Source organism: Kitasatospora sp. NPDC015120 (assembly GCF_043080305.1).
In the GTDB taxonomy this organism is placed as follows: Bacteria; Actinomycetota; Actinomycetes; order Streptomycetales; family Streptomycetaceae; genus Kitasatospora.
Genome location: NZ_JBIBVJ010000005.1, coordinates 445548 through 501618, shown reverse-complemented (window position 1 = coordinate 501618; position 56071 = coordinate 445548). Strand labels below are relative to the sequence as shown.

Sequence of the window (56071 nt, the reverse complement as noted above, 5' to 3'; positions counted from 1 at the left end):
GTTCGCCGTCCAGTGGCCGCGGGTGCGGGTGCGCAGCCGCTCGTCCAGCTCCAGCGCCCGGGCCTCCTCGAACGGGTCGATGACGGCGTGACTGTCGCTGCCGAGGGTGACCGGGCAGCCGCCGGAGGCCAGTTGCCGGGCCGGGCCGATGCCGTCGGCGAGGTCCCGCTCGGTGGTGGGGCACATGCAGACGGCGGTGGAGGAGTCGGTGAGCAGCTTGACGTCCTCCTCGGTGAGGTGGGTGGCGTGCACGGCCGAGGTGCGCGGGCCGAGCACGCCCCGGTCGGCGAGCAGCCGGGTCGGGGTGACGCCGTGCGCGGCGAGGCAGGCGTCGTTCTCGGCGGTCTGCTCGGACAGGTGGACGTGCAGCGGCGCCCGGCGCATCGCCGCCCAGTGGGCGACGGTGCCCAGGTGCTCGGCGGGCACGGCGCGCACCGAGTGGACGGCCGCACCGATCCGGGCGTGTTCGCGCTCGCGCAGCGCCCCGGCCCGCTCGGCCCAGGCGTCGGCGTCGCCGTCGCTGAAGCGGAGCTGCGGCCTGGCCGGCTCGGCACCGAAGCCGGAGGACAGGTAGCAGGTGTCGAGCAGGGTGATCCGGATGCCGGCCCGGGCGGCGGCCTCGATCAGCGCCTCGCCCATCGCGTTGGGGTCGTCGTAGCGGACGCCGCCGGGCGCGTGGTGCAGGTAGTGGAACTCGCCGACGGCGGTGATCCCGGCGAGCGCCATCTCCGCGTAGACGGCGGTGGCGAGCGCCAGGTAGCGGTCCGGGTCGAGCGCGCCGGCGAACCGGTACATGGTGTCGCGCCAGGTCCAGAAGGTGCCGGAGCCGACCTGGACGTGGCCGCGCAGCGCCCGGTGGAAGGCGTGCGAGTGCGCGTTGGCCTGGCCCGGCAGCAGCAGGCCCTCCAGCCGGACGGCGCCGGGCGGGCAGGGCCCGCTGTCCGGCTGCACCCTGGCGATCTTGCCGCCGGGGCCGGTGCTGATCAGGACGTCCGGCTCGACCACCGGCCCGTTGACGTGCGGCAGCCAGGCGTACTGCGCCCAGAAGGTCGTCATCTGCGCGCCTCCGGCACGACCTGTCGTGTGCCCACCTGCGGCACGGCCTACTGACACGCCAGGTCCTCCAGAACGTCGGCGAGGGCGGTGACGCCGGCCAGGCAGTCGGCCGTCTCGGCGTGTTCCGCCGGGGAGTGCGAGACACCGCTCGGGTTCCTCACGAACAGCATGGCGGTCGGGACGGCCGATGCCAGGATCCCGGCGTCGTGTCCCGCGCCGGTGGGCAGCACGGGGGCGCCGCCGAGCACGGCGGCCAGCCGGTCGCGCAGCGGGCCGTCGAAGTCCACCACCGGGGTGTAGGACTCGCGGGTCAGCGCGACCCGCACGCCGTCGCGCTCGCCGCGCTCGGCCGCGGCCCGTTCGATCTCCCCGACCAGCGCGGTGAGGGTGGCCTCGTCGGCCGCCCGGGAGTCCAGCCAGCCGCGGACCAGGGAGGCGATCGCGTTGGTGCCGTTGGGCTCGACCGCGACCTTGCCGAAGGTGGCCAGCGCGCCCGCGAGCCGCGCCTTCTTGCGGGCGGCGAGCACGGTCGTGGCGTAGGTCAGCATCGGGTCGCGGCGGTCCTCGATGCGGGTGGTGCCGGCGTGGTTGGCCTCGCCGTGGAAGTCGAACCGCCAGCGGCCGTGCGGCCAGATCGCCGAGGCGACGCCGACCGGCTGGTGCTCGGCGAGGTGGCGGCCCTGCTCGACGTGGAGTTCGACGAAGGCGCCGATCCGGGCCAGCCGTTCGCCGTCGGCGCCGATCGCCGTCGGGTCCTGGCCGGCCCGCTCCATCGCGTCGGGCAGCCGCACGCCGTCGGCGTCGCGCAGTTCGTGGGCGGCCTCCCGGCTCAGCACCCCGGTGGTGAGCCGGGAGCCGATGCAGGCCACGCCGAACCGGGCGCCCTCCTCGTCGCCGAAGTTGACGACCGCCAGCGGCCGGGTGAACCGCGCCCCGCGGGCGCGCAGTTCGTCGAGCGCCGCGAAGGAGGACACCACTCCGAGCGGGCCGTCGAAGGCGCCGCCGTCGGGGACGGAGTCCAGGTGCGAGCCGGTGACGACGGCGTCGCCGGCGGCCGGATCGCCCAGCCACGCCCACTGGTTGCCGTTGCGGTCCAGCTCGTAGCCGAGGCCGCGGTCGCGGGCCTGCTGCTCGAACCAGGCGCGGCACTCGGCGTCGGCGGTGTTCCAGGCGAACCGGCGGTAGCCGCCGGACGCGGCGGAGCGGCCCACGGGGAGCAGCTCCGCCCACATCTCCTCGAAGGACGACGTCACAGCTCACCCGTCGGGCTCTGCTCGGCCATCGGGACGCGGACGCCGCGCTCGCCGGCCACCTCGGCGGCGCGGTCGTAGCCGGCGTCGACGTGCCGGATGACGCCCATGCCGGGGTCGTTGGTGAGCACCCGGCGGATCTTCTCGCCGGCCAGCGCGGTGCCGTCGGCGACGGTGACCTGCCCGGCGTGGATCGAGCGGCCGATGCCGACGCCGCCGCCGTGGTGGATGGAGACCCAGGAGGCGCCGGAGGCGACGTTGACCATGGCGTTCAGCAGCGGCCAGTCGGCGATCGCGTCGGAGCCGTCCAGCATCGCCTCGGTCTCCCGGTAGGGGGAGGCCACCGAGCCGCAGTCCAGGTGGTCGCGGCCGATGACGATCGGCGCGGACAGCTCGCCGCTCGCCACCATGTCGTTGAACCGCTCGCCGGCCTTGTCGCGCTCGCCGTAGCCGAGCCAGCAGATGCGCGCGGGCAGGCCCTGGAAGTGCACCTTCTCCTGGGCCATGGTGATCCAGCGATGCAGCGACTCGTTCTCCGGGAAGAGGTCGAGCACGGCCTTGTCGGTCCGGTGGATGTCCTTCGGGTCACCGGACAGGGCGGCCCAGCGGAACGGGCCCTTGCCCTCGCAGAACAGCGGGCGGATGTAGGCCGGGACGAAGCCGGGGAAGGCGAAGGCGCGGTCGTAGCCGGCCAGCCGGGCCTCGCCGCGGATCGAGTTGCCGTAGTCGAACACCTCGGCGCCGCGGTCCTGGAAGCCGACCATCGCCTCGACGTGCCGGGCCATCGACTCGCGCGAGCGCTGGGTGAACTCGGCCGGCTTCTCGGCGGCGTAGGCGGCCATGTCGTCGAAGCCGACGCCGGTCGGCAGGTAGCTCAGCGGGTCGTGGGCGCTGGTCTGGTCGGTCACGATGTCGATCGGCGCGTCCATCGCCAGCAGCTGCGGGAACACCTCGGCGGCGTTGCCCAGCAGGCCGATGGAGAGCGGCTGCTGCTTGTCGCGGGCGGCGGCGGCGAGCTCCAGCGCGTGGGAGAGGTCCTTGGCCTCGACGTCCAGGTAGCGGTGCTCGATCCGGCGGGCGATGCGCGACGGGTCGCAGTCGACGCAGATCGCCACGCCGCCGTTCATGGTGACGGCCAGCGGCTGGGCGCCGCCCATGCCGCCGAGGCCGGCGGTGAGGGTGACGGTGCCCGCCAGGCTGCCGCCGAAGCGCTTTTCGGCGACGGCGGCGAAGGTCTCGTAGGTGCCCTGGAGGATGCCCTGGGTGCCGATGTAGATCCAGGAGCCGGCGGTCATCTGCCCGTACATGGTGAGCCCGAGGTGCTCCAGCCGGCGGAACTCCTCCCAGTTGGCCCAGTCGCCGACCAGGTTGGAGTTGGCGAGCAGCACCCGCGGCGCCCACTCGTGGGTCTGCATGACGCCGACCGGGCGGCCGGACTGCACCAGCATGGTCTCGTCCTGCTTCAGCCCCTGCAGCGTGCGCACCATGGCGTCGAAGGAGCGCCAGTCGCGCGCCGCCTTGCCGGTGCCGCCGTAGACGACCAGCTTCGAGGGGTGCTCGGCCACCTCGGGGTCGAGGTTGTTCATCAGCATCCGCAGGGCCGCCTCCTGCTGCCACCCCTGCGCCGTCAGTCCCGTCCCCCGCGCCGCCCGCACCTCACGCGGCCCGCTCGCCTGCTGCACCATGTCCCGGTCTCCTTGCGGATGAAGTCATTCAGGATCGACTCGGCTGAATATATCCAAACATCCAGCCCCCGGCCAGGGGTCGCGCGGCATCGGCCGGAAAGTGGTTGACGGTCTTGCGACGCACCGTCATGCTGCATACGAACCAACGGGGCCTTCCCGTACGGACGATCCTTGGGGGGAACGTCATGACCTCGATTCCGCCGCGCCCGAGCGGGGCGCCGCGAAGCCCGCGGATCCGCCGGACGGCTGCCCGCGGCAGCGTCCTCGCCCTGGCCGCCGGCCTGCTCGCCGGGGCACCGCTCGCCCGGGCCGCCGAACCCGCCCCGGTGGAGACGCCCACCGGCACCCGCGTCAGCCCGGTCTCGCCGGGAACCGTGCATCCCGACGTCCGCAGCGAGGGCTGCGGCACCGACGACGTCCGGCTCTGGGGCTGGCTGCCCGGCACCGCCACCGGCCTCACCGCCACGCTGAACGGCTCCTCCGCCGCGCTCGGCGCCGAGTTCCACGTCCGCGACACCGCGGCGCCGTACACCGAGGTGCTCACCGGCCGGGTGGACGGGCTCGCCCCCGGCGCGCAGGCCGAGTTCGCCCTGGACCGCAGCAAGCTGGAGGAGGGCCACAGCTACGCCTGGAACGTGGTCGGCACGGACTCCCTGGGCAACCGCTCCGCCGCCACCGCCGACTGCCACTTCCGCGTGGACCGCGCCGCCCCGCGGATCGCCGGCCCGACGCTGGACGTCGTGCCGCACGCCTTCGGCACGAACCAGTTCAGCTACCAGGTCGTCGACAACAACCCCAGGGACCGCTTCCCGGTCTCCGGCTTCGCCTGCCTCGACTACCGCACCGCCGAGACGGACCCGTGGACCAGGACCGGCTGCGGCGGCCTCGGCCTGCGCGAGAACCTCTCCACCCCCAGGCCCGGCCCGGCCACCCTGCGGCTGCGCGCCGTCGACCAGGCGGGCAACTACTCGGCCGAGACGGCCATCCCGACCTTCGTCTACCCCGGCCCGGGGGTCGTCGGCGACCTCGCGCTGCCGGAGCACCAGTGGCAGCTCGGCCGGGACGACCTCGGCCCCGACACCGCCGGCACCGCCCCGCTGACGGCCGGCCCCGGCGTCGGCTGGGCGGAGAGCCACACCACGCTGCCCGCCCCGTGGGGACAGACCGTCACCGGCCCCGCGACGGTCGCCACGCTGGACGGCACCGGATCGCTCTCCTCGGACCGGCCGCTGGTCGACACCCGCGAGAGCTTCACCGTCACCGCCTGGGCCAGGCCCACCGCCGAGGGCGGCGTCGTGGTCAGCCAGGAGGGCGCCCGGTCGAGCGCCTTCATGCTCTGGGCCGACCCGGGCGACGGGCGCTGGCACGCCGCGCTCGGCCGGCAGGACGACGAGACCTGGTCCTACGACGAGGCCTCCGTCTACCAGCCCGGCCGCGGCGCCTACACCCCGGGCACCTGGAGCCAGCTGGCGGTCGCCTACGACGCCCGCACCGGGCTGCTCTCGCTGCAGGTCGACAACCAGGTGATCGCCACCGGCCACCACCTCCCCGGCGACTCCTTCCGGGCCACCGGCGCCTTCCGGCTCGGGCAGTACCGCTACCAGGGCGAGCCGAGGAGCCGCTTCAAGGGCGAGCTCAGTGACGTCGCCCTGCTGCGGCGGGCCGCCGCGATCCCCGAGGGGGCGAGCTCCGTGTACACGCTCGGGCTCGACCGGTACAAGTGCCTGACCGCCGCGGGCGGCAGCCGCCAGGACGGCACCCCGGCCCAGGTCGAGACCTGCTGGCAGTCCGCCGGCCAGGGGCTCAGCAGCCACCGCGCCGACGGGACCGTCCGGTGGGGCAACCTCTGCCTCGACGCCTACGGGAACGGCACCGCCAACGGCACCGCGACCACGTTCTGGAGCTGCAACGGCGGCGGCAACCAGGTCTGGCTGCCGCGGGCCGACGGCTCGCTGTTCAACCCGCAGTCCGGCCGCTGCCTGGACCTGCCCTGGGGCGACACCGCCAACGGCAACCGGTTCGTCCTCTGGGACTGCAACGGCGGCGCCAACCAGCGCTTCGCCATCCCGTCCGGCGACGGCGCCCTCGTCTGATCCCCCGTCCGGGCCGCACACCGGCAGGGCCCCGCCGCAACCCGCGGCGGGGCCCTGCCGCGTGCGCCACCTCACGCGGCGGCGTCGTCGTCCCAGTCGATGCCGATCTCGGCGAGCCAGCGGCGGTCGGCGGCGTCGGGGACGGCGCCGGCCGGGGCGCCGGAGGTGCGGGGCGGTCGGGACGCCCGGGGGATCTCCTGGACGGGGCCGAGGCCGTACTGGTCGGCGGCCGCGGCGGCGCGGGCGTCGGGTTCGATCACGCCGACGTGGACGACGGTCTCGTCGCCCGGGTCGAGGACGGTGAGTTCGGGGTCGGGCAGACGGCGCAGGGTGACGCGGCGTCCGCAGGTCGGGCAGGACCATTCGTCGGCTCCGGAGGCGAGCCGGCCGACGAACTTCATCTCGTGGATCACGCGCATGGCGGCACCCCCTGACTGGAGTGATGCCCGCCCCGGGCGGATCGCCAACCTGCGGATACGGTCGCCGGGCGGCGTCCGGGGCCACCGTCCGGGCGGAGGGACGGCCCGGCCCTGTCCGGGGACGTCCTAGGTCCTCTCTTTCGGATCACGTCGGACGAGCGGGCGTCGTTGATGGGCCCCTCCTGCCCGTGGGCGGGCAAGGAGGGAGCGTGCATCGGCGGTGCGGAGGAGGGAGTCCATGCGGTGGGGGCACCTCCCGGCCGGAGGCTGGGGGCCATCGGCGACCGACGACAAGCCGGCGTGGGGGTACCTCCCGGCCGAAGGCTGGGGGAGTGCGTGCTCCGGCGGCGACCGCCTGGCGTGATCCGAAAGAGAGGGCCTAGTCCAGGAACAGCCCGCGGGACGCCGCCGACTGCTCGATGGCCTCCAACCGCGCCTCGGCACCGGGGAGTTCGTCGCACATGGTCTGCAGCAGCACCCGGCCGAGCATCATCGGCGCACAGGCCGTGTCGAAGACCAGTCCGGTGCCGACGGCGGCCGGCAGCATCAGGTCGGAGAGCTTGGCGACCGGCGCGAAGACGCTGTCGGCCACCGTGATGACGGTCAGTCCGCACTCGCGGGCCACCGCCAGGGCGTCCATCAGCTCGCGCGGGTAGCGCGGCAGCGCGAAGCAGAGCAGCACGCTCGCGCCCGCCGCGGCGGCCTGTTCGAGGCGGTCGGCGAGCATGCTGCCGCCCTCGTCGAGCAGCCGGATGTCCGGATGCACCTTGGCGGCGAAGTACGCGAAGCCGCGCGCCTGCGCGGAGGCGGCCCGCAGACCGAGGACGGGCAGCGGGCGGGACGCGGCGAGCAGCCGGGCGGCGCGGGTGATGGGCTCGGGGTCGGCGAGCAGTTCGGCGAGGTGGCGCAGGTGCTCGATCTCGGCGAGCACGGCCTGCTGGTGCTCGTTGCGGACGGCGTCGGCCGGCGTCTCCGGGGCGGCGGCCTCGCCGGCGCCGAGTTCGCGCAGCTGCTTGCGCAGCGCCGGATAGCCGTCGTAGCCGAGGGCCACCGCGAACCGGGTCACCGAGGGCTGGCTGACACCGGCGAGTTCGGCGACCTCGACGCTGGAGAGGAACGGCGCCTCGGTGGCGTGCCGCACCAGCGAGTGGGCGATCCGCCGCTGGGTGGGGGTGAGCCGGTGGCCCTCGAAGAGCTGGAGCAGCCGGGCGGAGGGACCGACCGGGCCGGCTTCGTCGGTGGCGGTCATGGCGGTACCTCCGGATGCGAGCTGTTCGGATGACTGTGCAGCAGCGGGCGGCCGCTGGCAAAGACGTCTCGCACGACGGAACGTCGGGCGAGACGCCCGGAATGCGGACCCGCGCGGGCCCCGGCCGGTCTCGGGGTGACCCTGAAATCCCCCTGAGTCCGCCCTGAATCCCGGCGAACGGGTGGACCGGCCCGGCCCGGCGGGCGCAGTCTGGTGTCCATGGACACTCGCCAGGACGACCTGCGGCGCGATCTGGACGCCACGCTGCAGGCCCGCAAGGAGCTCGGCAAGGAGTACGAGTCGGAGCTCGTCGACTCCTTCCTCTCCCGGCTCGACGCCAGGCTCGACGCCCGGGTGGAGCGCCGGGTCGCCGAGCGGCTCGGTCCGGCCGACGGGTACGGCCACCCGGCCGGGGCCGGCCGGCCCTACGGCCCGCCCGGGTACGGGCGCGGGCCGCACCGTTCCGGCCGTTCGGCCATCCGGCTGCCGATCGTCTCCCTGGTGCTGGGCATCCCGCTGTCCGGCATCGCCGGTGGTTCCGGCGGGTTCTGGGGCCTGCTGGTCTGCTGGGGCGGCATCGTCGGCGTCAACGTCTCCGCCGCACTGGCCGAGCGCGTCGAGCAGCGGCGCCACGCGGACGCGCCGAAGAGCGAGTGGGACTAGGTTCTTCCGGCGCCGGTCCGCCGTCACCCGTCCCACCCGCTCCGTGCGGTCCGTCCGGTCCGTCAGGCCGTCAGGCCAGCGGCCCGGTGACCTGCTCGACCGCCCGCACCAGCTCGCCGGAGGCGACCAGCGCGGCGGCGGCCTCCAGGTCCGGCGACAGGAAGCGGTCGCGCCCGGCGCCGCCCACCCCGGCGGCGCGGGCGGCGGCCAGCGCGGCGGCGGTGGCCGGGGCGGGTTCGCCGCTGGCGCCGCCCTGTCGGCGGATCTCCAGGGCCCGGGCGGCGGCGGTGAGTTCGACGGCGAGGATGCGGCCGAGGTTGTCCACCGCCTGGCGCAGCTTGCGGGCCGCGGACCAGCCCATCGAGACGTGGTCCTCCTGCATGGCCGAGGAGGGGATGGAGTCGACCGAGGCCGGCACGGCGAGCCGCTTGTTCTCGCTGACCAGTGCCGCCTGGGTGTACTGGGCGATCATCAGACCGGAGTCCACGCCCGGGTCGTCGGCCAGGAAGGCCGGCAGGCCGTGCGAGCGGGCCTTGTCGAGCAGCCGGTCGGTGCGGCGCTCGGAGATCGAACCGAGGTCGGCGGCGGCGATGGCGAGGAAGTCCAGCACGTAGGCGACCGGGGCGCCGTGGAAGTTGCCGTTGGACTCGACCCGGCCGTCCGGCAGCACCACGGGGTTGTCGACCGAGGCGGCCAGCTCGCGGGAGGCGACCAGCTCGGCGTGCGCGAGGGTGTCGCGGCCCGCGCCGGCCACCTGCGGGGCGCAGCGCACCGAGTAGGCGTCCTGGACGCGCGGGGCGTCGTCCTGGTGGTGGCCGGTGAGGCCGGAGCCCCGGAGCACGGCCAGCATGTTGGCGGCGGACAGCGCCTGCCCGGGGTGCGGGCGGATCGGGGCATGCAGGTCGGGCGCGAGCACCTTGTCGGTGCCGAGCAGGGCCTCCAGGGTCATCGCGGCGGTGATGTCGGCGGTGGTGAACAGGCGCCGCAGGTCGGCGATGGCCATGACGAGCATGCCGAGCATGCCGTCGGTGCCGTTGATGAGGGCGAGGCCCTCCTTCTCCAGCAGTTCGACGGGCGCGATGCCGGCGGCGGCGAGCAGGTCGCCGGCGGGCTTCTCGACGCCGTCGGGGCCGGTCGCCACGCCCTCGCCCATGAGGACGAGCGCGCAGTGCGAGAGCGGCGCGAGGTCGCCGGAGCAGCCGAGCGAGCCGAACTCGCGGACCACCGGGGTGATGCCGGCGTTGAGGATCGCGGCCATCGTCTCGGCGACCAGCGGGCGCACGCCGGTGCGGCCGCTGGCGAGGGTCTTCATCCGCAGGAACATCAGCGCGCGGACGACCTCGCGTTCGACCGCCGGGCCCATCCCGGCGGCGTGCGAGCGCACCAGCGAGCGCTGCAGCTGGGCGCGCAGCTCCGGGCTGATGTGCCGTACGGCGAGGGCGCCGAAGCCGGTGGAGACGCCGTAGACGGGGCGCGGTTCGGCGGCCAGGGCGTCGATCCGGGCACGCGAGGCCGCCATCTCGGCGAGCGCGTCGGGTCCGATCTCGACCCGGGCGTTCCCCCGGGCGACGGCCAGCACGTCCTCGGCGCTGACGTCGGCCTTGCCGACCTGGACGAGCGGCGCGTGGGGGGCCGCAGCACGGTGCATATCCATATGCATCATCTCAGCAGGTGAATGAAGATATGACAACCATCTTGGCGTGGTTGACCGTCGACCACCGCACCGGCCGGTCAGCAGGATTTTCGAATATCCCGCCCGGTGACGCACGCTGTGGGGGGAGTGCGGACGGCGCGGGGCCGGGCGCGGCGGGCGGAGAGGCGGACCGGGCGATGACGCGGGCAACGGCACGGCGGCGGGTGCTCCGGCTGCGCGGGGACGGGCGCACCACCCGGCCGGACGCGCTGGCCGCCGAGGAACCGCTGGAGATCCGGCTGGGCGGCGAACCGCTCACCGTCACCATGCGCACCCCCGGCCAGGACTTCGACCTGGTGGCCGGGTTCCTGGTCGGCGAGGGGATCGTCCGCACCGGCGAGGACCTCGCGGCGCTGCGCTACTGCGCCGGCACCGACGAGAACGGCGCCAACACCTACAACGTGGTCGACGCGACGCCGCGCGGCGCCCGGCCCCTGCCGCTCTCCGCGCACCGCACCCTGCTCACCACCAGCGCCTGCGGCCTGTGCGGGCGCGACACCGTGGACGCGGTGCGCACCCAGGTGCACCACCCGGTCGGCGACGACCCGCTGACCGTCCCGCCCGCGCTGTTGTACGCGCTGCCGGACCGGCTGCGCGCCGCCCAGCGGACCTTCGACTCCACCGGCGGCCTGCACGCCGCCGGCCTGTTCGACGGCCGCAGCGGCGAGCTGCTCTGCGCCCGCGAGGACGTCGGGCGGCACAACGCGGTGGACAAGGTGGTCGGCTGGGCGCTGCGCGAGGGCCGGCTGCCGCTGACCGGGCACGTGCTGCTGGTCAGCGGCCGGGCCTCGTTCGAGCTGACCCAGAAGGCGGCACTGGCCGGCGTCCCGCTGCTGGCCGCGGTCTCGGCGCCGTCCTCGCTCGCCGTGGACCTCGCCGAGGAACTGGGCCTGACCCTGGTCGGCTTCCTGCGCGGCGAGGGCGCCAACGTCTACACCCGCCCCGACCGGATCGCCTGAGCGGCCGCCCGGGCCGGGCTCACCGCAGCTCCGCCTCGACGAGGTCCGCCGCGCGCCCCGTGCCGCCCTCGGCCCGGGCCTCGGCGCGCAGCTCGGCGAGGCGGGCGGCCACCGCCGGGTCGCCGGTCAGCTCCAGCAGCGCGGCGCGCAGCGCGGCGGCCGTCGCGTCGTCGGTGTCCAGCCGGCGGGCGACGCCGAGCGCCACCAGCGAGTCCGCGTTGGCGAACTGGTCGACGGCCTGCGGCACCGCGATCATCGGCACGCCGTGGTACAGGCCCTCGCTCGCGCCGCCGGTGCCGGCGTGGGTGACGAAGGCGTCGGCCTGCGCCAGCACGTCGAACTGCGGCACCCAGCGGTGCACCTCGACGTTGGCCGGTACCTCGCCCAGCGCGGCGAGGTCGGTGTGCCGGCCGACCTGCAGCACGACGTGCCAGCCGGGCAGGCCGCCGAAGGCCGCCAGGCACTCCCGGTAGAAGGCCGGCCGGTCGGTGAAGGCCGAGCCGAGCGAGACCAGCAGCACCTTCCCGGCGCCGTCGGGCCGCTGCCAGTGGCCCTGGTGCGCGCGGTCGCCGAAGCACTGGCCGACGAAGGTGATCCGGGCGGGGTCGACCCGGTCCGCGTGGGGCTGCAGCGCCCGCGGGATCAGCGCGAGCGCCCGCTCGGGGCGGTTCTTGAACCGCTCGACGTCCCGGACGGCGGCGCCGGTCGCGGCCAGCCAGTCGCCGAACCGCCGGTAGTGCTCGGGGCCGCCGGGGCCGCTGCGGAGCGCCTCGAACATCCCGGCGAGATCCTGCTCGATGCCCTCCCAGCCGACCATGGTCGGCGAGAGCTGGACCACCGGCACGCCGTGGCCCTCGGCCACCGCCCGGGCGGCGAAGGCGCCGATGTCGTGGAGCACGAGGTCGGGACGGTCCTCGGCGAAGAGCTCCTGGAGCACCGGTGTCATGGCCAGGGCGTCGTCGAGGAAGACGTCCTGGACGGCGACCGGGTCCTCCGGCCACCCCGCGGGGTCGTCGCCGAGCGGCAGCGCCGTCGGGTAGGGGACGAGGGTGGCGCCCGTGGTGGCGACGGTCGCGGCGAAGGACGGGTCGTTGACGTAGCTGACCCGGTGGCCCCGGGCGACGAGTTCGGTGATCAGGGCGAGGCTCGGGTTGACGTGGCCGTGGGCCGGGATGGAGGCCATGACGATGTGGGCGGAGCGACGGGTCATCGCGTGATTCCTCTCGACAGTGCGAGACGAGACGGTTCGTCTCGCTGAAGTGCCCTCAGCATGCCCCGCCCAGGAGCGCCTGTCAAGACGATACGGATCGTCTCGTCACCTTTGTAGGATGGACGCCATGGCCAGACAGCAGAACGCCCCCGACCCCAGCCGCCGCAGTGAGCAGAGCCGCACCGCGATCCTCACCGCCGCCGCCGGACTCGTCGCCGAGATCGGCTTCGGCAAGCTCACCATCGAGAAGATCGCCGCCCGCGCCGGCGTCGGCAAGCAGACCATCTACCGCTGGTGGCCGTCGAAGGGCGCCGTCGTCTTCGACGCCTTCCTCGCCGCCAACGAGAACGCCGCCGGCAGCTTCGCCCTCCCCGACACCGGCGACCTCGGCGAGGACCTCCGGACCGTCCTGCGGCTCACCGCCCTCGAACTCGCCGACCCCGCCTTCAACCACACCGGCCGCGCCCTGACCGCCGAGGTCCTCACCGACCCCGATCTGCTGCGCGAGTACCGCGAGCGGCTCCTCGACCCGCTGCTGGAGGTCACCCGCGACCGCCTGCGGGCCGCCCGGGAGGCCGGGCAGCTGCGGGCGGACGCGGACCTCGACCTCGCCGTCGAACTCCTCTACGGCCCGCTGTACTACCGCTGGCTGCACGGCCTCGGACCGCTGGACGCCGGCTACGCGGACGGGGTGGTGGCGGCCCTGCTCGGCGCGCTCGGCACCACCGGCGGCTGAGCCCGCGCCCGGCTCAGGACCGGGTGCGGCGCCGCAGCACCAGCACCACGGCGATGATCACGGCGATCACCACCAGCACCACGACGACGCCGATGATCAGGCCGATGAACGTGCCGATGCCCTTCTTCTTTTTCTTCTTGGACTTGTCCTTGGCCAGCCGGGTGGTGTCGTGCCGGTCCGCCGCCGCCCCGGGCCGGCCGGCCTGCGCCGCGTGGACCGCGCCGCCCGCCGCCGCACCCGCGGCCTGCGTGCCCGCCGCGCCCGCCGTGCTCACCGCCGCCGTCCGCGGCGCGGCCCCGGCCGCCGAGGCCGCCGGAGCCGCGGCCAGCGCGGTGCCCCCGAACGCGAGCACCCCCGAGAGAACCAGACCCGTCCATCGAGTACGCACAGGAATCAACCCCCGACATCCCATCCGGCGGCGCCCCGACGGCCCGCCGACCGCCGACACCCTCCCACCGCACACCCCGCCGCGCCCACCCCCACGACCGGACCGCGACCGGCTCGGAACACACCGGTCACCGAAGCGCCACACTCCCGGCGCCGGCGGCCCGCCCGCTCAGCCCTCCGGCGGCGAGGCCGGGCCCGCCAGGGCCACCGCGACCAGGGCGCGCAGCGCGGCCGCCACCTGCCCGAGCGGCAGGGTGGCATCGTCGGCGAACAGCTCCAGGAGCCAGCCGCCCGCCGGGTTCCGGCCGCCGGCCGCGACCATCCCCCGGTAGCCGGAGACCACCAGCATCGCCTCCTCCGCCGGATCGTTGCCCGCCGCGCCCGCGCGCAGCGCGAAGGCACCGCCGCGCACCGCCCGCCGCGTCATCGGGTAGTGGCGCAGGTCGAACACCGCGTCCGGGGCCTCGATCTGGGCCCGCTGGGTCTCCGCCCGGCTGCTGCTCGGCCCGCTGGTCATCCGGTAGACGGCGTGCCGGGCGGTGCGCATCAGCTGCGAGCCGGGCGGCACGTAGGAGATCCACCAGCCGACCGCGTCCAGCAGCCGGGCCGAGGTCTCGGCGACGATCGTGAGCTTGCCGATGGTGTCGGCCGGGTGGACGGCCCGCACCGCGCCCTGCCGGTCGAGCGCGGCGAGCACCGCGGTGAGCAGCTGCCCCGGGTCGGCGCTGTGCGCGGCGCCGCGGAACCGCCGCCGGTCCCCGGCCCCGGCCCGGCCGCCGGGGCGGAACCGGCCGTCGCCGCGGTGCTGCGGGTCGGCGGCGTCGGCGAGCAGGACCGTCGGATCGGGGGCGAACCCGGGACCATGGCTGCGCCCGGCCACCACCGGGTGCGCGGCCCGGGCGGCCTTGGCCCGGTACTGGGCGGCGTCGGCGAGCCGGAACAGCCGGTCGGCGGTGGTGACGGGGCCGATCGAGTCACCGGTGGAGGCGACGCCGCAGGCCACGCCCTCGCCCTCGGACAGGGCCAGCGCCCGCGCGCACAGCTCCTCGGCGACGGCCACCACCTCGTCCGCCTTCTGCCCCTCGACGAGCAGGCAGAACTCGTCGCCGCCGAGCCGGGCGGCGAGGCTGCCGGGGAGCTTGGCGGCGGCCAGCGACAGCTGGTGGGCGAAGCGCTCCAGCAGCCGGTCGCCGACCTCGTGGCCGAGCTGGTCGTTGACCCGCTTGAGGCCGTTGACGTCGCAGACCACCAGGGAGACCACGGTGTTGTCGCGGTTGTGCGCGGCCAGCGCGTCCTCCAGCCGGGCGTCCACCGCGCGCCGGTTGGCGAGGCCGGTGAGCGGGTCGGAGAAGGCGAGCCTGCGCAGATCGGCCAGGCGTTCGGTCTGGGCGAGACCGGCCGAGATCTGGGCGGCCAGCAGGGTCGCGTAGTCGGCGTCGGCCTCGGTGAATGCGGGCATCCCGGCGGTGCGGGCGAGGTAGAGCTCGCCCCAGGCCTGCCCGTGCAGCACGATCGGCGCGACCACGCAGCAGGCCCGGCCGCGCCGGCGCAGCGCGGCGGCGCGCTCCTGGCAGTACGCGCCCGCGGTCGGGTGCGTGTGTCCGGCGTGCGGCTGGCTGTTGTCGGCGGTCTGCACCCAGGCGCGGGGCAGCCGGCCGGTGGTCCAGCGCTCCTCCAGGTACGTGACGATCTCCGGGAAGTCGGCCACCGGGTAGGACTCGTCCTCGGGCAGTTCCTCCTCGCCGGGGGCGAGCTCGCCGTGGTTGACCAGCACCCGCAGCCGGCCGGACTCGCGGTCCCAGACCGAGACGGCGGCCATCGTCGCACCGAGCGCCTCGGTGGCCCGGGCGGCGGCGGCCCGGACGGCCTCCAGCGGGGTGAGGGCGCCGGCCATGTCCTGGGCGAGCTCGACCACGGCGCGCAGCCGTGCGTCGGTGACGGGACCGTCCTCGGGGGCCGCCCCGGGCTCGGGGACGGCGGGCGGCTGCTGGGTCCGGCCGCGGTCCGTCATGATCGCCTCACTGCTCACCGGCTCGCCTCGCTCCCTGTGCCCGGTCCTGCCCGTGGTCCGCCCGGACACCCGCGCCCACGCCCGCTCCCGCCCGTCCGGCAGCGCCGCCCTGCGGGCCGGCCGCACCGGGCGCCTGCACCAAGACTATGGCGGTTTCGTTCGGTTTCGCCCCGTTTTCGGCTTCGTACCCGCCACGGCCGCACCGCCGTTCGGCGTGTCGCGCCGCTCCCCGGCCGGGACGCCCGGGCACCGCGGCCCGGGGTGGCGGCCAGGGGGCCGTCGTCCGACCCGCGCCCGCGGGGTGCCGCCCGGGCCCGCCCCGGCCGTCGGCCCGGAGGTGCCCGCACCCGGACGCCGCCGGGCCTGCCGTGATCCGGAAGAGAGGACCTAGGTTCTAGGGGGTCCGCCGGGAGAGCAGCCAGGGCTCGACCAGGCCCAGCCCGCGCACCGGCCGGCGCCACATCGGCTGCAGGCTGAACCGGTGGGCGGCGTCCGCCCCCGGGCCCGGCGGGCCGGCCGGCGGCAGCCCGGCCGCCACCGACAGCGCCTCGGCCAGCCCGGGGCCGTCGGCGTCGGGCGGCGCGACGCTGCCGTTCTGGTCCAGCGCGGCCGCGAACTCCCCGTCGATCAGCACCGCGTCCTTGGGCGCGATGGAGGTGAGCCGGCTGGCCAGGTTGACCGTGGTGCCGAACACGTCGCCCATCCGCGAGGTGACCGTGCCGAAGGCCATGCCGACCCGCAGCGCGGGGATGGTGTCGTCCTCGGCCAGCGCCTCGACGAGGCCGAGCGCGATCCCGGCGGCGGTCACCGGGTCCTCGGAGACGAAGAGGATCTCGTCGCCGAGCGTCTTGATCACCCGGCCGCCCTGGCCGACGATGAGGTCGGAGCAGGTGTTCTCGAAGGTCTCGACGAGTTCGCCGAGCTCCTCCTCCTCCAGCCGCCGTGACAGCCGGGTGAAGCCGACCAGGTCGGCGAAGCCGACGGCGAGCCGGCCGCTGGTGATCTCGTTGTCCTCGGCGGCCTGCACCACCCGGCCGGTGACGGCGGCCAGCTGCCGCCGCCAGACGTACACCAGGAACTGCTCCAGCTCCGGCAGCAGCAGCTCGACCAGCGGGTAGGCGACGTCGGCGCGGGTCAGGCCGGGTTCGACGGACTGGGTGAGGTTCTCCAGGAAGGTGTCCATCTGCCAGCCCGCCAGCCGGGCCGTGGTCTGGCCGGTGGACCGGGCCACCTGGATCGCCATCGACTCGCTCAGCAGCCCCGACTCCACCAGACCGGCCAGCCGGCGCAGCGCGATCACGTCGCCGTCGGTCAGGGCCCGGGACTGGCCGATGTCCGGGAAGCCCATCGCCCGCCAGAAGCGGGTGGCCAGTTCCATCGGGACGTCGGCGGCCCGGGCGGCCTGGTACGGGGTGTAGCGGCGCGGGGCGTCCAGGATCAGGCGTTCGAGGTCGAGGGCGACGGTCTGGTCGTCGGAGCCCGCCGGGCCGCCGTTGCCTCCGGCGCCGGTGCCGCCGCCGTTGCTGCCGTCCTCTGCCACCGGTCCGTCCCCGTGCGGTCGCCGCACTCGCCTCGTGTCCTGCGTGTCCGGCGCGCCCGCCACCCGGCGGGCAGTGGCGCGCCTCACACTGCTGCCAGGTGGAATGTTCGCACGGAATCGCGCGATCCGGGGCATCCGCCCGGGTCAAGGGGAGGTAAGGGGACGCACGGGGCGCCCGCCCGGCGCACGGCACCGGCTCCCACCCGGCGCGTGGCGCCGGCTACTCCCGCACGCGCGGCTCCGGGCGCACGTGGACGACGTCCCCCGCGCCGACCGCCCGCCGGGCGCCGTCCGGGGTGCGGACCACCAGCCGGCCGTCCCCGTCGACCGCGACCGCCTCGCCGCGCAGTTCGCGGTCGCCGGGCAGCAGCACCTTCACCGGCCGCCCCAGCGTGGTGCAGCGGTCCGCGTACGCGCGCAGCAGGCCGCTGGCGTGCGGGTCGCCGGCGGCGGCCGTCCACTCCCCGTACAGCTCGGCGAACTCGCGCAGCAGGGCGCGCAGCAGGGTGGACCGGTCGGTGACGGCGGCGCCGGCCAGCGCGAGCGAGGCGGCGGTGGGGACGGGCAGTTCGGCGGCCCGCAGCGAGACGTTGAGGCCGAGGCCGGCGACCACCGCGCCGCCGCCCAGCTCGGTGAGGATGCCGCCGAGCTTGCGCTCCGCGCCGTCGATCTCCACCTGGAGGTCGTTGGGCCACTTCAGGCCGGCCTCCACCTCGGCGACCCGGCGCAGCGTGCTCGCGGCGGCGACGCCGACCAGGATCGGCAACCAGCCGTACCGCTCGACGGGTACCTCGTCCGGGCGAAGCAGGACGGAGAGGAAGAGCCCGGAGCGGGCGGGGGCGCTCCACCGGCGTTCGAGCCGGCCGCGCCCGGAGTTCTGGGCCTCGGCGACCAGCACCGCGCCCTGCGGGGCGCCCTCGCGGGCGCGGGCGGCGAGGTCGGTGTTGGTGGATCCGGTCTCCTCGACGACGTCGATCGAGGTCCAGAGCCCGCCGGGCCTCAGCAGGTCCCGGCGGAGCGCGGCGGCGTCCAGCGGCGGGCGGTCCAGGTCGGTCCACGGCGACGGCCCGGCGTGGCCGAGGCCGCGCAGTCCACTGCGGCGGGGGGTGTCGGAGGTCATGCGGCTCACCCTAGAACGGTGCCGGGTCCGGGAGGCCGTAGGCCGTCCCATCGTCCCCCACCCCGGCGCCGACCACACTGTGTCGCTGGCCATAACGCCCGGACGTTACGCGGGCCGTCCGCCCTGGCTACGCTACTCGACGGTAGTTCGTTGTGCCGCCCTGCTCCCCTCGTCCGCGCCGGCCCCCACCCGGCCCGCGCGCCCCCGAAAACAGGTCGCGGCCCAGGATGCAGGGAGAGCCACCGGAATGACCGACGCGCCGCACGACCCGCACACCACCGCCGGCAAGCTCGCCGACCTCCGGCGCAGGATCGACGAGGCGGTGCACTCCGGCTCCGCCAAGGCGGTGGAGAAGCAGCACGCCAAGGGCAAGCTGACGGCCCGCGAGCGGGTCGCGGAGCTGCTGGACGAGGACTCCTTCGTCGAGTTCGACGAGTTCGCCCGGCACCGCTCCACCAACTTCGGCCAGGAGAGGAACCGGCCCTACGGCGACGGCGTGGTCACCGGCTACGGCACCGTCGACGGCCGTCAGGTCGCCGTGTTCGCCCAGGACTTCACGGTCTTCGGCGGCTCGCTCGGCGAGGTGTTCGGCGAGAAGATCGTCAAGGTGATGGACTTCGCCGTGAAGACCGGCTGCCCGGTCATCGGCATCAACGACTCGGGCGGCGCCCGGATCCAGGAGGGCGTGGTCTCGCTCGGCCTGTACGGCGAGATCTTCCGCCGCAACGTGCACGCCTCCGGGGTGATCCCGCAGATCTCGCTGATCATGGGCCCCTGCGCGGGCGGCGCGGTCTACTCCCCCGCCATCACCGACTTCGTGGTGATGGCCGACCGCACCTCCCACATGTTCATCACCGGCCCCGACGTGATCAAGACCGTCACCGGCGAGGACGTCGCGATGGAGGAGCTGGGCGGCGCGCGCACCCACAACACCAAGTCCGGCAACGCGCACTACCTGGCCACGGACGAGAAGGAGGCGATCGAGTACGTCAAGAGCCTGCTGTCGTACCTGCCCTCCAACAACCTCTCCGACCCGCCGTCGTTCCCGGAGGAGGCGGACCTGTCCGTCACCGACGAGGACCTCGAACTCGACACCCTGGTACCGGACTCGGCGAACCAGCCGTACGACATCCACCGGGTGATCGAGCACGTCCTCGACGACGGCGAGTTCCTGGAGACCCAGCCGCTGTACGCGGGCAACATCGTCACCGGCTTCGGCCGGGTCGAGGGCCACCCGGTCGGCATCGTCGGCAACCAGCCGATGGACCTGGCGGGCTGTCTGGACATCGCCGCCAGCGAGAAGGCCGCGCGCTTCATCCGCACCTGCGACTCGTTCAACATCCCGGTGATCACCTTCGTCGACGTGCCCGGCTTCCTGCCCGGCACCGAGCAGGAGTGGGACGGCATCATCCGGCGCGGCGCCAAGCTGATCTACGCCTACGCCGAGGCGACCGTGCCGCTGATCACCGTGATCACCCGCAAGGCCTTCGGCGGCGCGTACGACGTCATGGGCTCCAAGCACCTGGGCGCCGACCTCAACCTGGCCTGGCCGACGGCGCAGATCGCCGTGATGGGCGCGCAGGGCGCGGTCAACATCCTGCACCGGCGGGAGATCGCCGAGGCGGAGGCGGCCGGGAGCGCCGACGAGAAGCGGGCCGAGCTGATCGCCTCCTACGAGGACACCCTGCTCAACCCGTACCTGGCCGCCGAGCGCGGCTACGTGGACGCCGTCATCGCGCCGAGCGAGACCCGCCGGCACATCGTCCGCGGGCTGCGCGCGCTGCGCGGCAAGCGCGAGGTGCTGCCGCCGAAGAAGCACGGCAACATTCCGCTGTAGTGGCCTGAGCCGGAGGACCGCGAGAGGATTGACCATGGCCCCGATCCACGTGCTGCACGGGCAGCCGACCCCCGAGGAGCTGGCCGCCGTCCTGGCGGTGGTCCAGGCCCGGGCCGCCGCCGCGCAGGCCGCCGCCGAGGCCGCCCGCCGGGCCGGCGCCGGCCCGGACTCCGCCTGGAACGACCGTGCGCGCCGGATGCGCGCCACCCCGCGCCCGGGCGTCAACGCCTGGCGCACCTCCGGCTGGGCCCGGTAGCGCCGGCCGCCGCCCACCGGGGCGGGCGTGCACGGTGCGAGGCCACCGCTTCGCACCGTGCACCCCCGAGCCGCTCCGCCAGGGCCGGGCGGCTCGGCGAAGGCGCCGCTTCGCCGACCCCGCGGCGAGCGCCCGGCAAAGGCCCGGATTGCCCCGAAAGCTGAGTACGGATACTCAGGCGCTCCGGCCGCCCGCCGGAGCACCCTGGAACGATGCTCTGGTCAGACCCCCGCGACGAGCCCTCCCCGGAAGCCCGGCGGATGCAGCGCAAGCTGCACCGGGCCGGTCATGTGCTCGCCGTCCTCGCCCTGCTGATCGCCGTCCTGCTGATGATCTGACGATCGCTGGACCGGCCGCCCCGGGCGCCCCTCTACCCTGGTGGGCATGACCGACCGCCGCACCCTCGTCCTCGCCTCCGCCTCCCCCGCCCGCCTCGGGCTGCTGCGCCAGGCGGGCCTCGACCCGCGCGTGGTGGTCAGCGGCGTCGACGAGGACGCGCTCACCGCCCCCACCCCCGGCGCCCTCGCGCTCGTCCTCGCCGAGGCCAAGGCCGAGGCCGTCGCCGCCGGCCTCACCGGCGGCGAGCTGGTCGTCGGCTGCGACTCCGTGCTGGAGCTGGACGGCCTGGCCCTCGGCAAGCCCGCCGACGAGGCCGAGGCGCTGGCCCGCTGGCAGTCGATGCGCGGCCGGGCCGGCGTGCTGCGCACCGGCCACTGCGTGATCGACACCGCCAGCGGCCGGCAGGCCTCCGCCACCGCCTCCACCACCGTGCGCTTCGGCACCCCGGACGACGCCGAGGTCGCCGCCTACATCGCCACCGGCGAACCGCTGCACGTGGCGGGCGCGTTCACCCTGGACGGCCGCTCGGCGCCGTTCGTCGAGGGCATCGACGGCGACCCGGGCAACGTCATCGGCCTCTCGCTGCCGCTGCTGCGCACCCTGCTCGCCGAGCTGGACCTGCGGATCACCGATCTCTGGGCCTGACCGCCCGCCCGCGGGCGCCGGCCGACGGCGCCCGCCGGAACGACGGCGCGATTGTCGCCGACCGCCCCGCCGACGAGCCCGCGATGGGGCACGCTGGAGGAGCGTCCGGGACGGCACCACCGCCCCGGAGCGACGGGGGAGGTGGCGGGCGGGATGACCGACGGTCTGCTCAACGTGCTGCTGGGCCTGCTGGCCAGCGCGATCAGTGCCGCACTCGGCTGGCTCGGCCAGAGCCTGCGCCGCAGACGCCGGCTGGAACGGGCCAGGGCCTTCCTCGGCCTGCCGGCCGGCAGTGAGTGCCTGATCGTGGTCAACCGCAGCATCGGCACCGGCGCGCACCCCCGGACGGTCACCCGGCGCGACGCCTACGCGCTGATGGAACTCGCCGCCCTGGTGAAGGAGTGCGGCGCGCACGCCGACCTGGTCGCCCACGACACCGCGCCGCGCGGACTCGGCACCCGCACCGAACTCTGCTTCGGCGGCCCGGTCTCCAACGAGCGGATGGCCGCCCACCTGGCCTGGGGCCTGCCCGGGGTGACGATCTCCAGTGACCACGCCCGCCCGGACAACACCATCACCGTCGGGGGCCGCTCCTACACCGCCGACGTGCACGCCGCGGAGTACGTGCTGCTGGCCCGGCTGGCCACTCCCGGGGACGGCCGCCCGGTCTTCCTGATCTCCGGCCAGACCGGCATCGCCAACCACGCCGGGGTCCGCCACCTGGTGACCCACCACCGCCGGCTGGCCCGCCGCCACGGCACGGACGGCACCTTCGCGCTGCTGCTCAAGGTGGTCAACCCGGCCGCCTACGGCCCCGACGTCGTCGAGCAGGTCGCCGACGTCACGGCCGCGGCCCTGCAGCGCGCGCCCGGTCCGCCGGAGCCCGCCGGGCCGCCGCCCCGGGCCGCCGCGCCCGCCGCCGGCGCGTGATCCCGGCGCACGGAGCGCTCCCGGCCGGATGTGGCCAACACCACCGCCGCGCCACGCCGCCCCGTCACCGAGCGCAAGCGCCGGACCCCCGCCGGCCCACCGGCCACGACCTGCAAGGACTCCCGCCGGGCCGCCCGCCGCCCGTCCGGGCGCATCACCCTCCGTGTGGGATAGTTCACAACCTGGGGCTACTCGCCGGTACTGCCCAGGAATCCATAAACTCGACGAGGTTCAAGAAGGGAGCCACAGTGCGCAAGGTGCTCATCGCCAACCGCGGGGAAATCGCCGTCCGCGTCGCCCGGGCCTGCTCGGACGCCGGTATCGCCAGCGTCGCCGTCTACGCCGAGCCGGACCGGGATGCGCTGCACGTCCGCGCGGCCGACGAGGCTTACGCGCTGGGCGGCGACACCCCCGGCACCAGCTACCTGGACATCGCCAAGGTCCTCCAGGCCGCCGCCGACTCGGGTGCGGACGCCGTCCACCCCGGCTACGGCTTCCTGTCGGAGAACGCCGACTTCGCCCAGGCCGTGATCGACGCGGGTCTCACCTGGATCGGCCCGCCGCCGCAGGCCATCCGCGACCTCGGCGACAAGGTGACCGCCCGGCACGTGGCGCAGCGCGCCGGTGCCCCGCTGGTGGCCGGTACGCCGGACCCGGTCTCGGGTGCCGACGAGGTCGTCGCGTTCGCCCGGGAGCACGGTCTGCCGGTCGCCATCAAGGCGGCGTTCGGCGGCGGCGGCCGCGGCCTGAAGGTCGCCCGCACGCTGGAGGAGATCCCGGAGCTGTACGACTCCGCGGTCCGCGAGGCGGTCGCCGCCTTCGGCCGCGGCGAGTGCTTCGTCGAGCGTTACCTGGACAACCCGCGGCACGTGGAGACCCAGTGCCTGGCCGACAAGCACGGCAACGTGGTGGTCGTCTCGACCCGTGACTGCTCGCTGCAGCGCCGCCACCAGAAGCTGGTCGAGGAGGCGCCCGCGCCGTTCCTGACCCCGGAGCAGAACGCCGAGCTGTACCGGGCGTCGAAGGCCATCCTCAAGGAGGCCGGCTACGAGGGCGCCGGGACCTGCGAGTTCCTGGTGGCCCTGGACGGCACGATCTCCTTCCTGGAGGTCAACACCCGTCTGCAGGTCGAGCACCCGGTCACCGAGGAGGTCACCGGGATCGACCTGGTCCGCGAGATGTTCCGGATCGCGGACGGCGAGGAGCTCGGGTACGGCGACCCGGAGGTGCGCGGTCACTCGTTCGAGTTCCGCATCAACGGTGAGGACCCGGGCCGCAACTTCCTGCCCGCCCCGGGCACGGTGACGCTGTTCGCGCCGCCGTCCGGCCCGGGCGTGCGGCTGGACTCGGGCGTCGAGAGCGGCTCGGTGATCGGCCCGGCCTGGGACTCGCTGCTGGCGAAGCTGATCGTGTCCGGCCGGGACCGCAAGCAGGCGCTGGAGCGGGCGCGGCGCGCGCTGGCGGAGTTCAAGGTCGAAGGCATGGCGACGGCCATCCCGTTCCACCGGGCGGTCGTCACGGACCCGGCGTTCGCGCCGGAGGTGCACGGCGGTGACGGGCCGTTCAAGGTCTTCACCCGGTGGATCGAGACCGAGTTCGAGAACACCATCCCCGCGTTCGCCGGTACGGCCGGTGAGGGCGAGGAGGCGGAGGGCCGGGAGACCGTGGTCGTCGAGGTCGGCGGCAAGCGGATCGAGGTCTCGCTGCCGTCCTCGCTGGGCGTCCAGGCCGCTCCGGCCGCCGGTGCCGGGGCCGCGAAGGCCAAGCGCCGGGTGGGGGCGAAGAAGGCCGGTTCGGCGGTCAGCGGTGACACGCTGGCGTCGCCGATGCAGGGCACCATCGTGAAGGTCGCGGTCGAGGAGGGCCAGGTCGTCGCGGAGGGCGAGCTGATCGTCGTCCTGGAGGCGATGAAGATGGAGCAGCCGCTGAACGCGCACAAGGCGGGCACCGTCGTCGGCCTCAAGGCCGAGGTGGGGGCGAGCGTCTCCAGCGGTGCGGCGCTCTGCGAGATCAAGGACTGACGCGTCCCGCGTCCTCCGCCGCCGGTCCGTACACCTTCGGGTGTGCGGACCGGTCGTGTTCTCCGGCGGTGGATCAGGTCCTGCGGGGGTGCTGCGCGGTCCTGCGCGGTCCTGCGCGGTCCTGCGGGGGTGCTGGGGGCCGGACGGGCGTGACGGGAGGTCAGCGTCCGCGCTGGAGGCCGAGTTCGGCGAGCCTGGCGGGCAGCGGTCCGCCCGGGCCCGCCGGTCCGCCGTGGCCGGGTCCGTGGCCGTGGACGCCGGGGCGGCGCTGGCCGGGCAGCGGGGCGCCGCCGGGGGGCGGCGGGACGGGGCGGCGGGCCATCGGGCCCGGCTGGGTCTGGTGGACGGGGCCGCTGCCGGTGCCGTGCACCGGGGCGTCGCCGGACGGCGGGGCGCCGAGCGGCGCGAGGTCGATCTGCACGCCGCAGTCGGCGAGCGCGTCGAGTTCCCGGGCGGTGGTGTCGTCGGCGGTGGCGTGCTCGTCGGTGACGAGGCGGGTGATGGTGTCGGTGGGCACGGTCTGGAACATGCTGTCCGCGCCGAGCTTGGTGTGGTCGGCGAGGATGATCACCTCGGCGGCCGACTGCACCAGGGCCCGGTCCACGCTCGCGGAGAGCATGTTGGTGGTCGACAGACCTCGCTCGGCGGTCAGCCCGCTGCCCGAGACGAAGGCCTTGGTGACCCGCAGTCCGTGCAGGGACTGCTCGGCGCCGCTGCCGACGAGGGCGTAGTTGGAGCCGCGCAGGGTGCCGCCGGTCATCACCACCTCCACCCGGTTGGCGTGCGCGAGCGCCTGGGCGACCAGCAGCGAGTTGGTCACCACGGTCAGCCCGGGCACCCGGGCCAGCCGGCGGGCGAGTTCCTGGGTGGTGGTGCCGGCGCCGACCACCACGGCGTCGCCCTCCTCCACCAGGCCGGCGGCGAGATCGGCGATGGCGCTCTTCTCGGCGGCGGACAGGTGGGTCTTCTGCGGGTAGCCGGGTTCGCGGCTGAAGCCGCCGGGGAGCACCGCGCCGCCGTGCCGGCGGTCGAGGAGCCCTTCTGCCTCCAGGGCCCGTACGTCGCGGCGCACGGTCACTTCGGAGGTCTGGACGACGCGGGCCAACTCGCGGAGCGAGACCGCTCCGTTGGCGCGCACCATTTCGAGGATCAACTGGCGACGTTCTGCTGCAAACACAGAACCGACGGTAACCTGCGTGACCGTCTGCTTTCAGGCGTTTGCTGCTAGTAGCGGGAATTGCTCACGACGGAGCGGCGCGTGACCGTACAATGCGCGCCGTCGGTGGTCCGGGACTGCGCCCGCCGTCCGGGTGACGGGCGGGGGCGGACGGCGGGCGGCCGCCCGACCGCGACCGCCCCCAACTGAGCGCGCAGGGCTCAGTTTTCGCCCTCGTCGCGCTTGCGGATGTGGAGCTGGCGGGCGGCCTCGGCGGTGGAGCCGGAGACCGACGGGTAGACGGTGAAGGCGCTGGCCACCTGTTCGACGGTCAGATTGGCGTCCACCGCGAGGGAGATCGAGTGGATGAGCTCGCTGGCGCGCGGGGCGACGACCACGCCGCCGACCACGATGCCGGTGCCGGGGCGGCAGAACAGCTTCACGAAGCCGTCGCGGATGCCCTGCATCTTGGCCCGCGGGTTGCCCCGCAGCGGGAGCTTGACCTCGACCGCGTCCATCTTGCCGCACTCCACGTCGGCGGCGGTGTAGCCGACGGTCGCGATCTCGGGGTCGGTGAAGACGTTGGAGGCCACCGTCTTGAGGTTCAGCGGCTGCACCGCGTCGCCGAGCGCGTGGTACATGGCGATCCGGCCCTGCATGGCCGCCACCGAGGCGAGCATGAAGACGCCGGTGCAGTCACCGGCCGCGTAGACGCCGGGGGCGCTGGTACGGGAGACCCGGTCGACCTGGATCTGGCCCCAGTCGTTGAGCTTGACCCCGGCCTCCTCCAGGCCCATCCCGGCGGTGTTCGGGATGGAGCCGACCGCCATCAGGCAGTGGGTGCCCTCGATCACCGTGCCGTCGGAGAGGATGACCTCGACCGTGTCGCCGATCCGCTTGACGCTCTCGGCCCGCGAGCGGCTCATCACGTTCATGCCGCGGCGGCGGAAGACCTCCTCCAGCACCTCGGCGGCGTCCGGGTCCTCGCCCGGCAGCACCCGGTCACGCGAGGAGACCAGGGTGACCCTGGAGCCCAGCGCCTGGTAGGCGCCGGCGAACTCGGCGCCGGTGACGCCGGAGCCGACCACGATCAGCTCGCGCGGCAGCTCCTCCAGGTCGTAGACCTGGGTCCAGGTCAGGATCCGCTCGCCGTCGGGCTGGGCGTCGGGCAGCTCGCGCGGGTGGGCGCCGGTGGCGATCAGCACCGCGTCGGCGCGCAGCGACTGCACGCTGCCGTCGGGCGCGTCCACCAGCACCTCGCGGGAGCCGTCCACGGCCTGGCCGCCGGTGCCGAGCCGGCCGCGGCCGCGCAGCACGGTGACGCCGGCCCGGGTGACGGACTGGGTGATGTCGTGGGACTGCGCGATGGCCAGGCGCTTCACACGCCGGTTGACCTTGCCGAGGTCGACGCCGACCACGCGGGCCGGGGTGTCGACGTGGGGAGTGTCGTCGGCGACGATGATGCCGAGTTCCTCGTACGAGCTGTCGAAGGTGGTCATCACCTCCGCCGTCGCGATCAGCGTCTTCGACGGAACGCAGTCCGTGAGCACCGCCGATCCGCCCAGGCCGTCGCGGTCGACGACGGTCACCTCCGCGCCGAGCTGGGCGGCGACGAGCGCCGCCTCGTAGCCGCCGGGTCCGCCACCGATGATCACGATCCGAGTCACGTCAACCATTGTCCCGCACGCCGGGAGCACTGCCACGCCGGGGTCGGGGCTTCTGTCGGATCGGCCGGTGAACGTAGGCTTCCCCCCATGCCCCTTTACGCCGCGTATGCCACGAACCTCGATGCCCGGCAGATGACCCGCCGCGCTCCGCACTCGCCGCTGCGCGGCACCGGGTGGCTGTCCGGCTGGCGGCTCACCTTCGGCGGCGAGCACCTCGGCTGGGAGGGTTCGCTGGCCACGGTGGTGGAGGACGAGAAGGACCAGGTCTTCGTGTCGCTCTACGACGTCGCGCCGATGGACGAGGAGGGGCTGGACCGCTGGGAGGGCGTCCAGCTCGGCATCTACCGGAAGATCAAGCTGCGGGCGCAGACCCTGGACGGCGACGTGCCGGTCTGGACGTACGTGCTGAACGACTACGAGGGCGGCCTGCCGGCGGCCCGCTACCTGGGCCTGATCGCGGACGCGGCGGAGAGCGCCGGCGCCCCCGACGACTACGTCCTGGACCTGCGCCGCCGCCCCTGCTGACCTACCAGGCCCGGGCCGTGCCGGCCAGGGCCGCGACGACCGCCGCGCGGCGGGCCGGATCGGTGCGCAGCGGGTTGGCGAGTTCGACGTGCAGCCAGGTGACGCCGAGGCCGGCGGCGTGGCGGCCCTGGACGTTGGTGGTGCCCGCGAGCTGCCCGCAGGTCTGCCGCCAGGGCCGGCACACCACCAGTCCGGCCGCCTCCAGGGCCGCCGCGGTGCTCTCGGCGGCCTCGCCGGGCGTCCCGGCGCCGCTGGAGACCACCGCGTCGGTGCCGGGCAGGCTGTCCTCGTCGAAGCCGTGCAGCTGGAGGCCGGGCAGTCCGCGCCCGGTGAGTGCCTCGACGACGGCGGCGAAGACGGTGTCGCCGCGGTGGGCGACGTCCGCCGATCCGTCGGCACCGGCCCGCCGGTGGGCGCCGGCGAGGACGAGCACACCGCCGGGCACCTCCCGGAACAGTTCGGCGCCGAGGATCTCGGTGCGGCTGTCGGAGACCGGGTGCGGCACCTGGGCGGACCAGCGGGTCCGGGTGGAGAGGTCCAGGTAGATCCGGCCCCAGCCGCGCGGGTCCGCGCCGGAGGCGTCGGCGATCTCGGCGGTGCGCCGGCCGCTGACGGCCTCGGTGAACTCGGTGAGCCGGTAGCCGGCGGCGGCCAGCAGCGGGCCGGCCCGGTCGGGGCGGCCGTCGAGGGCCTCCAGGACCCCGTCGGCGACGGCGCCGCGCCGGGCGGCGTCCGGGGCGGTGTAGGCGCCGGAGGCGAAGGCGGCGGTGTAGGCGTCGATCCGTTCGACGAGGTCCACCGGACGCGGGCCGGACGCGGTGGCGGGACCGGGGGCCGCCGGGTCCCGCGCCCAGCCGCGGGCGGCGAGGGTCAGTCCGCCGGCGAGGGCCGCCAGGACGAGCAGCACCGTGACCGGCCGTCGCGCCGTGCGTCGCACATCCCGTTTCTCCACGGGGAGAACCTACCGCGCAAGAGCGGAACCCCATGATCGAAAAGATCGTGATCGAAGCTTCCTTCGTCCGACATCGTTCCGAGACACGATCGACGGAACTCGTTCGTACGCTTTTGAGGTTTCGGCCGGGCCCAGCCCCGGCCGCGGTGGGGCTCCAGGGGTGGGTGGCGCACTGCCGCCCGACGCACCGGACCCGACCCGACTCCCCCGACGAGGCACCCCCGTGAGCACGGCCCCCACCCCGCCGCGACAGCACCGCCATCGCCGCCGGGCCGACATGCCGCTGCTCGGGGGCATCCGCCCGCCGATCGCGCTGCTGCTCGTCCTGCTCCTGGCCGTCTCCGCGATCACCGCCCTGACCGTCGGCGGCCTGCGGGTGGACGACACCCCGCAGGCGGTCCGCGAGTCCCACCAGTACGCCGCCGAGGACACCGCCCTGTCGCTGCGGGCGGGCCTGCGGGAGAACACCGCCGACCTGGTGCGCTCCGCGGCCCGCTACGACCGGGCGCCCGCCGAGCCCGCCGAGGTGCTCACCGCGCTCGGCCGGGCGTACCGCAAGTGGCGCGGCACCGTGATCCTCCGCCCGGACACCGGCCGGCTGCTCGCCGCCCGCGGCGAGACCGTCCCGCTGGCCGGCCTCGACCTCGGCCGGGTCACCGACACCGCGCCCGCGCCGCTGCTCGTCCCCTCCGCCGCCGGCACCCGGCTGCTGACCTTCGCGATGGTCAGCACGGTCCAGGACGGCCGGGCGCTGCTGGTCGCCTCCGACAACCTGCGGCTGCCGGAGCTGGCCACCCGCGACGGTCAGACCGTCCAGGTCCTCGACACCGCCGGCACCGTCCTCGACAGCACCGGCGCCGGGCTCCCCGGCGAGGACGCCCGGCAGCTGGTCGCCACCGCCCTGGGCCGCGTCACCGCCCGCTCCGCCGCCCCCGCCGCCACCCCGGACGCGGTCGTCTCCGGCAGCCTGGCCGACGGCGCCGGCCCCCGGGGCGTGCGCCGGGTGGCCGGCTACGCCGCCGTCGCCGGCGCCGCCGCCGACCCGCAGGACCCGGCCACCGCGCTCGGGCTCACCGTCGTCTCCACCGGCACCGTCGACGGCAGGGCCGCCGCCCTGCGCCACCCGGCCCTCGGCCTGTCCGCCGCCGGCGCCCTGCCGGCCGTCGCCCTGCTGCTCGCCTGGTTCCTGCGCCGCACCCTCCAGCGCCCGCTGCTGCGGCTCTTCCTGGAGGCCCGCCGGCTCACCCGGGGCGAGCTGGACCGGCCGGTGCGCGGCCCGCGGCGCGGCGAGGCCGGGCGGATCGGCCGCGCCCTGGAAGAGCTGCGGCGCCAGCTGCTCGACCCCGCCCGCCCGCCGGCCGCCCCGGCACCCGCGCCCCGGCGGCGCGGGCCCGGCGCCGCGCTGCCGCTCGGCCTGGCCGCGGCCGTCGTGCTCGGCTGGTCCGGCCCGCTGCTGCTGCTCGGCGGCAACGACGGCGAGGTCCGCGTCCCCGCCCAGGTGGTGGCCGGCCAGCGGGACCGCACCGACAACGCCGCCGACCGGCTGCGCCAGGCCCTCAACGAGGGCTACGCCGACCTGCGCGCCCTCGCCCCCGAACTCGCCACCGCCTCCGTCGGCGGCGCCCGGACGCTGCTGGGCACCGCCCTCGCCCGGCACGAGCGCTACCGCGCGCTGTACGTGCTCGGCCCCGGCGGCGAGGTGCTCGCCCGGGCCGGCGAGGAGCCGCACCGCACCGGCCCCGGGGCGCTCGGCCCGGGCGGCGTGCTGCTGCTCAACACCTCCGGCAGGGAACCCCGGATCGCCGCCCGGACCCCGCTCGCCGTCCCCGCCGACGGCGCCGCCGCCACAGCGGCGGACGCGCCCGTGGACGTCCCCGTGGACGACCCGCCGCCCGCCGGTCCGGTGCTGGTCGGCGAGTTCCGCACCGACTTCCTCGGCTCCCTGCTCGACCGGCCCGGGCTCGGCCGGGTCTGGCTGCTCGACGACCGCCGCCGGGTGCTCGCCGCCAACGGGGCCTACTCCTCCTTCGGCGAACTCCCCGAGGGCCGCGCCCGCGGCGTCCTGTCCGCCGTGACCGGCGGCGGGGCGCAGCGCGCCGCCGCCGAGGTCGTGCGCACCGGCGGTGACCCGGTGCTGCTCGCCGCCGCCCCGCTCGGCGGCCGCGGCGCCGTCGCCCGGCTCGGCTGGTCCGTCGTCACCGCGCACCCGGTGTCCTGGCTGCACCTCGACCAGAACCGGGCCGACCGGCGCGCCGTCCTGGCCGGCATGCTCGGCCTGGCCGCCGCCGCGCTCTGCCTCGGCTGGCTGTACGTCGCCGTCGGCCTGCCGCTGCGCCGGCTCGCCGCGAACGCCGAGGCGCTGGCCGCCGGGGACCGCCGCACCGTGCTGCACCCCGTCCACCACGACGAGGTCGGCGCCGTCGTCCGCAGCCTGGAGCTGATCCGCCAGGACCTGGAGCGCGCCGCGCGCGAACGGGCCGACCGCGAGCGCGCCGGGCACCGCGCCCCCGCCGCCACCGCCTTCTGAGAGGGACCCGTGCTCTTCCTCTACTTCGTCCTGCTGGCGTGCAGCGCCGTCCTGCTGGTGGCCGGCGTCGTCGAACAGCGCCGGCACTTCGCCGCCCTGGACCAGATCCCCACCCGGGTGCTGGTCAACGGCATCCGCGGCAAGAGCTCGATCACCCGGCTGTGCGCGGGCGCGCTGCGCGGCGGCGGCCTGGTCACCGTCGCCAAGACCACCGGCACCGCCGCCCGGTTCATCCACCCGGACGCCACCGAGGAGCCGGTCCACCGGAAGTTCGGCATCGCCAACGTGGCCGAGCAGATCGGCATCGTCCGCCGCGCCGCCACCTACCGCCCGCACGCGCTGGTGATCGAGTGCATGGCCGTCATGCCGGCGCTCCAGGAGGTCAACCAGACCAAGCTGATCCGCTCCACCATCGGCGTGCTGTGCAACGTCCGCGAGGACCACCTCGCCGAGATGGGCCCCACGCTGGACGACGTCGCCCGCTCGCTGTCGCGCTCGATGCCGGTCGGCGGCGTCTGCGTCACCGCCGAGCGGGAGCGCGCCCACATCCTGCGCGAGGAGGCCGCCCGGCGGAACTGCGAGCTGATCGAGGTCGACCCGGAGTCGGTCAGCGACGAGGAACTGCGCGGTTTCAGCTGGTTCACCTTCAAGGAGAACGTGGCCGTCGCGCTGGCCGTCGCCGGACTCCTCGGCGTGGACCGGCAGACGGCGCTGCGCGGCATGTGGGCGGCGCCGCCGGACCCGGGCGTGCTCTCGGTCGAGCGGTACCGGACGGCCGACGGCAAGCGGCTGCGGTTCGCCAACGTCTTCGCCGCCAACGACCCCGAGTCGACGCTGATGAACGTCCGCCAGTTGGAGGGCCTGGGCGCGATCCACCGACCGCTGCACGTGGTGGTCAACTGCCGCCCGGACCGCGTCGAGCGCAACGCCCAGATGGGCCGGCTCGTGCCGGACCTCGCCCCGGACACGGTCTTCCTGATCGGCCACCCCACCAGGAGCGCCCGGGACGCCGTCCCGGCCGACTGGTCCGGGCGGGTCGTCGACCTCGGCGGCGACCGGCGGGACCCGGCACGGCTCACCGCCGAGCTGCTGGACGCGCTCGGCCCCGACTCCTCGCTGGTCGCGATCGGCAACATCCACGGCCAGGGCGAGCTGTTCCTGGAGGAGCTGGCCCGGCTCGCCCCGGACGAGGAGCCCGCGGACGCGGCGGCGTACGAGCCGGTGCACGAACCGGTCCACGTGCCCGAACCACCGCCCGGGGCCTGGTTCGAACCGGCCGCCCCCCACGCCCCGTACCAGCCGTACGACCCCCACCACCCGTACGACCCGTACGGCCAGTACGGCCCGTACGACCACCTCCACCACCGCCACGACGGAGACCAGCCGTGATCCCCACCGAGCTCACCCCCGAGATCGCCGCCCTCGGCATCGCGCTCGGGCTGGTCTTCTCCCTGGTCTGCTACCTGACCACCAACCTCTCCCCCGGCGGCATGATCACCCCCGGCTGGCTGGCGCTGACCCTGGTCGAGGACCTCCAGCGGGTCGCCCTCGTGGCCGGCGTCACCGTGCTCGCCCACCTGGCCACCCGGGTCGTGCAGAAGCTGGTGATCCTCTACGGCAAGCGGCTGTTCGCCGCCGTGGTGCTGATCGGCGTCCTGCTCCAGGCCACCGTGACGCTGGTCCTGCAGCGCGAACTGCCCACCCTGTACGCCGACCAGACCCTGGGCTTCATCGTCCCCGGCCTGATCGCCTACCAGCTGGTCCGCCAGCCCCGGGCCGCCACCCTGACGGCGACCACGACCGTCACCCTCGCCACCTACGTGGTGCTCACCGCCGGACTGCTGCTCGGCGCCCTGCCCGGCACCTGATCCCCCGGCACCCGAACCGGCACCCGAACCCGGCACCCCACCCCCGGAGCCCGAACCACCATGCCCGTCTCCCGGAAGTCCCTGTTCAGCGGCGCCCTCGCCACCGCCCTGCTGGCCACCAGCGGCTACCTCACCGTCCAGCTGCGCGAGCGCGACCCGCACCCCGTCCCGGCCGGCGCCACCGCACCGCTGCTCACCGCCCCCGCCCCCGCCGGCACCGCCGCCGCGGCGGGCGGACCGCGCTACGAGCGGCTGGCCGGCCCCGACCGGACGGTGGTGCGCGACGCACGCGGCGGCGTCCTCGCCACCCTGACGGACGGCGCCCGCACCGCCGTGCTGACCGGCCCCAGCCGCACCTTCGCCGAGCCGGGCACCACCGGCGCCGTGCTGACCGGCGACAGCTGGGTGCGGCTGATGCCGCAGCCGTGGAAGGCCGGCGCCCAGGACGAGGCCTGGTTCCGCACCTGGTTCGGCCGGTACCTCGGCTCCACCGAGGACGACGTGCTCGCCGTCGCCACCCAGTACCTGGCGGGCGCACCGGAGGGCAGGGACGGCAAGGGCGTCCGCTTCAGGGGCGACGCCTCCTTCGGCCCGCTCAACCCCGACGGCTCGTCCGGCCACGACCTGCGCCTGGAGCAGACCGACTTCCTCGACTACCTCGGCGTGCCGTACACCTTCGCCGACCGGGTGACCCGGCGCCCGGACCGGGCCCGCTACGGCGCCTTCGACTGCTCCGGCTTCGTCAGGATGGTGTACGGCTACCGCTCCGGCTACCCGCTGCTGTCCAAGGACGCGCCCGGCCCCGGCCTGCCCCGCACCGCCAACGGCCTGGCCCGGACCGGACCGGGCGTGCCGGTGCTGCCGCTGACCACCGTGCCCGGCTCGGACACCACCGTGCGCCCCGCCTCGACCGACCCGCTGCTCCCCGGCGACCTGGTCTTCTTCGAGATCGACGCCCGCACCGGCGCCCGCCTCGACCACACCGGCATCTACCTGGGCCTGGACACCGACGGCCACCCCCGGTACGTCTCCAGCCGCGAGGAGGCGGACGGGCCGACCTTCGGCGACAAGGGCGGCACCGCCCGGCTGGACGACAACGGGCTGTACGCCAAGGGGCTGCGCAGCGCCAAGCGGCTCTGACCGCCCCGGCCGCGCGCGGTGACGGCAGCACTGCGCCCAGCTGTGCGTTCACGCCGTCCGGGTAACGATCCGGCACGTCGTACCAGGATTTTCTACGCGCGTAGCCGTTTCCCGTCTATCCTCGGACCCGTGAACGCATCTCCTCAGTCGGTCGTCTCCGCCGACCCCTACGCCGCCGCCCAGGCCGCCGCCGAGCGCCTGCGCGAGCTGACCGGTGCCGAGCGCCACGACGTCGCCCTGGTGATGGGCTCCGGCTGGGTGCCGGCCGCCGACGCCCTGGGCGAGACCGTGGCGGAGTTCCCGGTCACCGACCTGCCGGGCTTCCCCGCCCCCGCCGTGGCCGGCCACGCCGGCACGATCCGCTCGGTGAAGATCGGCGAGAAGCGCGCCCTGATCTTCCTCGGCCGCAACCACTACTACGAGGGCCACGGCGTCGCCACTGTCGTCCACGGCGTGCGCACCGCCGCCGCGGCCGGCTGCGGGATCATCGTGCTGACCAACGGCTGCGGCGGCCTGCGCCCCAGCTGGGTGCCCGGCCAGCCGGTCCTGATCAGCGACCACATCAACCTGACCGCCGACTCCCCGATCGTCGGCGCCAACTTCGTGGACCTCACCGACCTCTACTCCAAGCGGCTGCGCGAGCTGTGCCGCGAGGTCGACCCGAGCCTGGACGAGGCCGTCTACGTCCAGTTCCGCGGCCCGCACTACGAGACCCCGGCCGAGGTCAACATGGCCCGGGTGATCGGCGGCGAGCTGGTCGGCATGTCCACCACCCTGGAGGCCATCGCGGCCCGCGAGGCCGGCGCCGAGGTGCTGGGCATCTCCCTGGTCACCAACCTGGCCGCCGGCATGACCGGCGAGCCGCTCAACCACGCCGAGGTGCTGGAGGCCGGCAAGGCCTCCGCCGAGCGCATGGGCGCGCTGCTGGCGAAGGTCCTGGAGCGGATCTGACGCCGGCGCGGGTGCGGACGGCATGAGCGACGGGGCCCCGGGCGGGTGTGATCCGGTGATCACACCCGCCCGCGGGCCCCGTCCGCGTCCGCCGGCCGGGCGCACCCCGCCCGACACGCCCCGCCCGGCCGGTGGCCGGGCCGCACCGCCGCCGCGCCGTACGTTTCGTCCTGTCCCGGTCCGCCCGCCCTCACGCCCGTCCTCCGACGCCCGCCTCCCCACGCCCGTCCTCCCGGGCCCGTCCCACCGGGCCGGGGCCGGGGCACCCTCCCCGGCCGACCACCGACGCACCTTCCCGATGGAGCTGCAGCCATGACGCAGGCAACCACCACCGACCTCCTCGCCCGGGCCCGCACCTGGCTCGCCGAGGACCCGGACCCGCAGACCCGCGAGGAACTCGCCGCGCTGCTCGCCGCCGCCGAGGCCCCCGAGGCCGAGTCGACGGCCAAGCTCGCCTGGGCCGAGCTGGCCGAGCGCTTCGCCGGCCGCCTCCAGTTCGGCACCGCCGGCCTGCGCGGCGAACTCGGCGCCGGACCGATGCGGATGAACCGCGCCGTGGTGATCCGGGCCGCCGCCGGCCTGGTCTCGTACGTCAAGGAGCAGGGCCTCGGCGACCTCGTCGTCATCGGCTACGACGCCCGCCACAAGTCCTACGACTTCGCCCGCGACACCGCCGCCGTGGTGGTCGGCGCGGGCCTGCGCGCCGCGCTGTTCCCGCGCCCGCTGCCCACCCCGGTGCTCGCCTTCGCCGTCCGCCACCTCGGCGCGGCCGCCGGGGTGACCGTCACCGCCAGCCACAACCCGCCGCAGGACAACGGCTACAAGGTCTACCTGGGCGACGGCTCGCAGATCGTGCCGCCGGCCGACGCGGGCATCGCCGCCGGGATCGACGCGATCGGCTCGCTGCACGAGGTCCCGCTCGCCGACGGCGGCTGGGAGACCGTGGACGAGTCGGTGGTCGAGGCCTACCTGGACCGCGCCGCCTCCATCGTCGACCCGCACAGCCCCCGTGACCTCGCCGTCGTCTACACCCCGATGCACGGCGTCGGCCGCGACACGTTCCTCGCCGCGCTGGACCGGGCCGGCTTCCCCGCGCCCACCGTGGTCGCCGAGCAGGCCGAGCCTGACCCGGACTTCCCCACCGTCGCCTTCCCCAACCCGGAGGAGCCGGGGGCGATGGACCTCGCCTTCCGCACCGCCTCCTCGGTCGGCCCCGACATCGTCATCGCCAACGACCCGGACGCCGACCGCTGCGCGGTGGCCGTCCCCGCCGACGGCGACACCGCCGGCGGCGGCCTCGGCGCGGTGGGCTGGCGGATGCTGCGCGGCGACGAGGTCGGCGCGCTGCTCGGCGCCGCGCTGGTCGCCAAGAAGGCCGCCGGCACCTTCGCCACCACCATCGTCTCCTCCACCCTGCTCGGCCGGATCGCCGAGGCCGCCGGGCTCGGCTACGCGGAGACCCTGACCGGCTTCAAGTGGATCTCCCGCGCCGAGGGACTGCGCTACGGCTACGAGGAGGCGCTCGGCTACTGCGTCGACCCGCAGGGCGTGCGCGACAAGGACGGCATCACCGCCGCCCTGCTGGTCGCCGAACTCGCCGCCACCCTCAAGCGCTCCGGCCGCACCCTGTCGGACCTGCTCGACGACCTCGCGCTGGAGCACGGCCTGCACGCCACCGACCAGCTCTCCGTGCGGGTCGAGGACCTGTCGCTGATCGCCGACGCCCTGCGCACCCTGCGCGAGCAGCCGCCCACCACGCTGGCCGGCCTCACCGTGACCCGCGCCGACGACCTCACCGCCGGCTCCGCCGGCCTGCCGCCCACCGACGGCCTGCGCTACCACCTGGCCGGCGACGCCGTCCGTTCGGCGCGCATCGTGGTCCGGCCCTCCGGCACCGAGCCCAAGCTCAAGTGCTACCTGGAGGTCGTCCTCCCGGTCGCCACCGCCGCCGACCTCGCCGACGCCCGCACCCGCGCCGCGGGGCTCCTCGCGGCGGTCAAGCAGGACCTCGCCGCGGCCGCCGGCATCACCGTCTGACCGGTCCCGGCACAGCAGGAAGGGCCCGCCGTCCGGCGGGCCCTTCCCGTTTCCGTCGTGTCCGGCCGCTCAGACCGCGATCACCGTGATCAGCGCCGCCAGACCGGCCAGGGTCGGGACGATGATCCACCAGCACCAGCGCACCTCGACCGGGCCGGCGGCGTCGGGGCGCGAGGCGTTGCGCTCGGCCATCTCCTGGAGGACGTTCACCACCTGGTCGGACCAGGCCTTGGTGGGGTCCGGCGAGCCCTGCACCCCGGGGCCCGCGGGGGTGCCGCCGCCCTGGCCGAAGACCATGCCGAGCCGGGAGGTGTGCTGCGGGCGACCGCCACGGTCCTGGGCACGGGCCGCGCGCTTGCGCTGGCGCAGCGACACCGGCACCGCCCACACCTGGTACTTCTTGCCCCCGGTGAGCAGTTCCACCGAGTACCCGGCGCGCAGCGCGTCGACGGCGGCCCACGGCGCGGTGATGGTCCGCAGCGGATTGCGCACCACCAGCCGCCGCTCGTCGGCGCGCACGGCGGGCCGCAGGGTGTAGGCGATCACGGGGAACGCGAAGACCGGGACGGCGGCCAGCGACACCCACGGCGTCTTGCCGGTGCCGTTCAGCGCCGCGTCCCCGATCAGCCAGGCCGCGACGGCCAGCAACAGCACCCCGGAGATGATGCCGGGAACGGAGCGGTACACGCGGTCGGCGTACACGGGCTCCCCATCGGAGCCGGCCGGGCCCTGGTGGGGCCGGCCGTCGGAATCGGTCATGCCGACGATTCTGCCCCATGGCCCCCGGGATCCACAGGGGCGGCGATCACACGCGCGGCTCCTGGTCCGCGCCGGGGATCCCGGCCGGGCGACGGGCACCGCTCCCGTGGCCCGTCGCGGGCGTCGCAGGAACGGCAGTCGTGGCGGCCGGCCCCGCCCCCCGACCCCAGGTCTCGGTCCGGCATCGATGCATGCCGGGCCTAGCGGCTGACTACGCGCGTAGATATGCTGGTGTGGTGACTATGTCCACTCTTGCAGCCAACGCCCCCGGCGTCGCGGGCAGCGGTCTCGCGGACGTCGCGGCGTCCGAGGCCTCGCTCCGCCGCTTCCTGCACGGCCTGCCCGGTGTCGACCAGGTCGGCCTGGAGGCGCGTGCCGCCATGCTCGGCACCCGCTCGGTCAAGACCACGGCCAAGGCCTACGCCATCGACCTGGCCATCTCGATGATCGACCTGACCACGCTGGAGGGCGCGGACACGGTCGGCAAGGTGCGCGCACTGTGCGCCAAGGGCAGGACCCCCGATCCGACCGACCCGACCACCCCGCGCGTCGCCGCGATCTGTGTCTACCCGGACATGGTCGCCACCGCGAAGGCCGCGCTGCAGGGCACCGGCATCCAGGTCGCCTCCGTCGCCACCGCCTTCCCGGCCGGCCGCGCCGCGCTGCCGGTCAAGCTCGCCGACACCGCCGACGCGGTCGCCGCCGGCGCCGACGAGATCGACATGGTCATCGACCGGGGCGCCTTCCTCTCCGGCCGCTACCTGGACGTCTTCCACGAGATCGTCGCGGTCAAGGAGGCCTGCCGCCGCCCCGACGGCAGCCACGCCCACCTCAAGGTGATCTTCGAGACCGGCGAGCTGCAGACGTACGACAACGTGCGCCGGGTCTCCTGGCTGGCGATGCTGGCCGGCGCCGACTTCATCAAGACCTCCACCGGCAAGGTCGCCGTCAACGCGACCCCGCCGGTCACCCTGCTGATGCTGGAGGCGGTCCGCGACTTCCGCGCGGCCACCGGCGTCCAGGTCGGCGTGAAGCCCGCCGGCGGGATCCGCACCACCAAGGACGCCATGAAGTACCTGGTGATGGTCAACGAGACCCTCGGCGACGACTGGCTGAGCCCGCACTGGTTCCGCTTCGGCGCCTCCAGCCTGCTCAACGACCTGCTGATGCAGCGCCAGAAGCTGACCACCGGACGGTACTCCGGCCCCGACTACGTGACGGTGGACTGATCACCATGGCCAAGAAGAAGAACACCGAGGAGCCCGCGGCCCAGAAGCCGGCCGGCGGCCTCTTCACCTACGCCCCGGCGCCCGAGTCGCCCGCCGCGGCCGGCGACATCGCCGGCTCCTACGGCCACTTCATCGGCGGCGAGTTCGTCGACTCCTCGGGCAGCGAGGCGCTGAAGACGGTCAACCCGGCCACCGAGCAGGTGCTCGCCGAGTTCGCCCGGGGCACCGAGGAGGACGTCGACCGCGCGGTCGCCGCCGCCCGCAAGGCCTTCGCCGACTGGTCGGCGCTGCCCGGCAGCGAGCGCGCCAAGTACCTGTTCCGGATCGCCCGGATCATCCAGGAGCGCAGCCGCGAGCTGGCGGTGCTGGAGTCGATCGACAACGGCAAGCCGATCCGCGAGACCCGCGACGTCGACCTGCCGCTGGTCGCCGCGCACTTCTTCTACTACGCGGGCTGGGCCGACAAGCTGGACCACGCCGGCTTCGGCCCGGCCCCGAAGCCGCTGGGCGTGGCCGGCCAGGTCATCCCGTGGAACTTCCCGCTGCTGATGCTGGCCTGGAAGATCGCCCCGGCGCTGGCCACCGGCAACACGGTCGTGCTGAAGCCCGCCGAGACCACCCCGCTGACGGCGCTGCGCTTCGCGGAGATCTGCCGCCAGGCCGGTCTGCCGAAGGGCGTCGTCAACATCGTCACCGGCGACGGCCGCACCGGTGCCGCGCTCACCGCGCACCCGGACGTCAACAAGGTCGCCTTCACCGGCTCCACCCCGGTCGGCCGGGCGATCGCCAAGCAGGTGGCCGGCACCCGCAAGAAGCTGTCGCTGGAGCTGGGCGGCAAGGCCGCGAACATCGTCTTCGACGACGCGCCGCTCGACCAGGCCGTCGAGGGCATCGTCAACGGCATCTTCTTCAACCAGGGCCACGTGTGCTGCGCGGGTTCGCGCCTGCTGGTCCAGGAGTCCGTCCAGGACGAGCTGCTGGACGCCCTGAAGCGCCGGATGGGCACCCTGCGGGTCGGCGACCCGCTGGACAAGAACACCGACATCGGCGCGATCAACTCCGCCGAGCAGCTGGCCCGGATCACCGCGCTGGCCGAGGCCGGCGAGGCCGAGGGCGCCGAGCGCTGGTCGCCCGCCTGCGAGCTGCCGGGCGCCGGCTTCTGGTTCCGGCCGACCGTCTTCACCGGCGTCAGCCAGGCCCACCGGATCGCCCAGGAGGAGATCTTCGGCCCCGTCCTGTCGGTGCTGACCTTCCGCACCCCCGCCGAGGCGGTCGAGAAGGCCAACAACACCCCCTACGGGCTCTCCGCCGGCATCTGGACGGAGAAGGGCTCGCGCATCCTCTGGATGGCGGACAAGCTCAAGGCCGGCGTGGTCTGGGCCAACACCTTCAACAAGTTCGACCCGACCTCGCCGTTCGGCGGCTACAAGGAGTCGGGCTACGGCCGCGAGGGTGGCCGGCACGGTCTGGAGGCCTACCTCGATGTCTGATGTCGTGAGCCGTCTTGATGTCCTCAAGACCTACAAGCTGTACGTCGGCGGGAAGTTCCCGCGCTCCGAGAGCGGGCGGGTGTACGAGGTGACGGACGCGAAGGGCGAGTGGCTGGCCAACGCCCCGCTCGGGACCCGCAAGGACGCCCGCGACGCGGTCGTGGCCGCCCGCGCGGCGGTCAAGGGCTGGGCCGGCACCACCGCGTACAACCGCGGCCAGGTGCTGTACCGGGTCGCCGAGATGCTGCAGGGCCGGCGCGAGCAGTTCGCCACCGAGGTGGCGCTCTCCGAGGGCATCGGCCCGAAGAAGGCCGCCGCCCTGGTGGACGCGGCGATCGACCGCTGGGTCTGGTACGCGGGCTGGACCGACAAGGTGGCCCAGATCGCGGGCGGCGCCAACCCGGTCGCCGGTCCGTACTTCAACCTCTCCACCCCGGAGCCGACCGGTGTGGTCGGGATCGTGGCCCCGCAGGCCGGGTACGGGCACTCGCTGCTCGGCCTGGTGTCGGTGATCGCCCCGGCCGTCGCGACCGGCAACACCGTCGTGGTGGCGGCCGCGGCCGACGCGCCGCTGCCCGCGCTGTCGCTGGGCGAGGTGCTGGCCACCTCGGACGTCCCGGGCGGCGTGGTCAACCTGCTGTCCGGCCGGACCGCCGACCTCGCGCCGACCCTGGCCTCGCACCAGGACGTCAACGCCCTGGACCTCACCGGCGCGATCGCCGCCGACGGCCCCGGCGCGGCGGTCGCGCTGGAGACGCTGGCCGCGGATACCCTGAAGAGGGTGATCCGCCCGGAGCTGGACCCGTTCGCCCAGGACTGGACCAATGCTCCCGGAACGGACCGGCTACTCTCGTTCCTGGAGACCAAGACGGTCTGGCACCCGATGGGTATCTGACCACCAGGTCCCCGTAGCGGCTACACTCCGTGACCGCGTGTCGGTGACACAACTCCACAGACTGGCCGTCCCCCGTGCCCTCTCCCCCCCCAGGGCCCGGACGGTCACAGGACGGACCCGCGCCTCTCCCCCCCTGGCGCGGGTCCGTCGACTTTCGTCGCCGCGACCGCCCGCCTTTCGGCGCTGCCGCGGGCCCCCGCCGCCCGGCCACACTGGGCCGACACCGCGCACCGAGGGGGGACGACGTCCATGGGAGAGCTGGCCGGCGAGCTGATGGCGCTGTTCGCGGACGGGTTCTGGCGCACCCTCCAGGTGGCCCGCGCCCGGCGCCGGCTGGCCGCCGGGCGGCCGGTGCGGCTCCCCTGCTCGGCGCGCGCCGACGGGCCGGGCCCGCGCGGCGAGTACGTCGCCGGGCGGCTGCGGCTCGCCCCCGGCGCCCCGTCCGCCGTCTTCACCGCGCGCGGCCACGCCCGGGTCGAGCTGGCCGCGGGCGGCACCTTCCACGACCCCGAGCCGGACACCTGGTACGACCAGGACTGGGCCGCCACCGCCTACCGGGCGCCCGGCGCCGCGCACACCGTCCACCTCCAGGTCGACAGCCGCTGCCTGCCGCTGCTGCACGCCGTGCTGGGCGGTCCGAGGCCGCCGCAGAAGGTGTGATCCGGACGGTTTCGGCATCGGGCACCGATGCGTCAGACTGGTGTCCCGTGAGTGACTCCCCGCTGAATCCTGTGTCGATAGCCCGCGCCCGGGTGGTCCTGCTCGCCGGGCCCTCCGGATCGGGGAAGTCCTCGCTCGCCGAGCGCAGCGGACTGCCGGTGCTCCAGCTCGACGACTTCTACAAGGACGGCGACGACCCGGGCCTGCCGCGGCTGCCCGACGGCTCGGTGGACTGGGACTCCCCGCTGGCCTGGCACCGCGAGCAGGCCGTCGCGGCGATCCGCGCGCTGTGCACCACCGGCCGGGCCGAGGTGCCGGTGTACTCGATCCCGGACAACGGCCGGATCTCCACCCGGGTGCTGGAGCTCGCCGGGGCCGGCGCGTTCGTCGCCGAGGGCATCTTCGCCGCCGAGATCACCGCCGACTGCGCCGACGGGGACCTGCTCGCCGACGCCCTGTGCCTGCGCAACGGCGCGCTGACGACCGCCTGGTGGCGGCTGCGCCGGGACGTCCGCGAGGGCCGCAAGTCACTGCCGGTGCTGCTGCGCCGCGGCTGGCGGCTGATGCGGGCCGAGCGCGGCATCGTCGGCCGGCAGGTCGCGCTGGGCGCGCGCCCGTGCGCCGGGCCGGAGGCCGGGCGCAGGATCCGGGCGGCGGCCGCGGCCGGCGAGCTGTCCGCCGTCTGAGCGGCCCCGGGCACGCGGAACGGCGGGCCCGGTGCGTCTCCCCCGCACCGGGCCCGCCGCCTTCCCCGGACGGCCGCGGTTCCCTCCCCGGTGCCGCCGCTCCCCCGAGCCGGCGCCAACCCGTACCGCGTCCGTCCTGCTACCCGTCCCCCGACGGGAGCCCCGTCCGGTCCCACCCCCACGGCGGACCGGAACGTCTCGATCGTGCTACGCGACCAGCTCGCCGAACGCCCGCAGGGTGTCGCCCGAGGTGTTCAGCTGCTCGTCGTCGCGCAGCCGGCGCAGCGCGCGCCAGATGCTGCTCTTGACCGTGCCGACGCTGATGCCGAGCACGTCGGCGATCTCCGGGTCGGTCTTGCCCTCGTAGTAGCGCAGCACCAGCATGGTCCGCTGGTTCTCCGGCAGCTTGGCCAGCGCCTGCCAGAGCACGGCGCGCAGCTCGGTGCCGCCCATCGCGTCGGTGTCGCCGACCGTCTCCGGCAGCTCCTCGGTCGGGTACTCGTTGACCTTGCGGCGCCGCCAGGCGGAGATGTGCAGGTTGGTCATGGTGCGGCGCAGGTAGCCCCCGACCGCGGCCTTGTCGGTGATCCGGCCCCAGGCGCGGTAGGTGCTGAAGAGCGCGCTCTGCAGCAGGTCCTCGGCCTCGTAGCGGTCACCGGTGAGGTGGTAGGCGGTGGCGTACAGGGAGGCGCGGCGCTCGCGCACGTACGCGGTGAACTCGGTGATGTGGTCCTCGGCGACGGCGGGCCGCTCCGCGGTTGCGGCGGGCGCCGCCGCGGGGCTCAGCCGCAGCAGCGTCGCCCCGGCGGCCTCGCGGCCGGCCGACTCCCCCGAGTCGGCCTTCCGCAGGCCGGTCCCCCCGACGCCCCGGTTCCCCCCCGGGGCCTCCTTGCCCTCGACGCGCACGGGGAGGATCCCCCGCAGCGTCAGGGTGCCGGCGGAGTCGGCCGCGTTCCCCCGGCGGCCGATCCCGTACAGCTCCCCCGTCCTGCCGCCGCCGCTCACCCGGCGCACGACAGTGTTTCCACCGGTGCTGTGCGCGCACCCCCGCGCAATCACGGCACCGGAGGTCTCCTCGGTCCCGGCCGCCGGCCGGGTCCTGAACGCGGTGGCCGATGAACGCGCGGTACGGACAGCCGGGTTGGTCCGGGTCTGAAGCGTGGCGTTCATCGTGCGCCCCCTTGGTCGGTTCGAGCGGTTCCGTTGCCGCCGCCGTCGGCCGGCCGATTGGCCCGCTGTCCTGCGGCGACATCGAAAATCCTGCCCGCCGGTTGTGATGGCGCTGTCCGTCGACTGTCACAGGGCTGTCACAGGGCCGGGTCTTCCGGCCCGTTCACCCTTCCCCGGTTGACGGACGCCGGTCACGGGCGTGGTGGTTCCCCGGCGGGTCCGGCCGGGCGGTGGGGGGTGATTACCCGCTCCGGGTGAGCCAGAATGAGGCCGTGCCTTTCCTCCTTCTGATCGAGGACGACGACGCCATCCGCACCGGCCTCGAACTCGCCCTCACCCGCCAGGGCCACCGCGTGGCCACCGCCGCGTCCGGCGAGGACGGTCTGAGGCTCTTCAAGGAGCAGCGGCCGGACCTCATCGTGCTCGACGTCATGCTGCCCGGCATCGACGGCTTCGAGGTGTGCCGCCGGATCCGGCGCACCGACCAGCTGCCGATCATCCTGCTGACCGCCCGCTCCGACGACATCGACGTGGTGGTGGGCCTGGAGTCGGGCGCGGACGACTACGTGGTCAAGCCGGTGCAGCCGCGGGTGCTGGACGCCCGGATCCGGGCCGTGCTGCGGCGCGGCGAGCGGGAGAACTCGGACTCCTCGGTGTACGGCAGCGTGGTGATCGACCGGGCGGCGATGACCGTCACCAAGGACGGTGCGGACCTCCAGCTGACCCCGACCGAGCTGCGGCTGCTGCTGGAGCTCAGCCGGCGCCCCGGTCAGGCGCTGTCGCGCCAGCAGCTGCTGCGGCTGGTCTGGGAGCACGACTACCTGGGCGACTCCCGGCTGGTGGACGCCTGTGTCCAGCGGCTGCGCGCCAAGGTCGAGGACGTGCCCTCGGCGCCGACGCTGATCCGCACGGTGCGCGGCGTCGGCTACCGGCTGGACCCCCCGGCGTGAGCGCCGTCCCCCGTCCGGCGCCGGCGATATCCCGCCGCGCACCCTGGATCCCCGCAACGACAGGCTCCCGTGACTGACCATCAGACCCCGGCCCGGTTCACCTCCGGCCCGTGGCGGAGGCTGCGCTCGCTGCGCGTGCGGCTGATCGCGGTGTTCGCCGCGGTCGCGCTGCTCACCGCCGTCTCGGCCTCCGGCATCGCGTACTGGCTCAACCGCGACGCGGTGCTCAAGCGCGCCCAGGACACCGCGCTCAACGACTTCCGGGTCTCGCTGAGCCGCAATGTGTCGAGCCTGCCGCTGAGCGCGACCTGCGAGGACCTCAACACGCTGGCGAACACCGTCGCCAGCTCCGGGCTGAGCTACGACGTGGTGGTGGCGGACCCGGCGCTGCCCGACTGCATCGCCTCCTCCAGCCCCTCCCAGTACACGCTGGCCAACGTGCCGGCCGCGCTGCAGACCGCGGTCGGCAAGCCGCGCGAGATCACCGAGTCCAACCCGTACACCTACCACCTGTACTGGCAGCGGCAGAACCTCGACGGCCGGCCGTTCGTGATCGGCGGCACCAGGGTGGTGCCGACCGGTCCGACCGCGTACATGTTCAAGTCGCTGGAGAACGAGCGGGCCGACCTCAACACGCTCGGCTGGTCGCTGGCGATCGCCACGCTGCTGGCGCTGATCGGCTCGGCGCTGCTGGCGCAGGCCGCCTCGGCGACGGTGCTGCGGCCGGTGCGGCGGCTCGGCGACGCGGCCCGGCGGCTCGGCGAGGGCCATCTGGACACCCGGCTGGAGGTCGACGGCTCGGACGAGCTCGCCGACCTGGCGCGGACCTTCAACCGGACCGCGGAGTCGCTGCACGAGCAGGTCGAGGAGCTGAGCGCGCGCGAGGCGCAGAGCCGGCGCTTCGTCGCCGACATGTCGCACGAGCTGCGCACCCCGCTGACCGCGATGACCGCCGTGACGGACATCCTGGAGGACGAGGCGGAGTCGCTGGACCCGATGATCGAGCCGGCGGTGCGGCTGGTGGTCAGCGAGACCCGCCGGCTGTCCGACCTGGTGGAGAACCTCATGGAGGTGACCCGCTTCGACGCCGGCACGGCCAAGCTGGTCGCCGACGAGGTGGACATCGCGGACCTGATCATGTCCTGCATCGACGGCCGGGCCTGGTACGACGCGGTCGAGGTGGACGCGCCGCGCGGGGTGCGGGCGGTGGTCGACCCGCGCCGGCTGGACGTCGTCTTCGCCAACCTCATCGGCAACGCGCTCAAGCACGGCGGCTCGCCGGTGCGGGTGCGGGTGCGCGAGGACGGGGACAGCGTGGTCGTCGAGGTGTCGGACAGCGGTCCCGGCATCCCCGAGGACGTGCTGCCGCACGTCTTCGACCGGTTCTACAAGGCCGACAAGGGGCGGGCCCGTTCGGAGGGCAGCGGACTCGGCCTGTCCATCGCGATGGCCAACGCGCAGATCCACGGGGGGACCATCACCGCCGCGAACGGCGAGGTGGGCGCGGTGTTCACGCTGACCCTGCCGCGGACCCCGCCGCCCCCGCCACCGGCCGACAGCGCCCCCGAGGAGCGTGCCCAGTGAGCCGTGTCCGCCCGAACCGCGGTCGTGGACCGCGCCGCCCGTTGGCCGCCGCCGCGCTGCTGGGACTGGCCGCGCTGGCGGCCGGCTGCGGCATCCGTCCGACCGCCGTCCCGGTGGACGCGGGCGCGCCGGCCAGCCGGACCGCCTGCCCGACGGTGGCGCGGATACCCACGGCACCGAGCACGCCGTCCCCGGCCGCCGGTACGGGGGCGGGGGCCGGCGCGGGCGCGGGTGCACAGGCCCCGGCGCACGCCGCCGGGGCGCGGGCCGGTTCGCCGTCCGTGGCGGCGCCCGGGGCACCGTCCGGGGCACCGTCCGGGGTGGCGTCCGCGTCGCCGTCGCCCGTCGTGGTGTCGCCCACGCCGCCCGCCGACAACGTGTTCGGCGCGCTGCCCTCGCCCACCGCCGCCGCCACGGCGCCCTGCCGGTAGGGGTCTTCCCGGGGACCGCGGGGACCGCCGGATTCACCGGGCGGCTCCCCCGCGGTCCCCGCCCATCCCCCGGCGCGCGGGGCGAAGTTCACACCGGGCATGGAACCGTCGCGCCGCCGGTGCACGTCCTACCCCCCGTGCAGCGAGATGGCACCAGGCCACGCGAGGAGCGGGCCGGCGTGCGGACCGAGACCGGACGGGCGACGGCCGTCCAGCGATCCCAGCGTCCACTGCGGGTGGTGGGACTGCTCGGCCTCACCGTCCACCTGGCACTGGTGGGCTGGATGGTGCTGAGACCGTTGCCGGTGGCCTGGGTCGACGACGCCAACCTGACGCCGCTGGCCTCGCTCCGATCCTCCAACGCGGGCCAGGTGCTCGGCGAACTGCTGCTGCTCTCCCCGCTCGGCCTCCTGCTCCCGCTCGCCGGGGGCCGTCCGGCCACCCGCTGGCTCCCGTCCTTCCTGCGCACCACCGGCGCCTCGGCCCTGCTGGCCACCGCGCTGGAGTTCCTCTCCTCCTGGGCCCCGGGCCATGTGCTCAACGTGGACCACATCCTGCTCGCCGTCACCGGCGTCGCGGCCGTCCACCTCGCCGTGGTCCCCGCCGGCCGCTCCTTCCTCCTGCGCCACGCCGCGGCACCCCGGGCCGTGCGGTCGGCTCCGGCCGCCGTGCCCGCGACTCCGGCCCCGCCCGCGGCCGAGCCGCTGCTCAGCCTCGGCTCGACGGGCACTGCGGGCAGGGGCTGACCGCGCCCGGCCCGGGGTTCGGCAACTCCCCCGGCCCGGAGGCACATCGGTCGCACTCGGCGCACCGGTGCTCCACCGCGCCACAGGCCCGGTCGTCGGTCCTCGGTCGTCGGTCCTCGGTCGTCGGTCGTCGGTCCTCGGTCGTCGGTCCTCGGTCGTCGGTCCTCGGTCCTTGGTCCGACGGACCCGGTGAGGGCCCGGACCACTTCGCTCCGGGGCTCCCCGGCGCGGGTGAGGACCCTGCCGGGCAGCGGCTCCTCCGCGGACCTCAGCCGGCGCGGCGGACCCTGCCGCCGACCTCGACCAGGCCGTCGGCCCCGATCCCCGTGACGAGCTGCGAGCCGCGCCCCTGGGTGATCGTCAGGCCGCGCCCCCGTTCCGCGGTCAGCAGGATCGCCGCCGCCCCGGTGGCCTCGTCCTCGTCGATGCCGTCGCCCCGGCCGGGGAAGGCCCGGGCGCGGACGGTGCCCGCCGCCTCGTCCTGCCAGGCCCAGGCGTAGATCCACTCGCCCGGCGGCGGCACCGCCAGGCCGTCCACCTCGGCAGGTGTCGGGTACCGGCGCAGCGTGCGCGGCGGGGCCCAGGCGGCCGGGGCGGCGATCCGGGTGAACTCCCCCTCGCGCCGCACACCGACCACGCCCGCCGGGGTGACCAGACGGTCCACGCCGAGCAGCCAGGCGGCCCCGACGCACGGGTGGCCGGCGAAGGGCAGCCGCAGGCCGGGGGTGTAGATGTCGATGACGCCGCGCTCCGGGTCGTCGACGAACACCGTCTCGCTGAAGCCGAGTTCCCGGGCGACCGCCTGCCGGGCCCGCTCGCCGGGAACGGCGGCGCCGTCCCGGACGACGCCCAGCGCGTTGCCGTAGCCGCCGTCCGGGCCGCAGAACACGTGCAGCACCTCGTGACCGGTCACCCCCCGCTCACCCCCGCGCCGACCACGCCCGCCGAGGCACCCGGACGCTCCACGACCCCGCTGACACCACACCCCGGCTCATCGACGAACACCGCTGCGCCGAAACCGACTTCCCGGACGACACCCGGCACACTGCCGCCCCCGCCACCCGAACCGCCACGCAGCACAGCGCGACCGCTCACCCTCCGCTCGCCCCCGTGCCGCCGGGGCCCACCGGGCCGCGCCCCTGTCCCGGAGCCGGGTTCGGCCGCGGGCCGGGGCGCACCGCCGGGCCCGCACCCGGGGCCGTCCCCGGGCCCGCGGTCGGGCGGGGCGGCCGGACGGCCAGGGCGGGGCGGGCCTTCTGCCGGCGATGGGCCACCACCAGCGTGCCGATGCCCATCGCGATCGCGGTGGCCCCGGTGATCGCCATCGGGGTGTTGGTCGACGAGCCGCCGGTGGAGGCGAGGTCCGCGGGCGCCGCCGGGGCCGCCACGGTCACGGTGACGGCGGGCACCGGCGCGGCGGCGGGCTCGCCCGTCGGCGTCGGGGTGGCCTGCGCCGCCGGGACGGCCGCCGGCGTGTCGGCCGCCTCCGGCGTCGGGGTGACCGCCGCGAGGCCGACCGCCGGGCCGCCGCTGCCGACGGCGCTCGGCGCGGTGGCCGACGGCTCGGCGGAGGCGGTCGGGGCGCCGCCGTCCGCGGGCGGCGTGCTCGTCGCGGCGGTCGGCGTGGCCGGCGCGGCGGCGGCCACGGTGACGTCGACCGACGAGCTGGTGGCCGGCACCCCCGCGCCGCCCCCGGCGAGGGGCAGGCTGCTCCCGGCGAACTGCACCGACACGACGCCCGCCGGGACGTCCGGGCCGAACCCCAGCCGCACGTTGAGCGTGCGGGACTCGCCGTCGCCCAGCCGGACCGGGGAGGCGTCCCGGTCCGGTGCGCGCAGCACCAGGGTGAGCGCCCCGGATGCGCTGCGGCCGTTGTCGACGGCGGCAGCGATCCACTGGCCGTCGGGGGTCTGGAAGTCCAGCGAGGCGGCCCCGGAGGGCAGGCCCGCGCCCCGGAGGGTCAGTTCGGGCAGGAAGGCGACGTCCCTGCCGCTGCGGTTGGCGAGGGTCAGCCGGAACGGCCTGGCCTCGCCGCCGGCGGTGAAGGAGCCGGGCACCGCGTCCAGGCCGAGGTAGGGCACACCGGGCGCGGGCGCGGTCGTCGGCGCGCCGGTGGGCCCGGCCGCCACGGTGGTGAACTCCTGGTGCGGGGTGTTCGCCTCGGAGATCCGGCTCTCCGGCGGCAGGGTCGGGTCGGAGACCACCGCCCGGAACCCGGCGGTGGCCCGGCCGGCGGGCGCGTCGGCGGTGACGGCGAGGCGCAGCCGGTACGTCGCGGAGGCGCCGGCGGGCAGGCTCAGCCGGGTGGCGAAGGTGTCGAGCTCCCAGGTGGCGCCGACGGCGGCGCCCGGGCTGAGCGCGGCGGGCTTCCACGGGCCGCCGCCGGGGGCCTGGTACTCCAGCTTGAGCTGGGTCTCGCGGACGCCGGAGTCGACGGCGGCGACGGTGAAGCCGGTGGTGACGTCGACGGCGTGGTCGGCGGAGTTGCGCAGGGTGGCGGTGAACTCGGCGGCCGGACCGCCGGCGGTGAAGCCGGCGGGGAAGCCGGTGAGGGCGGCCGTCACCGGGCCGCGCTGGTTCTGGGGGCCGAGCGCCGGGCCCGGAGTGCCCTGGCCCTGCCGCACCGTCCCGGTGGCGCCGCCGGAGCGCGGCAGCGCGGCCGCGCCCGGGGCGGCCGCGGCCAGGGCCACGCCCGAGACCAAGGTGGCGGCGGCGGCGAGGGCGAGGGATCTGCGGTGCTGAGTACGCAAGGGAGACCTCACGGAAGGAAGGCGGGCGAACCCGACGAACCCGGCAGCAGGCGGTTCGCCGAGGTGGGGGACCGCTCCGGGACTCTCACCCGGGTCGCTGCTTCGCCCCCCAACCACCAGCGACGGCCGCATCATATCCGAACGCGCGGACGCTTCCTGAGCGCTTTTCAAGGGGTGGGAAGGAGGTTCGCCGGACGGATTCGGCGATGACACCGTGACGAAATCGTGAGGACGGATGTCAGCGGGCTCCAGTACTGTGCGCACTCGTCCCCGGTGGCCCGCCCCCGCGCGTCCGCCCGTCCCACGGAACAACAGGAACACCTCGTGAATCTCGACTTCGACGCCGAACCGCTCTTCTCCTGGTACGTCGTGCTGCTCGCCGTCAGCGGTATCGCGCTGCTGGTCATCGGCGCCGTCAACCTCGGTGGGCTGAAGATCGGCTGGCGCATCCTCAACGTGCTGGCCGGTCTGGGCTTCACCGGCTACGCGTACTACCTGGCCTTCGTCTTCGAGGGCGGCACGTACACGCTGTTCTTCAAGGCGTTCATCCTGCCGGTGGCGCTGATAGCCAACGCGGTGAAGGCGCTGGTCTCGCGCCCCGAGACGCCGGCCGCCCCGGCCGCGCCGCCGGCCCCGGCGGCCGCGCCGTACCAGCCCAACGCGCCGTACCAGCCCAACGCCCAGTACCAGCCCAACGCCCAGTACCCGCCGGCCGCCCCGTACCCGCCGGCGCCCCACGCCCACGCCCAGGCCCCGGCCCCGGCCCCGCAGGCTCCGCCGCAGCAGGGCTGATCCCGGTCCGGGCGGCGCCCGGAGCGCCGCCCGGAGGCCCGCTCACGAAGCAACAGCAGGCAGTGGAGCAGGAAGTCGGCGGGCCCGACTTCCTGCTCCGCCAAGATCTTTAGGCGAGAACGGGAATAGCCTCCCCTCCGGATGGCGACCACCCGATCGCGCTGCGTAGCGTTACCCCCGGCTTGTTCAACCAAGGGCACTCACAAGGGGGTTCACCATGGCCGGAAAGCCGGGACTGACCCGCCTCACCCGCAGCGGGAACGGGGAAGGGTCGGGCGAGTGCGGCGCGGACGACTGCCCCAACGTCTACGCGACCGATCGGGGCTCGTTCGTAGTTCAGGGCAACACGTTCACCGGATTCCGCGCACCCGACGGGGAGTCGCTCGTCGAAATCCCCGAGGAGACCCTGCGGGAGGCGTTCCGTGTTCTTGGATGGTGACGACTGGCGGGCGTACTTCGACGCGATGGAGCACGATGCCTGGCGGCTGGAGACCCGTCCCGTTTACACGATGCCGCAGGAGCAGGAGGGGATTCGCCGCTTCCTCGCCGGCGAACCGCTCGATACCGGGGCCACCGCCGTATGGAAGGCACGAGTGCGCGGGTACCGGGAGACGGGCCGACGCGTCGGCCGGGTCCACGTGCTCACCCGTCCGCTGACGGACTACCTGCGCTATGAGTTCGCGCACTACCACCACAACGTCGAGGCCGGGGAGGACGTCCGGATCCTCGACCTCAGCGACCGCCCGAACCCGGGCCTGCCCGAGCAGGACTTCTGGCTGTTCGACAACCGCCGCGTGGTGCTGATGAACTACCGCGCCGACGGCACCCAGATCAACCGCCGGATCCACGACGGCGATCCCGCCCCGTACGTCGCCTGGAAGCGGCTGGCGGTCGCCGAGTCCGTTCCCTTCCCGGAGTACGTGAAGGACCATGGGTGAGTGACCTTCGCCCCTGAACAGTTGGACCGGTCGAAGGCCGATCTGGCCCGGCTGCTCCGCGACCTCCGGAAGCGAGCCGGTCTCAGCGGAGACCGGCTCGCTCGGCGTTGCGGCCTCTCCCAGAGCACGATCAGCAAGATCGAGACCGGGCGGAAGGCGCCCCGGCTCACCGAGGTCGAGGCCATCCTCCGCGCACTCGGGGTTCCCGCCGAACTGGCCGAGGACATCATGTCCCTCGCCAGAATCGCGAACACCGAATGGCAGGGCGTCCGCGCCTCCCTGCGCCGGGGACTGGAGAAACGACAGGCGGAACTGGCCGCACTCGAAGCGTCGGCATCCGAGTTCCGCTATTTCCTGCCCGCCATGGTCACGGGACTGCTTGCCACCCCCGACTACGTCCGGGCCGGTCTCGCGCACTCGCCCGGCGACGTCGCGCCGGTCGTGGCGCGGAAGCTTGAGCGGCAGGCGGTGCTGTACGACACGTCGAAGTCGTTCACGTTCCTGCTCACGGAGCAGGCCGTGCGGTGGTCGGTGGTCCCGCCGATGGCGATGTCGGTGCAGGTCGAGCACCTGGCGGCGATCTCCCGGTTGCCGAACGTCAGACTCGGGGTCGTCCCGAGCGGCGTGGTGACCGGCCGGGGCCCGATGAACACCTTCACGGTCTACGGCACCCACCTGGCGACCGTGGAGACCTTCACCGGCAGGGTGGTCTTCCGCGATTCCCGGGACATCGCCGAGCATCTCGCCATCTTCGGCATGTATGAGGACATGGCGATTTTCGGATCGGAAGCCGGGGACTTCCTTTCCGCGGTCGCCGCCGAATTCCGGAGAGATCTTTAGTCGGCTACGGGAATCCTCTTGAACGGACCGCGCACGCGCTTCTAGCGTGCTCCGCGAGGATTCCGACGAGAGGAGTTTCCGGGATGGGCAAGCACGGTGACGGCCAGGACGGGAAGTCCGGCGACCAGCAGCAGTCCCCGAAGGAGTCGGACGGCCGGTGGACGCGTCCGGTCCCGCCGCCGGGACCGGACGAGAAGAAGAAGTAGGCACGCGTGAACGGGTACGCGAAGGTGATCGCGGAACTGGACGCAGAGTGGCGGGGCGCCTTCGAACGTGCTCCGCGCCACACCTTCCTGCCGGACACCCTCTGGATTCCTGACGACGGCGAGCCGTCCGGATACCGGCGGGTCGAGCGGAGCCGGGAGCCGGATGTCTGGTGGGATGCGGCGAATGCCGACGACTCTGTCGTTACACAGCTCGACGACGGGGCGAGCGGCGGCCCGGGGGTGCCGACCTCTTCGGGGTCGATGCCGTCACTGGTCGCGACCATGCTGAGGGAGTTGGCCGTCGAGGACGGGCACACCGTGCTCGACGTGGGCACCGGAACCGGATGGACGAGCGCCCTGCTCGCCGCCCGGCTCGGCGGCGAGCAGGTCACCACGATCGAGATCGACCCGGTGGTCGCGGCCGGGGCAGCCCGGCGGCTGGAGGCCGCGCGCCTGGATCCGCGTCGGGCGGTCGGGGACGGACTCGGCGGCTGGCGCCCCGGGGCGCCGTACGACCGCATCCACTCGACGGCGGCCGTCCGGACGGTACCGAAGGCGTGGATCGAGCAGACGGCGCCGGGCGGGGTCGTCGTGACGCCCTGGGGGACGCCGTACGCCAATGCAGGACTGTTGCGCCTCGTTGCCGAAGGGGCGGGGAGGGATGCGCACGGGCGGTTCGTCGAGAACGCCGCCTTCATGTGGATGCGCGCTCAACGACCGCACGGGGTGACGGCACCGGGCTCCGGCAGGGCGAAGGCCGGCGCCTCCCCGATGGATCCGGATCTGGCCGAGGAGAACGTCCACGCCGCCTTTGCCATCGGGCTCCGTGTGCCGGGTGTGCGGCCCGCCCACCGCTGGGACCGCGCCGACCCAGGGGGCACGTACCGGATCGAGCTGTCGGACGGGGACGGCTCGTGGGCGTCGGCCCGCTACCGGAGATGGGAAGCCGGGGACGCGGTGACGCAGGTGGGGCCCAGGCGGCTCTGGGGGGAGATCTGCGAGGCCCGTGAGTGGTGGGTGGAGCAGGGGCGGCCCGAACTGACCCGGTTCGGGCTCACCGTGCAGCCGGACGGGAGGCAGTGCGTGTGGCTGGACGGGCCCGAGCACGTGGTCGGGGACGTCACGGGGTGACCGGTGGGGCGGCCGGGCGCGGGCGGTTGTCCGCGCCCGGCCACTGCGCGTTGTCAGGCGGTCCGGCGGAGGCTGCGGACGGCGAGGAAGAAGGCGGCGGCGGTGAGGGTGGTGGAGAGGAGGAAGAGGAGCGCGACGCCGAGGTGGAGGAGGGCGTGGGGCTCACGGAGGATGCGGGCGAGCACGAGGTAGCCGGCGGAGGCGGTGAGGACGGCGCCGAGGGTGGGGGCGGCGCAGCGGTGGAAGGCGAGCCGTTTGGGGAGGGCGGAGAGCAGGGAGCCGGTGGGTATGGAGACGAAGGTCCCGAAGAGCAGGCCCACCATGGCCCCGAGGGGTACCGAGGTGTAGCGGAAGGCGACGAGCGCGACCAGGGCGCCCCAGAGCGCCCCGCCGATGACGCCGACCTGGGTGGTGCGAACGATGAGCCGGATACGCCAGGCGTTGGCGTTCATCGGTGGGGATCCTCCGGAGCTGGGCTGATCAGGAGAAATGGTCGAGCTCGCCGGCCTTGACGGCCAGCAGGAAAGAACCGAGCTTCGCTACGTCGATGTCCAGAACGCTCTCCGGGTCATCCGACTCCCGCAGATGACGAAGGCCCGCTGCGCCCGTGGCAAGTTCAACACAGCTACCGCCCGCGTTTGATCCGCTGAACGATGACTTCTGCCAACGCAGTTCTGGCATCGGGTGCCCTTCACGTCTGGAGCAGGTAGAGAAGGTGTCGGATGAGCCCCCACGAGTCGCGCGACGACGAGAGCGCGAGGGACGACTGGCCGGTGTCGATCGGGGACAGCGCAAGATCGCACAGCTTGTTGAACGTCCTGCGGTACGTCTCGATCGAGTGCCGGTCGCCAAGATACTCGGTGTGGCTTGGGTGATCCACAACAATGGTGGAGAGGTCCGCCGCCCCTGGGTCCAGCAGCAGGAATTGGCCCGTGTGCGGCGGCTTCTTCAGTGCTGTGAACGGTAGAACCTGGATGGTCACGTTGGGCAGCTCGGACACCTCAAGCAGGTGCGCCAGCTGCGCTCTCATCACGGCGTCGCCGGGGAAGCGCAGGCGCAGGGCCGTTTCGTGAATCACGAAACGGAACTCCCGTCGCGGAAGGTCGGTCAGGATCCGCTGCCGGTTGATCCGGAAGTCGATCTCGGCTTCCACGTCCAGCTTGCGATCGCGATGAGCGTCTTCGTAGATCGCTTCGGCATAGGCGCGCACCTGTAGGAGACCGGGCACGTAGAACGTCTCGTAGTTGTCGATCAGAGCCGCACTGTCCTCGGTCTCGGCCAGGTCGAGCGCCAGATCCGGCACTCGGTCGGCGAACTCCGACCACCACCCCTTGCCCGTTCGCCGCCCCATGTCCGCGAGCTTGGCCCGATAGACCGGATCCTCGCAGCCGTAGGCATCGAGCCAGATCCCCAACCGTTCCTGGTTGAGGCCCGTTCGACCCGCCTCCGTATGGCTCACGGCCGGACTCTTCATCCCCACGAGTGCACCGGCTTCAGGTGCCGACAATCCCGCCGCCAACCGCAGGCGCTGCAACTCCTCACCGAAGCGGCGCTGCCGCTGGCTGATCTCTCCCCTGAGCCCCACAGCGTTCCTTCCCTCTCCCCGAGTGTTCCGCATCGGTCTGACCCGATGCCACCGACCAAGCATCACCCACACGGGTCAACCTTGGCGCACCAGTTGCAACGTTTTAACTTTGCACCCTACTCTCGGTGTTGCACCGATCACGCGACGGAGCGTCAATCAGGCTTCGGCCCTCCGTCGGTGAGTCTCTCCTCCCCACCTCACGGAGGTCCCCCATGCGTGCCCCCACCCCGCCCGACTGGTTCGTCGTCCGCCACGAGCTGCGCACCCTCCTCGCCACCGCAGGCTGGCACCCGGACACCATCCACGA

Annotated in this window: 53 protein-coding genes and 1 pseudogene (2 of these 54 only partly in view); 33 read left to right on the top strand and 21 right to left on the bottom strand. The window is 74.6% G+C overall.

All coding sequences use genetic code 11. From position 1 onward, the window contains the following. The 3 genes in view from ACF1AK_RS16495 to hutU are tightly spaced (at most 47 nt apart) and all read right to left on the bottom strand, a layout consistent with a single transcriptional unit that may run on beyond the window. A protein-coding gene (locus ACF1AK_RS16495) for a formimidoylglutamate deiminase (RefSeq protein ID WP_391499441.1) crosses the window boundary here: on the bottom strand, positions 1-1056 show its 5' portion. The gene continues 291 nt to the left of window position 1, outside the view; 1056 of the gene's 1347 nt are visible here — the first part of the coding sequence; the start codon lies at positions 1054-1056; its stop codon lies beyond the left edge, outside the window. A 47-nt stretch (positions 1057-1103) separates the two neighbouring features. Further along, positions 1104-2288, bottom strand: coding sequence for an allantoate amidohydrolase (locus tag ACF1AK_RS16490; RefSeq protein ID WP_391499469.1), 1185 nt, complete (start codon positions 2286-2288; stop codon positions 1104-1106). A gap of 17 nt (positions 2289-2305) precedes the next feature. Beyond that, positions 2306-3991, bottom strand: a complete 1686-nt coding sequence (hutU, locus tag ACF1AK_RS16485; RefSeq protein ID WP_391499440.1) for a urocanate hydratase — start codon at positions 3989-3991, stop codon at positions 2306-2308. 185 nt (positions 3992-4176) lie between these two features. Between hutU and ACF1AK_RS16480 the strand changes: the two genes are divergently transcribed. Next, a complete protein-coding gene (locus tag ACF1AK_RS16480) occupies positions 4177-6084 on the top strand; it encodes a ricin-type beta-trefoil lectin domain protein (protein WP_391499439.1) in 1908 nt (635 codons plus the stop codon). 71 nt (positions 6085-6155) lie between these two features. Here ACF1AK_RS16480 and ACF1AK_RS16475 read toward each other — a convergent pair whose 3' ends face one another. Then, positions 6156-6503, bottom strand: a complete 348-nt coding sequence (locus ACF1AK_RS16475; protein ID WP_391499438.1) for a hypothetical protein — start codon at positions 6501-6503, stop codon at positions 6156-6158. Positions 6504-6882: 379 nt separating this feature from the next. Then, the gene (locus tag ACF1AK_RS16470; RefSeq protein ID WP_391499437.1) at positions 6883-7752 is read right to left on the bottom strand and encodes a MurR/RpiR family transcriptional regulator; all 870 of its coding nucleotides are present in this window, start codon (positions 7750-7752) and stop codon (positions 6883-6885) included. Positions 7753-7971: 219 nt separating this feature from the next. On the opposite strand from ACF1AK_RS16470, the gene ACF1AK_RS16465 reads away from it, so the two are divergent. Next, a complete protein-coding gene (locus tag ACF1AK_RS16465; protein WP_391499436.1) occupies positions 7972-8415 on the top strand; it encodes a hypothetical protein in 444 nt (147 codons plus the stop codon). Between the two features lie 70 nt (positions 8416-8485). On the opposite strand, the gene hutH is transcribed toward ACF1AK_RS16465, so the two are convergent. Further along, complete coding sequence (gene hutH, locus ACF1AK_RS16460) at positions 8486-10063, bottom strand: histidine ammonia-lyase (protein ID WP_391499468.1); 1578 nt, start codon at positions 10061-10063, stop codon at positions 8486-8488. 182 nt (positions 10064-10245) lie between these two features. Here hutH and fdhD point away from each other — a divergent pair, with 182 nt between their 5' ends. Beyond that, entirely contained in the window at positions 10246-11067 is an 822-nt protein-coding gene (fdhD, locus tag ACF1AK_RS16455; RefSeq protein WP_391499435.1) for a formate dehydrogenase accessory sulfurtransferase FdhD, read from the top strand. Positions 11068-11086: 19 nt separating this feature from the next. On the opposite strand, the gene ACF1AK_RS16450 is transcribed toward fdhD, so the two are convergent. Then, a complete protein-coding gene (locus tag ACF1AK_RS16450; RefSeq protein ID WP_391499434.1) occupies positions 11087-12277 on the bottom strand; it encodes a macrolide family glycosyltransferase in 1191 nt (396 codons plus the stop codon). 127 nt (positions 12278-12404) lie between these two features. Between ACF1AK_RS16450 and ACF1AK_RS16445 the strand changes: the two genes are divergently transcribed. Continuing rightward, complete coding sequence (locus ACF1AK_RS16445; protein ID WP_391499433.1) at positions 12405-13013, top strand: TetR/AcrR family transcriptional regulator; 609 nt, start codon at positions 12405-12407, stop codon at positions 13011-13013. A gap of 13 nt (positions 13014-13026) precedes the next feature. On the opposite strand, the gene ACF1AK_RS16440 is transcribed toward ACF1AK_RS16445, so the two are convergent. The 4 genes and pseudogenes from ACF1AK_RS16440 to ACF1AK_RS16425 form a co-directional block, all read right to left on the bottom strand. Further along, positions 13027-13365, bottom strand: a complete 339-nt coding sequence (locus ACF1AK_RS16440) for a hypothetical protein (RefSeq protein WP_391499432.1) — start codon at positions 13363-13365, stop codon at positions 13027-13029. A 792-nt stretch (positions 13366-14157) separates the two neighbouring features. Continuing rightward, positions 14158-15294 (bottom strand): annotated as a pseudogene (locus ACF1AK_RS16435) (diguanylate cyclase domain-containing protein); the annotation flags it as partial. Between the two features lie 511 nt (positions 15295-15805). Further along, positions 15806-16951, bottom strand: a complete 1146-nt coding sequence (locus ACF1AK_RS16430) for an adenylate/guanylate cyclase domain-containing protein (RefSeq protein WP_391499431.1) — start codon at positions 16949-16951, stop codon at positions 15806-15808. Positions 16952-17171: 220 nt separating this feature from the next. Then, a complete protein-coding gene (locus ACF1AK_RS16425) occupies positions 17172-18071 on the bottom strand; it encodes a biotin--[acetyl-CoA-carboxylase] ligase (protein ID WP_391499430.1) in 900 nt (299 codons plus the stop codon). Between the two features lie 247 nt (positions 18072-18318). Here ACF1AK_RS16425 and ACF1AK_RS16420 point away from each other — a divergent pair, with 247 nt between their 5' ends. From ACF1AK_RS16420 to ACF1AK_RS16395, 6 genes are all read left to right on the top strand, one after another. Then, positions 18319-19908 (top strand): acyl-CoA carboxylase subunit beta, encoded by a 1590-nt coding sequence (locus ACF1AK_RS16420; RefSeq protein WP_391499429.1) that lies wholly within the window; start codon positions 18319-18321, stop codon positions 19906-19908. Positions 19909-19942: 34 nt separating this feature from the next. Beyond that, the gene (locus ACF1AK_RS16415; RefSeq protein ID WP_391499428.1) at positions 19943-20164 is read left to right on the top strand and encodes an acyl-CoA carboxylase epsilon subunit; all 222 of its coding nucleotides are present in this window, start codon (positions 19943-19945) and stop codon (positions 20162-20164) included. A gap of 212 nt (positions 20165-20376) precedes the next feature. Continuing rightward, a complete protein-coding gene (gene mmpB / locus ACF1AK_RS16410; protein ID WP_380290681.1) occupies positions 20377-20502 on the top strand; it encodes a morphogenic membrane protein MmpB in 126 nt (41 codons plus the stop codon). A 46-nt stretch (positions 20503-20548) separates the two neighbouring features. Next, positions 20549-21148 carry a nucleoside triphosphate pyrophosphatase gene (locus tag ACF1AK_RS16405; protein ID WP_391499427.1) on the top strand — a complete coding sequence of 200 codons (600 nt, stop codon included), beginning with the start codon at positions 20549-20551 and terminating at the stop codon, positions 21146-21148. A gap of 153 nt (positions 21149-21301) precedes the next feature. Beyond that, the gene (locus ACF1AK_RS16400; protein ID WP_391499426.1) at positions 21302-22078 is read left to right on the top strand and encodes a hypothetical protein; all 777 of its coding nucleotides are present in this window, start codon (positions 21302-21304) and stop codon (positions 22076-22078) included. Between the two features lie 248 nt (positions 22079-22326). Then, positions 22327-24099, top strand: a complete 1773-nt coding sequence (locus ACF1AK_RS16395) for an acetyl/propionyl/methylcrotonyl-CoA carboxylase subunit alpha (RefSeq protein ID WP_391499425.1) — start codon at positions 22327-22329, stop codon at positions 24097-24099. A 160-nt stretch (positions 24100-24259) separates the two neighbouring features. On the opposite strand, the gene ACF1AK_RS16390 is transcribed toward ACF1AK_RS16395, so the two are convergent. Continuing rightward, positions 24260-25240, bottom strand: a complete 981-nt coding sequence (locus tag ACF1AK_RS16390; RefSeq protein WP_391499467.1) for a DeoR/GlpR family DNA-binding transcription regulator — start codon at positions 25238-25240, stop codon at positions 24260-24262. A gap of 236 nt (positions 25241-25476) precedes the next feature. Further along, complete coding sequence (locus tag ACF1AK_RS16385; protein WP_391499424.1) at positions 25477-26931, bottom strand: NAD(P)H-quinone dehydrogenase; 1455 nt, start codon at positions 26929-26931, stop codon at positions 25477-25479. A 78-nt stretch (positions 26932-27009) separates the two neighbouring features. On the opposite strand from ACF1AK_RS16385, the gene ACF1AK_RS16380 reads away from it, so the two are divergent. Beyond that, positions 27010-27447: a gamma-glutamylcyclotransferase gene (locus ACF1AK_RS16380; protein ID WP_344331090.1), complete on the top strand. Its 438-nt coding sequence runs from the start codon at positions 27010-27012 to the stop codon at positions 27445-27447. A 1-nt stretch (position 27448) separates the two neighbouring features. On the opposite strand, the gene ACF1AK_RS16375 is transcribed toward ACF1AK_RS16380, so the two are convergent. Then, on the bottom strand, positions 27449-28399 hold the full coding sequence (locus ACF1AK_RS16375) for a hypothetical protein (protein WP_391499423.1): 951 nt from the start codon (positions 28397-28399) through the stop codon (positions 27449-27451). 223 nt (positions 28400-28622) lie between these two features. Here ACF1AK_RS16375 and ACF1AK_RS16370 point away from each other — a divergent pair, with 223 nt between their 5' ends. The 6 genes from ACF1AK_RS16370 to ACF1AK_RS16345 all read left to right on the top strand — a co-directional run bounded on the left by ACF1AK_RS16370 (position 28623) and on the right by ACF1AK_RS16345 (position 36922). After that, positions 28623-30926: a HAMP domain-containing protein gene (locus ACF1AK_RS16370; RefSeq protein ID WP_391499422.1), complete on the top strand. Its 2304-nt coding sequence runs from the start codon at positions 28623-28625 to the stop codon at positions 30924-30926. A gap of 9 nt (positions 30927-30935) precedes the next feature. Continuing rightward, positions 30936-32315 (top strand): poly-gamma-glutamate synthase PgsB, encoded by a 1380-nt coding sequence (gene pgsB, locus ACF1AK_RS16365; protein ID WP_391499421.1) that lies wholly within the window; start codon positions 30936-30938, stop codon positions 32313-32315. Further along, positions 32312-32794: a poly-gamma-glutamate biosynthesis protein PgsC/CapC gene (locus tag ACF1AK_RS16360; protein WP_391499420.1), complete on the top strand. Its 483-nt coding sequence runs from the start codon at positions 32312-32314 to the stop codon at positions 32792-32794. Before pgsB ends, ACF1AK_RS16360 begins: the two co-directional genes overlap by 4 nt. A gap of 60 nt (positions 32795-32854) precedes the next feature. Next, complete coding sequence (locus ACF1AK_RS16355) at positions 32855-33934, top strand: NlpC/P60 family protein (RefSeq protein ID WP_391499419.1); 1080 nt, start codon at positions 32855-32857, stop codon at positions 33932-33934. 129 nt (positions 33935-34063) lie between these two features. Then, complete coding sequence (locus ACF1AK_RS16350) at positions 34064-34885, top strand: purine-nucleoside phosphorylase (RefSeq protein ID WP_380290701.1); 822 nt, start codon at positions 34064-34066, stop codon at positions 34883-34885. Positions 34886-35197: 312 nt separating this feature from the next. Continuing rightward, entirely contained in the window at positions 35198-36922 is a 1725-nt protein-coding gene (locus tag ACF1AK_RS16345; RefSeq protein ID WP_391499418.1) for a phospho-sugar mutase, read from the top strand. Positions 36923-36991: 69 nt separating this feature from the next. Here ACF1AK_RS16345 and ACF1AK_RS16340 read toward each other — a convergent pair whose 3' ends face one another. Beyond that, complete coding sequence (locus ACF1AK_RS16340; protein ID WP_391499417.1) at positions 36992-37681, bottom strand: PH domain-containing protein; 690 nt, start codon at positions 37679-37681, stop codon at positions 36992-36994. 242 nt (positions 37682-37923) lie between these two features. Between ACF1AK_RS16340 and deoC the strand changes: the two genes are divergently transcribed. The 5 genes from deoC (at position 37924) to ACF1AK_RS16315 (ending at position 42641) form a co-directional block, all read left to right on the top strand. Continuing rightward, entirely contained in the window at positions 37924-38910 is a 987-nt protein-coding gene (gene deoC / locus ACF1AK_RS16335) for a deoxyribose-phosphate aldolase (protein WP_391499416.1), read from the top strand. A gap of 5 nt (positions 38911-38915) precedes the next feature. Continuing rightward, positions 38916-40400 carry an aldehyde dehydrogenase family protein gene (locus ACF1AK_RS16330; RefSeq protein ID WP_391499415.1) on the top strand — a complete coding sequence of 495 codons (1485 nt, stop codon included), beginning with the start codon at positions 38916-38918 and terminating at the stop codon, positions 40398-40400. Next, positions 40393-41295 (top strand): aldehyde dehydrogenase family protein, encoded by a 903-nt coding sequence (locus ACF1AK_RS16325; RefSeq protein ID WP_391499414.1) that lies wholly within the window; start codon positions 40393-40395, stop codon positions 41293-41295. The genes ACF1AK_RS16330 and ACF1AK_RS16325 overlap by 8 nt, the downstream gene beginning before the upstream one ends. 249 nt (positions 41296-41544) lie before the next feature. Continuing rightward, positions 41545-41955 carry a hypothetical protein gene (locus ACF1AK_RS16320; RefSeq protein ID WP_391499413.1) on the top strand — a complete coding sequence of 137 codons (411 nt, stop codon included), beginning with the start codon at positions 41545-41547 and terminating at the stop codon, positions 41953-41955. 71 nt (positions 41956-42026) lie between these two features. Further along, positions 42027-42641, top strand: coding sequence for a uridine kinase (locus tag ACF1AK_RS16315; protein WP_391499412.1), 615 nt, complete (start codon positions 42027-42029; stop codon positions 42639-42641). Positions 42642-42848: 207 nt separating this feature from the next. Here the strand turns inward: ACF1AK_RS16315 and ACF1AK_RS16310 are convergent, their stop codons facing one another. After that, on the bottom strand, positions 42849-43811 hold the full coding sequence (locus ACF1AK_RS16310) for a SigE family RNA polymerase sigma factor (RefSeq protein WP_391499411.1): 963 nt from the start codon (positions 43809-43811) through the stop codon (positions 42849-42851). A gap of 272 nt (positions 43812-44083) precedes the next feature. On the opposite strand from ACF1AK_RS16310, the gene ACF1AK_RS16305 reads away from it, so the two are divergent. The 4 genes from ACF1AK_RS16305 to ACF1AK_RS16290 all read left to right on the top strand — a co-directional run bounded on the left by ACF1AK_RS16305 (position 44084) and on the right by ACF1AK_RS16290 (position 47522). Beyond that, on the top strand, positions 44084-44761 hold the full coding sequence (locus ACF1AK_RS16305; protein WP_030300621.1) for a response regulator transcription factor: 678 nt from the start codon (positions 44084-44086) through the stop codon (positions 44759-44761). Positions 44762-44830: 69 nt separating this feature from the next. After that, entirely contained in the window at positions 44831-46345 is a 1515-nt protein-coding gene (locus tag ACF1AK_RS16300) for an ATP-binding protein (RefSeq protein WP_391499410.1), read from the top strand. Continuing rightward, positions 46342-46776 carry a hypothetical protein gene (locus ACF1AK_RS16295; protein WP_391499409.1) on the top strand — a complete coding sequence of 145 codons (435 nt, stop codon included), beginning with the start codon at positions 46342-46344 and terminating at the stop codon, positions 46774-46776. Before ACF1AK_RS16300 ends, ACF1AK_RS16295 begins: the two co-directional genes overlap by 4 nt. A 179-nt stretch (positions 46777-46955) precedes the next feature. Next, the gene (locus ACF1AK_RS16290; protein ID WP_391499408.1) at positions 46956-47522 is read left to right on the top strand and encodes a VanZ family protein; all 567 of its coding nucleotides are present in this window, start codon (positions 46956-46958) and stop codon (positions 47520-47522) included. A 268-nt stretch (positions 47523-47790) separates the two neighbouring features. Here the strand turns inward: ACF1AK_RS16290 and ACF1AK_RS16285 are convergent, their stop codons facing one another. Continuing rightward, the gene (locus tag ACF1AK_RS16285) at positions 47791-48435 is read right to left on the bottom strand and encodes a PhzF family phenazine biosynthesis protein (protein WP_391499407.1); all 645 of its coding nucleotides are present in this window, start codon (positions 48433-48435) and stop codon (positions 47791-47793) included. Between the two features lie 178 nt (positions 48436-48613). Continuing rightward, entirely contained in the window at positions 48614-50272 is a 1659-nt protein-coding gene (locus ACF1AK_RS16280) for a hypothetical protein (RefSeq protein WP_391499406.1), read from the bottom strand. 324 nt (positions 50273-50596) lie between these two features. Between ACF1AK_RS16280 and ACF1AK_RS16275 the strand changes: the two genes are divergently transcribed. The 6 genes from ACF1AK_RS16275 (at position 50597) to ACF1AK_RS16250 (ending at position 54179) form a co-directional block, all read left to right on the top strand. Then, a complete protein-coding gene (locus tag ACF1AK_RS16275; protein ID WP_391499405.1) occupies positions 50597-51064 on the top strand; it encodes a hypothetical protein in 468 nt (155 codons plus the stop codon). A 217-nt stretch (positions 51065-51281) separates the two neighbouring features. After that, positions 51282-51503: a hypothetical protein gene (locus ACF1AK_RS16270; protein WP_391499404.1), complete on the top strand. Its 222-nt coding sequence runs from the start codon at positions 51282-51284 to the stop codon at positions 51501-51503. Beyond that, positions 51487-52002 (top strand): DUF6879 family protein, encoded by a 516-nt coding sequence (locus ACF1AK_RS16265; RefSeq protein ID WP_391499403.1) that lies wholly within the window; start codon positions 51487-51489, stop codon positions 52000-52002. The genes ACF1AK_RS16270 and ACF1AK_RS16265 overlap by 17 nt, the downstream gene beginning before the upstream one ends. Beyond that, complete coding sequence (locus ACF1AK_RS16260; RefSeq protein ID WP_391499402.1) at positions 52003-52842, top strand: helix-turn-helix domain-containing protein; 840 nt, start codon at positions 52003-52005, stop codon at positions 52840-52842. Between the two features lie 83 nt (positions 52843-52925). After that, positions 52926-53048, top strand: a complete 123-nt coding sequence (locus ACF1AK_RS16255) for a hypothetical protein (RefSeq protein ID WP_391499401.1) — start codon at positions 52926-52928, stop codon at positions 53046-53048. Between the two features lie 6 nt (positions 53049-53054). Beyond that, positions 53055-54179, top strand: coding sequence for a methyltransferase domain-containing protein (locus tag ACF1AK_RS16250; protein ID WP_391499400.1), 1125 nt, complete (start codon positions 53055-53057; stop codon positions 54177-54179). Between the two features lie 53 nt (positions 54180-54232). Here the strand turns inward: ACF1AK_RS16250 and ACF1AK_RS16245 are convergent, their stop codons facing one another. The 3 genes from ACF1AK_RS16245 to ACF1AK_RS16235 are packed head-to-tail and all read right to left on the bottom strand — an operon-like array spanning position 54233 to position 55764. After that, positions 54233-54631, bottom strand: a complete 399-nt coding sequence (locus ACF1AK_RS16245) for a hypothetical protein (RefSeq protein WP_391499399.1) — start codon at positions 54629-54631, stop codon at positions 54233-54235. 28 nt (positions 54632-54659) lie between these two features. Continuing rightward, positions 54660-54860: a DUF397 domain-containing protein gene (locus ACF1AK_RS16240; RefSeq protein ID WP_391499398.1), complete on the bottom strand. Its 201-nt coding sequence runs from the start codon at positions 54858-54860 to the stop codon at positions 54660-54662. Between the two features lie 10 nt (positions 54861-54870). After that, positions 54871-55764 (bottom strand): helix-turn-helix domain-containing protein, encoded by an 894-nt coding sequence (locus ACF1AK_RS16235; protein WP_391499397.1) that lies wholly within the window; start codon positions 55762-55764, stop codon positions 54871-54873. Between the two features lie 212 nt (positions 55765-55976). On the opposite strand from ACF1AK_RS16235, the gene ACF1AK_RS16230 reads away from it, so the two are divergent. Continuing rightward, on the top strand, positions 55977-56071 hold the 5' end (the start) of the coding sequence (locus tag ACF1AK_RS16230; RefSeq protein ID WP_391499396.1) for an ATP-binding protein. It continues 271 nt past the right edge of the window; only the first 95 of its 366 coding nucleotides appear in the window; the start codon lies at positions 55977-55979; the stop codon falls past the right edge of the window.

What these genes read in the sequence shown, in the direction of transcription:
- ACF1AK_RS16490 (WP_391499469.1), bottom strand. Translation starts at nt 2,288, where the DNA reads ATGTGGGCGGAGCTGCTCCCCGTGGGCCGCTCCGCCGCGTCCGGCGGC.
- hutU (WP_391499440.1), bottom strand. Translation starts at nt 3,991, where the DNA reads ATGGTGCAGCAGGCGAGCGGGCCGCGTGAGGTGCGGGCGGCGCGGGGG.
- ACF1AK_RS16480 (WP_391499439.1), top strand. Translation starts at nt 4,177, where the DNA reads ATGACCTCGATTCCGCCGCGCCCGAGCGGGGCGCCGCGAAGCCCGCGG.
- ACF1AK_RS16475 (WP_391499438.1), bottom strand. Translation starts at nt 6,503, where the DNA reads ATGCGCGTGATCCACGAGATGAAGTTCGTCGGCCGGCTCGCCTCCGGA.
- ACF1AK_RS16470 (WP_391499437.1), bottom strand. Translation starts at nt 7,752, where the DNA reads ATGACCGCCACCGACGAAGCCGGCCCGGTCGGTCCCTCCGCCCGGCTG.
- ACF1AK_RS16465 (WP_391499436.1), top strand. Translation starts at nt 7,972, where the DNA reads ATGGACACTCGCCAGGACGACCTGCGGCGCGATCTGGACGCCACGCTG.
- hutH (WP_391499468.1), bottom strand. Translation starts at nt 10,063, where the DNA reads ATGCACCGTGCTGCGGCCCCCCACGCGCCGCTCGTCCAGGTCGGCAAG.
- fdhD (WP_391499435.1), top strand. Translation starts at nt 10,246, where the DNA reads ATGACGCGGGCAACGGCACGGCGGCGGGTGCTCCGGCTGCGCGGGGAC.
- ACF1AK_RS16450 (WP_391499434.1), bottom strand. Translation starts at nt 12,277, where the DNA reads ATGACCCGTCGCTCCGCCCACATCGTCATGGCCTCCATCCCGGCCCAC.
- ACF1AK_RS16445 (WP_391499433.1), top strand. Translation starts at nt 12,405, where the DNA reads ATGGCCAGACAGCAGAACGCCCCCGACCCCAGCCGCCGCAGTGAGCAG.
- ACF1AK_RS16425 (WP_391499430.1), bottom strand. Translation starts at nt 18,071, where the DNA reads ATGACCTCCGACACCCCCCGCCGCAGTGGACTGCGCGGCCTCGGCCAC.
- ACF1AK_RS16420 (WP_391499429.1), top strand. Translation starts at nt 18,319, where the DNA reads ATGACCGACGCGCCGCACGACCCGCACACCACCGCCGGCAAGCTCGCC.
- ACF1AK_RS16415 (WP_391499428.1), top strand. Translation starts at nt 19,943, where the DNA reads ATGGCCCCGATCCACGTGCTGCACGGGCAGCCGACCCCCGAGGAGCTG.
- mmpB (WP_380290681.1), top strand. Translation starts at nt 20,377, where the DNA reads ATGCTCTGGTCAGACCCCCGCGACGAGCCCTCCCCGGAAGCCCGGCGG.
- ACF1AK_RS16405 (WP_391499427.1), top strand. Translation starts at nt 20,549, where the DNA reads ATGACCGACCGCCGCACCCTCGTCCTCGCCTCCGCCTCCCCCGCCCGC.
- ACF1AK_RS16400 (WP_391499426.1), top strand. Translation starts at nt 21,302, where the DNA reads ATGACCGACGGTCTGCTCAACGTGCTGCTGGGCCTGCTGGCCAGCGCG.
- ACF1AK_RS16390 (WP_391499467.1), bottom strand. Translation starts at nt 25,240, where the DNA reads ATGGTGCGCGCCAACGGAGCGGTCTCGCTCCGCGAGTTGGCCCGCGTC.
- ACF1AK_RS16385 (WP_391499424.1), bottom strand. Translation starts at nt 26,931, where the DNA reads ATGGTTGACGTGACTCGGATCGTGATCATCGGTGGCGGACCCGGCGGC.
- ACF1AK_RS16380 (WP_344331090.1), top strand. Translation starts at nt 27,010, where the DNA reads ATGCCCCTTTACGCCGCGTATGCCACGAACCTCGATGCCCGGCAGATG.
- ACF1AK_RS16355 (WP_391499419.1), top strand. Translation starts at nt 32,855, where the DNA reads ATGCCCGTCTCCCGGAAGTCCCTGTTCAGCGGCGCCCTCGCCACCGCC.
- ACF1AK_RS16345 (WP_391499418.1), top strand. Translation starts at nt 35,198, where the DNA reads ATGACGCAGGCAACCACCACCGACCTCCTCGCCCGGGCCCGCACCTGG.
- ACF1AK_RS16340 (WP_391499417.1), bottom strand. Translation starts at nt 37,681, where the DNA reads ATGACCGATTCCGACGGCCGGCCCCACCAGGGCCCGGCCGGCTCCGAT.
- deoC (WP_391499416.1), top strand. Translation starts at nt 37,924, where the DNA reads ATGTCCACTCTTGCAGCCAACGCCCCCGGCGTCGCGGGCAGCGGTCTC.
- ACF1AK_RS16330 (WP_391499415.1), top strand. Translation starts at nt 38,916, where the DNA reads ATGGCCAAGAAGAAGAACACCGAGGAGCCCGCGGCCCAGAAGCCGGCC.
- ACF1AK_RS16325 (WP_391499414.1), top strand. Translation starts at nt 40,393, where the DNA reads ATGTCTGATGTCGTGAGCCGTCTTGATGTCCTCAAGACCTACAAGCTG.
- ACF1AK_RS16320 (WP_391499413.1), top strand. Translation starts at nt 41,545, where the DNA reads ATGGGAGAGCTGGCCGGCGAGCTGATGGCGCTGTTCGCGGACGGGTTC.
- ACF1AK_RS16310 (WP_391499411.1), bottom strand. Translation starts at nt 43,811, where the DNA reads ATGAACGCCACGCTTCAGACCCGGACCAACCCGGCTGTCCGTACCGCG.
- ACF1AK_RS16270 (WP_391499404.1), top strand. Translation starts at nt 51,282, where the DNA reads ATGGCCGGAAAGCCGGGACTGACCCGCCTCACCCGCAGCGGGAACGGG.
- ACF1AK_RS16255 (WP_391499401.1), top strand. Translation starts at nt 52,926, where the DNA reads ATGGGCAAGCACGGTGACGGCCAGGACGGGAAGTCCGGCGACCAGCAG.
- ACF1AK_RS16245 (WP_391499399.1), bottom strand. Translation starts at nt 54,631, where the DNA reads ATGAACGCCAACGCCTGGCGTATCCGGCTCATCGTTCGCACCACCCAG.
- ACF1AK_RS16240 (WP_391499398.1), bottom strand. Translation starts at nt 54,860, where the DNA reads ATGCCAGAACTGCGTTGGCAGAAGTCATCGTTCAGCGGATCAAACGCG.